The sequence below is a fragment of the Flammeovirgaceae bacterium SG7u.111 genome, assembly GCA_034044135.1.
Lineage (GTDB): Bacteria > Bacteroidota > Bacteroidia > Cytophagales > Flammeovirgaceae.
Genome location: CP139021.1, coordinates 2,862,369 through 2,920,039 on the forward strand (window position 1 = coordinate 2,862,369; position 57,671 = coordinate 2,920,039).

The following is a 57,671-nucleotide window of genomic DNA, read 5'->3' on the forward strand; positions in this document are numbered from 1 at the left end:
AAGAAAGTAAACAAAAAACAACCCCGTGAGGGGTTGCATAAGATGTTCCAAGTAACGGATTGACCTCTACAAGTATCAACCCTCAACAGTCTCCAAAGTATTACCAACACCTACTTCAGTAGCCGGAGCTATTTTGTACATCCCTTCGAAGTTGCGTAGCTATTTATCGAAGATTTTGCGCTTTTTGTTACGCAGGGTGGCATCTTTGGCTTTTTCTTGAAGGGCGAAGCTATAAAGCGATGGCCTCGTTTGGAGCGAGACCATCGATCAGTTGGTTAGCTAATCTTTGCTTTCTCACTCTTCACTTTGCTACTTGCATTAACCGAAACCTGCCCATCAGGCGTCGCCTTATAGATTGCCTTGAAGGCTTTGAGCCAGCTGTGGAACTCGGCTTTTTGGATGTCTCGGTCTGCGGTAGAAGCTTTTGCCAAGTTGGCGGCGTGGAGGGCTTCTATGCGGAGAGTGGCTGCTTCTTCGGCTAGGAGTAGCATTTGTGCCACCAGTTCGGAGCTTACGTTTCGCTTTTTAAAGCGGTCGCTTATCACCTTGTCCTTTTGGGCGAAGCTGTAAAACTTGGTGATGTAGTCCATGATCCCACTGATGTCGTCGGGGCGTTTGCCTTGTAGGTTGAGGCTTTTCCAGATGCTTTTTTCTTCCTCTTCGTCAAAAATGTTACGGGCTTTGGCAATGTGCTGGGTATATACAGTTTCCAAGGTTTTCATCGCCTCGTGATATACATCATATCGCTTGCTTTTTTCGGCTTGCAGCTCGTCCCATCGGTAATTGGTCTCTTTAAATCGGTCGGCCATTGCCAGCCCCTCTTCCAATTCCTTTTTGGTGTAGCCTGCATTGTTTGCCTTGGCAAGCAATACGGGGTTCATCAAGATGGTAGAAAGGAATTCCCTGTTCTCCATCAATTGCTTTTTCCAGCTGTTGCTAGGTTTTTCTTGCTTATAACTTCTTGTGTTTGCATGTGTTAAGTTTAAATTGGATAATTAATTAGTTTGCTTTTTAAAACGGTTAGGCAATTCTTTGTTGCCTCGCAAAAGAGCTAAAATCTTACGATGTAAGCTATCCGTTATTTTTAATGTATAGCATGTCAAATGTAAGGTAATCGTAAAATGGGAAGGCAAATTGGGCAGTCCTTGCGCAAGTTTTGTTATAAAATGTGCAAGAATTTAAGCAATGCTTACATCTTCAAAATTATTGTGTAGGTGATTTTGGGCTTTTTGAAGGAAAGTGTCTTCCAAAAGCCAGTGGAGTAGCTAAAATGTTTAACGTATTGACATAAAAGCTGAGAGGATGTCTATAAAGTTAGCAAGGGGTGCCTCAAAAGTTGGGGGGACGTCGTAAAAGTCGGGGGTATTACATGAAAGCTGGTGGGATGGAGTAAAAGCTCGTGGGGCGAGGTAAATTTTTGGAGGATGTAGGAAAAAGCCCGTGTGGGAAGAAAAAAACTGGTGGTTTGCTTATAAAATGAGCAAAGACCAAAGTCGGAGCTAAAAAGCAAGAAGTAAAAGCCGGTGGGACGCTATAAAAGTTGGTCGTTGCCTTGTTTTAGATGGAAGTTGTTTGGCTTGGACTGGGAGGGGTTTATGTAGGGGGTGGAGGAATTTGATAGAAATTTAGTTGATCATACCGACGTAAGCGTTTCAAAACACCCACGTCGGTGTGGTAACTGTAGAGCAAAGCCCTATAAGGTTTAAAAAACCTTATAGGGCTCGAGGTTGTAATAACTAACCCTCTACCAAATAACAATCCTATCCTTTTCCTCCAAGAACATCTTGTCTTCGGGGCTTACATCAAATGCTTCGTAGAAGGGGGTAGCATTCATTAGCGGGCCATTCACGCGCCACATAGGCGGGGAATGCGAATTGTTGTGCAACCAGAGGTGCAGGAATTCATCTTTCATTTTTACTTTCCATACCCGGGCTACGGAGAGAAAGAAGCGTTGGTCGGGGGTGAAGCCGCCAAGTTTGGTGGTGTCTTGCCCTTGTTCTGTCATTTTGAAGGCGTCGTAAGCAACGGCTACGCCTGCTATATCTGCTGTGTTTTCGCCTACGGTCATGGCGCCGTTCACGTGCAGGCTGTCCAACACCGTAAACGTGCTGTAGAGGTCAATCACCTGCTGGGTCTTCGCTTTGAATTTTTCATAATCGGATTCTGTCCACCAGTTTTTTACATTTCCTTCCTTGTCGTACTGAGCGCCTTGGTCGTCAAAGGTATGAGTGAATTCATGGCCAATTACCAGTCCGATCCCGCCATAGTTGAGCGCATCGTCGGCAGTGTAATCGAAGTAGGGAGGCTGCAAAATACCTGCGGGGAACACAATCTGGTTTGCCGAGGGATTGTTGTAGGCCGTTACCGTAGGTGGTGTGGTGAACCATTCCGACTTATCGACGGGCTTGCCCAGCTTCTCTATTTGTCGGCGATACCTGTCTGCCATAGCAGACATCCTATTCTCAAAGTAGGTATCTTTTCCTATCTCCACACTGCTGTAGTCTTTCCACGTATCTGGATAGCCAATTTTCTTGGTGATGGCAAATAGCTTTTCTTTCGCTTGAATTTTAGTGCTGTCGCTCATCCAGTCGAGCTTGTCTATGCGCTTCGCATAGGCTGTCTGGATATTATTGACCAACACCAGCATGCGTTTCTTCGCCTCTTCGGGGAAGTATTGCTTTACGTACAATTGCGCCAAGGCATCTCCTAGGTTTCGATCCACCGCACTGGTGATTATTTCTCCCCGGTTCTTTTGCACCGACTGGCCGGTAAGGATTTTGGAGTACTCAAATGAAGCATCCACAAAAGGCTTGCTCAAGTTATCGGCATAATTGGCGATGGAGCGAGCTTTCAAGTAGACTTTCCAATCGTCGATTGAAACGCTACTTAGTAGCTCATTGAGTTTGTCGTAATAGGCAGGCTGCCCAACATCTATTGAATCGGTTTGGGCTCCTAGGTTCGCCAATAAAGTTGACCAACCGATGTTAGGGTGGCTTTTGTCAAGGTCTGCTACCGCCATTTTGTTGTAATTCGCCTTCACATCTCGGCGTTCCACCCGTGTTCGGTGCGATTCGGCAATTTGTTGCTCTATACCGTAAACCAACTCGGCATTTGCCGGGGCTTCTTCAGCAGTGCTCCCCGTGAGCTGGAAGAGGGTAGCAAGGTAAGTTTTGTAAGCTTGCTGGATGGTAATGGTAGAGGAGTCAGGTTTGAAATAATAATCCCTGTCGGGCAGTCCAATACCTGTTTGGTAGGCGTGGGCAATATTCATGCTGCTGTTTTTGTCGTCTGGCCCTACTCGAAAAGAAATGATCGAATTGTTATAGACTTTAGCCGCTGCTGCCACATAGGCCATTAGGCTTGGCAGGTCAGAAATTGCCTCTATTTGGGTAAAAATCGGTTGGAGAGGCTCATGTCCACGTTGGTCGATGGCGGTGGTATCCATGCCCGAAGCATAAAAATCGCCTACCTGTTGCTCTATGCTGCCTTTAGGGTGCTCGCCTTGGGAAATACTGTCCAGTATCCCTTGCATACGCATCCGCTGCGGATAGTTCATAAACATGTACGCACCGACACCCGCTTGGTTAGCTGGTATCTGGGCAGAATCGTACCAAATTCCGTTGGCATACCGAAAGAAATTATCCCCGGGGCGCAACGTGGAGTCTATCCCCGTTATTTCGACAATGGGTTTTTCTGGTGGGGGAGTGTTGCATGCATGCAAAGCAAGCAGCGCAACCAAAAGAATCAAAAGATTTTTCATAGTAGCTTTTGTGGTTCAAAATAGGTTGTTGACTGCTTAAAGATAGGGAATTTGGGGTGGGATGGAAGTACTAGAGGGTGTTTTTGTTGGAACGTTTTGATTAACGCCGTTACTCAGAGTAACGGCGTTAATTTGAGTCCAACTTGTCCGAAGACATTACTAATGTCCGATTGGTTTTTCTATTGGAGATCCTTTTTCAGTATTTTGACAACTCTGTTGTTTATAATTTCTGATAAGTTCCAATTATATAGTTTAGAGTCAGTTGTGCTATAGAACGCAATAACAACAGCATCAAGGTCTTTGTGGTATTTGGCAAAACTCTGGTATCCGGGAACCCAACCGCCATGTTCATACTCGTAAATGGAGGAATATATTTCCTGTTCGCCCTGTTCAAATAATGATCCATCGTTCAAGGCTCTTAGGAATGTACCTACGTCTTCTGCCGTAGCCAACATGCCATGCTCGTCTGCTTTTAAATCAAGGGGATGCCCTACATGGTAGCCACTCATTACATCGTCCATGTTTACTTCACTTAGCGAACTGAAGGTATGGTTAAGGTGTAGTGGCATTAGTATTTCTTCCTTAATGAATTGAAAGTTTGGATAACCTAATGTGTTGTCCATTATCTTATTGAGCAGCAGATAGTTTGTATTGCAGTATTCATAGTCTTCATCTGGGGAGAAGTTTGCAGGCTTGTCCAGAATCAATGCAAGGCTTTCCTCGTAAGTCTCGGTTGGCGCTGCCCAAAAGTTGAAAGCATCTGTAAAATTGGGAATACCACTTCTGTGCTGTATCATCAACCTCAAGGTGATTTTCTCAGCATTTTCAATTCTTCCGACAAGCTCTGGTAAATAATCGGCAATAGTTTTGTCCAACGAAAGGTGTCCTTCACTTACCAATTTGGTGACAGCCACGGCATCATACAGCTTGCTGATGCTGGCAATCTTAAATAAGGCTTGAGGTTTGGCAGGGATCTTGGCTTCTCTATCGTGCCATCCGGCGGCAAAATACTGATGCGGTTTACCAGCTTGGTCTATATAGACAATCATTCCGTCAAATCCATGGTCAATGGCTTCCTCTAGCTGTTCTTGAACCGTGTCTGGTAGCGGCAGTATCCATGCCTTTACCAAAAGCCATGGCACAAAGTACAAGGAGGATATGGAACCTGCGATAAGGACTATTTTCAGAATTTGTTTTATTTTTTGCTTGGTCATACTATTTGAGGGAGGAGAATTCAGGACTTGCTCATAATAGTTGCCTATCAGAACAATTCCTGCCACACAGTAACAATTACATAGCGCCAATTCGCCAATTGTGCTTTCTAGTTGCGCTCTCGCAAATTAACCCAAAAATACAACTAGTCCAAGGCTACGGATGATTGAGAGTTTATTGATGAAATAGGAATGTGTTTTGCTAGTTGATCGAATGCTCAGGCTTATTACTTAATTCCAAACGCTATATAAGCCCCAATAACCAAAACTTACAATGAGTAGTAAGTATATCAAATTGTTGGAAATTAATAGGGCTTTTGTCCTACGTTTTGTGTTGGCTGATTTGAATCGCTTGAGGGTAAAAGAGGTGACAGGAGCGATGGTCAGCAGCAGTAAAAATGGTATGTAGGAGGAGGCGCTGATTAAACTTGAGCTGTAGTGCGTATAAGGAGCATCAAAGTAGTAGATGTAGCTATTGGTTGCCAATACAAATAAATAACTTGTCAATAACACATTCATTCCCGATAGTAGTGCTATAGTTTTAAATGAGATTGCTGAGCTTTTGTTTATAAAGAAGAATACACAAAGCAGAAAGGCAGAAAAGGTTAATATACCGCCCAGAACAACCAGTGAAACTCTTAGCTCTGGAGTGTTAAAAGGTGTTTTGTAAGTAGCCAGTCTTTCAAATTCCGAGTTTTTTGGAAATAGGTCTGGTATGTTTATAATGTGGTCTCCTTTTGCCAATTCTTCAGCAAGCCCGAATTGTACGCTGCTATCGTATTGATGGTAAAAATAGAGATTGACCGAGCGGTTTTTTGTATCCCAGATTGATGTTAACAGAGTCCCATCACCGTTTCTGTTTCTGCACACGTGCATGGTGTCAGCCAGTGAGGTACAAAAAGCCAGTGAGGTATCTGCATCGTGAGTTTTCAGGAATTCCTTGCCGTTTTTGTACCGAATTAATTTGTTGGCTTGTTCCTGTTCGGTTATGGAAGGGCAGAAGTTGGATAATACATAATTTGCATCATTACCAACTATCAACTCGTAGGGTTCTACCACAAGGTACTTGCCTGAGCTGTCAATATAAATGAAAACATCGTCGATAAAAATGGAATGGTCGTATTGATTGATAAACTCGGCAACTTCTTCTACTGTGGAACATGTGTGCAGTATCTCGGATAAGTAGGATACTTCATTGGTTATTTTCTTGCCCTGTGGAGCAATGCTTTTTTGAGGGTAGTACGCTACCAATCGAGAAAAAACCAACCCTGCTTCATTCATGCCAGATTGTGGGGCAAACCTGTTTGAAGAGACCTGTCTTGACCCGGTAAAGCCAGCACCATATTCATAGGGATTTTGTGCGTTTTCAAACCAAATTTTTGAAGTAGTCCGCCAAGCATCTTCGTTACAACCAACTACTGTTTTATCACCAACGGTTAGTTTGTACATACTACAAGCTGATAACTCTTTTTGTACTACAGTAACAAGACAGAAAATTAATAAAATAAGCACTTTTAAACTATTCATGGAGTAGGATTTAAGATTGAGGTTTCTAAACCCTATACAACATCTGTGCAAACTTTGTGTAGAGTGTTTTTATGTTTTGGGTTTTGTAGGGGGTAAGTATCTTTCATGTAAAAAAACTACCCCTCCAAAGGGACTATCAGCACCGGGATTTTTGATCTGTTGATGATTTCCGATGAGACACTTCCCACCAATGCTTTGTACAAGAAGCCATGCTCTCTATGTCCTGCCACAATTAGGTCTGCGTGTAGTTTTTGTGCTTCCTCAATCACCATTTTGATGGTCGCTCCTTGCACTAATAAGCTCTCTGCATCAATGCCGTGGTTATTGAGCAGAGCTGCGTATTCTTGCAGTTGCTGATGCTCCTTTTTAAGGTCGGAAGCTCGGGAGTCCCTTACGTGTTGTGGACCTACTCCGTAGCCAACAAAATCAGGGTCAGGTGCAGCTATATGCACTATCCATATTTTTGCATTGAACGCAGCTGCAAATTCATATGCCTTGTCGATGAGTAACTGATCTCCTTTTTCAAAGTCGATGGTGACTAGTATAGTTTTCATATTTTTATGTGTTATGTATGGTTGCTTATATATAAGCATACGGAAATGTGACAGGCTGGGGTGTTGGCATTCAAAAGATATTAGCCTATTTTTAGGGGCTTCAAAATGTATTGAAAACAGTGTGCCTTAGTTTTGGACGAGAATGGAATAGTCCATTATTTTTTACATTTTTATTAATACTATGGCTGGGTGTTCGTTTTGTTAGCATTGGAAAACTTTCTAAAATAGACTTCAATGGATATTTATTTGGATATTCTGGTAATTATAATCTGTATCATTGCTTTGGCAAAAGGATCTACATGGATGGTTGATTCTTCTATTCGGATTGCCAATACGTTTCGAGTTCCCGAGCTTGTTATCGGGCTGACGATTGTGGCATTTGGGACTTCAGCCCCTGAGTTTGGGGTGACTATTCTTGCCGCTATGAGGGGTATGAGTGATATTGCCATTGGAAATGTAGTAGGTTCAAATATTTTTAACCTTGGATTTATTTTGGGTGGTACGGCTCTTTTTGGAGCGCTAAATTCGTCCAAATCTCTTGTTTACCGAGATGGGATGTTCCTATTTTTCGGGTCGGCACTGCTTACAGTGTTTTTGTGGGATTTGTCCATGTCTAAGCTAGAAGGGATTATTTTGTTTGTGTTACTCTTTGTCTATCTAGGGTTCTTGTTTATCAAAAAAGAACCGATGGAGAAAATAGAGTTGAAGGAGAAAGCCCGCAAGCTCGACTATTTGCTGATGCCCCTTGGTTTGGGGTTGATATTGGGAGGATCTCACTTCTTGGTCGATTCGGCGGTGAATGTTGCACGGGCTTTTGGCATGTCGGAATGGGTGATAGGGGCAACTATCGTGGCCTTTGGTACATCGGCACCAGAGTTGGCTACTTCGATTACAGCATCATTCAAAGGACACCATGGCTTATCTATTGGTAACCTTATTGGGAGCGATATTTTCAATATTTTTGGAGTATTGGGTGTAGCCGGCATTCTTCAAAATATGGAGGTTGATCCCGAAGTCACTTCAAACCTTTACCTACTAATGGGCATGATCGTGCTCACCCTCTTCTTCCTACGAACCAATTGGAAGTTGGCCCGCTGGGAAGGTGCAGTGCTATTGCTGATCGGGGCAATCCGTTGGTATTTTAGCTTTACGGCGGGGTAGTGTGAGAGTTTCAGGTTGCGTGTTGTAGGTTTGTATTGAGGCGAAATAGGTGTAAAAGATTTATACAAACCCTCACGGGGTTATTTTTAAGCATGTTTCCTTGTTCTACAATAGTGGAACCCTTACAGGGGCTCTTTCCCCAAAAAAGCCTACAAGAGCCCACTCATTTAAAGCTAGCTATCACCGTTGGTAGGTTTTTCATCTTTCCATCTCGTTTCTCTCCATTCTTTTTGCTCTTCTTTGGAAAGGAACGTCCATGCTATTATTCGGCTGGCTTTGTTGCCTGTGCCCGTGGGGATGGTTCGTACTTCCGTAGTGCCTGTTTGTTCTAGCAATTCGTTTATCCCTTTGAGGTTGGACGATTTGGAAAGCAAGGTAGAGAACCATAAGCAGTTTTTGGAAAACTTTTGGCTTTCCTTCACCATGTTGCTTATGAACTTGTATTCCCCGCCTTCGGTAATAAGCTCGTTACTGATGCCGGCAAAGTTGAGAAGCGGTTCTTTTACCTTTTTTCCAGTAAGATTGCGAACTTTTCTCTGCGTTCCTTTCTGGGCCTCTGCTTTGGATGCATGGTAAGGAGGATTGCAGATCGATAGGTCAATCTTGGCCTGCCTATCGATTATCCCATAAAAAATATCTTTCGGATCTTTTTGCAATCGGCATTCGACCTTACCTTTTAGCTCAGGGTTGTTATCAACTATTTGCCGTGCTGATTCAATAGACTTGGGATCAATGTCTGAACCAATGAAGTTCCACCCGTATTCCACCACGCCTACAATGGGGTAGATGCAGTTTGCGCCTACGCCGACATCTAGGCAAGTGATTTTGTCGCCAGTAGGGATGTTGCCAAAGTTATTGGCTCGCAACACATCTGCCATGTGGTGGAGGTAATCCGCTCTGCCGGGGATAGGAGGGCAGAGATTCTGGTCTGGAAAATCCCAGTACTTTATGCCATAGTAATGGTGGAGCAGCGCCCTGTTCAGGAGCTTTACCGCAGCAGGATTGGAAAAATCTACCGAGTCGTCTCCATATTTATTGGGCTTTACATGCTCGCCCAGCTCAGGTGTGACGGCGATCAATGCGCTAAGATCGTATCGTTCTCGGTTTTTATTGCGGGTGTGTAGCCTGTCTTTTATTTGTTTTTTCTTCTCTGATGGCATGGTTCGCTTGGCTAGGTTGGTTTAAGGGCTGCAAGTTACGGCTTTCAGCTTACAAGTTTTGAGCTTGGCGGGGAAAAGGTGCTTGTGGAGGATGGGTAGAGGTACCAAATCCTGAAAACCTTTGCCGCTTTCTACTAGTTTTGTTTATCTAGCGTATAGTAATGTTATAATTTGGCTTTTTATGAATCTATTTGATGATTCAATTAATGGAAGGGTTTAAGATTGATAGTTAAGAGGTTAGACGAAATAGCACGGCAACTTGGGATCAATTCAAGCGGACGCTTGAAGTTATGTTTTAGGCATGAGCGAGATGCTCGCGCCAGTTTTTCTTCTTTTTTATGAGAAACTATTTTTGATCCTTAGTTACAATGTCAGTTCAGTTAGATGCTAGAAATCAGAGTTTAGAAAAAAATTAAAACTAAAAAAGGTGTTTTACTAACTTCTAGTCTCCAGCCTCTAACTTCTTTTAAGAGCATAAACTATCACCAATAAGCTAGTTTTCCGAGGTATCAAGTAAAATCTAAAGAAGCTATTTTATAGTACATATCATACTGATTATTCAATTATAAACCAATAAAAAGAACAAATGAGTACATCAAATTTAACTGCGTACATCACTGGAGGAAGTAAAGGAATTGGCTATGGCATTGCCGAAGCAATCTTGAAAGAAGGGGAAAAAGTGGCGATCACTTCCCGCACGCAAGCAGGGGCTGACAAAGCAGTGGAAGCGTTGAAAGCCAGCACGGGAAATGACCAAGTGATCGCATTGGAATGCGACGTAAGATCATTGGAAGCACAAGCGGCGGCTATCAAAGAGGTGACTTCCAAGTGGGGGAAGCTGGGTTTGGTAGTGGCGAATGCCGGAGTAGGGAAATTTGCTCCTATAGAAGACCTTACGCCCGAAGATTGGCAACAGACCATTGATATCAATTTGACAGGAGTGTTTAATACTATTAAGGCTTCTGTAGAAGCGTTGAAGGAATCAGAAGGGTATTTTATCACGATTTCAAGCTTGGCGGGAACGAATTTCTTTGCAAACGGATCTGCATATAATGCCAGCAAGTTTGGGCTAACAGGTTTTACCCAAGCGGTGATGCTGGACCTGAGGAAGTACGGCATCAGGGTGAGTACCATCATGCCCGGCTCTGTAGCCACCTATTTCAATGATCATACGCCTAGCCCAGAGGACGACTGGAAAATACAGATTGAAGACATTGGTGAGATGGTAGTAAATCTCGTGAAAACCAACACAAGAACCCTTCCGAGCAAGATAGAAGTAAGACCAACTACGCCACCTTCGGCAAGAAAATAATAGGCAAGCTTTTAGTTACCCCGGGCTACTGCTCGGGGTTTTCTCCCTTTGGTAAAAGCAGGAAGTGCTGGCTCTTTTACCTTGGCTGTAGGTTCAAAAAGAAATTGACGGCCTTGTCTTTTGCTTCTATAACATCTACCAACGTTTGTATAAAAGCATTCACTGCTTTCATGTTGAATATAACCTGGCCTTCAAGAAACGCTACAAGCCTTCTCTTGCTTTTTATTTTATATGTTTTGTGGAAAAGCGTGTAGAATTGTAAGGCATAATTATCCAGATTGTCTTTCTCTACTTTCAATACATTTGTAAGCAGTATTTCAGCCATTTGATTGAGACTGAGTTCATAGTCTTCGCACAAGTATTTATAAAGATTGTTCTTGTTGTTTCCCTTAAACTCTTTAATAATGGTCTGCCGATCAAGCTCTTCCTTGGCAATCGAGGCTTTGAACTTTGAGAAAAACTTGCTGTCTAACTCAGTTAGGATAGGATGTAGGTAGAGGATAATAGCTTTGGCATACAACTCTTGGTTTGCCTCTTTTTCTATAATATGTGCATTAATGAAATCATCTTGTGATGAAGGCTCCAACAAATTCCATAGCTTAGACTTGCTGAAGCTATAATAGGCAATATCATCATTGATTTCTATGTGCCTCATTATAAAATCAACTTTGGACTCCACCAAGCCAAGTGATTCATTTTGCTTTGTCGCAGAGGATAGTAATTTTTCTTGGTTGGCAAGTTGTTGGTCTAGTTTTTTGATCATTTGCAACAGAGCCAAGTTGATTCTGTTCTTTTCCTCCACATAACTCCCCAAGCCTAATATTTCAGAGTTTTTAATCTCAGCTAGGTTTGAAGAAAGTAAAACCAAATTATCGATAAATTCCGTGAGGTTATGCTCGCTGCAAAACTGGTACAATTCATCAATTGCTTTGCTCGTCTGAGCCTGCATTACAAAAAGCCTTATTGTTTCAACGATGTTATATTCTTTCATTCTCTTAGTGTTGGTTGTCCTATGAGTAGCCATTATAAAGATATTAAAATAGCTGGATTACACGAAAAAAGAAAGGGAAAGTTGTGTTCTAGAGGATTTTGTTGATTAGCTAATAACATTATACAAGTAGTATAGGGGTGCTTATCTAGGATTTGTTTTAGTTGTTTTAAAATCGTAATATATTCAAATATACACTATGAAATTTCGCTTGCTATAACTACTTTTCCCGATTATTTTTCAGTCGGGAAAAAGTGCTGTTTATTAATAGCCTTGGAAATAGCTGAAATGTATTTCAATAGCCAATAATTAATACATAAAAAAACAAGCGTTTATGTCGTTTAAATTATCAACCAAGCAAATTGACCAAGTCCTAAAAACTGCGGTAGGGCTTCAGAAACCAAGAAGAAAGGCGCCTCCAAATCCATTTGGAAAGCGCATAGGGCCGATCATAAAATCACCTGAAGGCAAGATCTTTCTAATTCGGTTGATGGATGTGGCCTTTAGGACTAAAAATTACTCAAGGGTATCGTCTTATGTATACCGGCTCTTTAAGAGTACAGATGCACACCAAAAACTATTTAGCACACAAGAAAAGGTGCTTGTAAGGCTGTTTAATATGATAGGGTATAAGTTGCCCTCTGTAAGCGTGCCTTTGATGCTGAAAGAAATTCAAGATGTAACAAGTCCTGTAGTGTATTTTTTGGGCGACAAGAAATATAAAGAGCACTACGGTAAGCGCAAAAAGCAAAAGATTCAGTTAAATATCAACCTCATTGGGGAAGCATTAATTGGTGAAAAAGAAGCGGAAAAAAGGATTGAGCAATACTGCAATTTGTTAGGGCAAAAGGAGGTTGATTATATTTCCATTAAAGCTTCTACTATTTATTCTCAAATTGAGTCCATTGCACATGATCAGGTGGTGGATGTGTTAGTAGAGAAGCTCTCTATCATCTACCGCAAAGTATTGCAAGTAGAAAAGGAAACTGGGGTTCAAAAGTTTGTCAACTTGGATATGGAAGAGTATCGTGACTTATCCATTACACTGGCAACGTTCAAAAAGGCATTGGAGAAGGAAGAATTTAAATCTTTGCGTGCAGGTATTGTTATCCAAGCGTATTTGCCCGATGCTTTTAATGAAGTTTGTAAACTTCAAGAGTGGGCTGTAAAGCGTGTGGAGAGTGGCGGTGCGCCAGTTAAAGTGCGTATTGTGAAAGGTGCTAATATTGAAATGGAATTGACAGAAGCATCAATGAGGGATTGGCCTGTAGCTACGTACGGTACTAAATTAGAAACAGATGCGAACTATAAAAGGGTATTGCTCCAGCTTTTAGATGCGGATAAGGTCAAAAGCATGAATGTTGGTGTGGCGTCCCATAATATTTTTGATTTAGCATTCGCCCTAAAGCTTGTAGAGGACCTAGATATTTCAGATTTTGTTGATTTTGAAATGCTAGAAGGCGTGGCGCAGGGTACTGTTATGGAAATTGTGCACAGAGGGATGAATGTAGTGCTTTATACGCCTATTGTGAAGCCTAGCGATTATAACAATGCAATTGCCTACTTGGTGCGCCGATTGGATGAAGGCACTCAAAAAGGTAACTTCTTGCGCGAAGGGTTCAACCTAGATGTTAATTCAGAAAAATGGGAAGAATTGCAGCAGAACTTCCTTTATTCCTTGGGTAAAATGGATGTGGTGAAAACTACCCCTAACCGTACCCAAGACCGTTCTACACAAGTTGTAGTTCCTCAAACAGAATTTAAAAATGTTCCCGATACGGACTGGGCGCTGGAAGCTAACCGGAAGTGGATAGCAAGTGTAAAGAAACGCTGGGAAAAACCTGTTGAGGTTGTTGGTGACTTAATTCCTGTTGTGATGGATGGGGCTTCAAAGGAAAGGTCCATTGTCAAACAAGAAAACTGGAAAGGTAAATTGCCTTGGCAGTACGAACTGGCAACGGAAGGTGATTATAAAGAATTTATTGCGGCCGATTCGGAATGGTACGGACTTTCTACTGCCCAAAAGGTCAAATTGTTGAGAAATGCGGCTGTTAAAATGGAAGAGCGTCGTGGTGATCTTATAGCAGTAGCCATTGAGGAGTTAGGAAAGACAGCGCCCGAAGTGGATGTAGAAGTCTCTGAAGCGATTGATTTTGCCAACTTTTATGCTCAGGCATTGCTAGATGTAGACGCTGAAGGCGTGAGCTATGAATGTTCCGGAGTAAACTTGGTTTTGTCTCCGTGGAATTTCCCAATTGCTATTCCTATAGGAGGGGTGCTCGCTTCGTTGGCAGCAGGCAAGAAGGTGATCTTGAAACCTTCACAAAATGCAGCGGCTTGTGCGTATCTTATCAGTCAATGTTTGTGGGATGCTGGTATACCTAAAAGCGCTTTTGCCTTTTTGCCAACCGAAGAATCCAACCTCGATGCGTTCTTGTCAGAGGGAAATACCTTCGATGCTGTTATTTTAACAGGAGGTACGGCTACGGCTCAGTTCTTATTGAAGCGCAACCCACATTTGAACCTGTATGCGGAAACTGGTGGTAAAAATGCAACTATTGTTACGGCATTGTCAGACCGCGACCAAGCGATTAAAAACGTGGTGCAATCTGCTTTTGGAAATACAGGGCAAAAATGTTCGGCGACTTCCTTGCTGATTTTGGAGGAAGAAGTGTTTAATGACAAGCATTTCAAAGAATTATTGAAAGATGCTGCGGAAAGTAGGGTTTATGGCGATCCTTGGGATTTCCATACAAGCATAGGCCCATTGGCAGTTCCTATCAACGACCGTATTAAACACGTGATTGAGAATACGGCTGACAAAGATTGGCTTCTTAAGCCAGAGCTAGAAGGGGACTATCTTTTGAAACCGGGCATAAAATGGGGGATTACCACAGCAGATTACGGTTATAAGAATGAGCTTTTTGGCCCTATTCTTTTTGTGATGAAGGCGAATGGGTTGCAAGATGCCATAGATAAAGTGAACGGTGTAGAATACGGTCTCACAAGTGGAATAGAATCCTTGGCACGAGAGGAGGTTCGCTACTGGAAAAACAATGTAATTGCTGGAAACTTGTACGCCAATAGAAGTACAACAGGAGCGATTGTGATGCGTCAGCCATTTGGAGGCATGAAAGCGTCTTGCTATGGTTTTGGGATGAAAGCAGGAGGTGTTAACTATGTGCGCCAGTTCCTGAACCTAAAGCCAGTAGAAATGGTGGATATGAGCCAGATAGAAAACAACTATTTACTCTATTTCTTGTCGCATTTCAATAAGGAAGTGGACTACGCTCATATTCGTGGGCAGCACAACACTTGCCGATACATAAAGCCCAATAAGGTGCTTGTTTTGGTAGGGAAAGACACTACCCAAGACCATTTGGACATGGTGCTTACAGCCTGTGACGTGCTCAAAATAGAGGCTCAGGTATATGCAATTTCAGAGCTAAGTTTAAAAACAGAAGTTCCTCTCTTTCAGGTTGGTTCATGGGATGAATTGGTTCCAGATATCAACTTTGAAACTAGGGTGCGGAGCCTGACCAATGAAATTGACGATGCCTTCAGAGTATCCTTGCATGAAAAGCATATCAATATTTATGATAGAACCCCTGTTCCCAGTGGTAGGTTTGAACTTTTGAATTACCTAAGCGAGCAAAGTATCTCCATCAATTACCACCGTTATGGTAACCAGATGGGAGAAAGGTCTAAGTAAATAGATTAGTTATTCAAAGGGCTTGTTTAGTCTTAAACAAGCTCTTTGTTTTTTATGCTTTTTTAAATCGTTGTTTCTTCGTTATTTAAACAGGCATTTACTTTTTCAATCCCTTTTTGGCTGTCTGAAAGAATTAGTAAAGTATCATTTGCCTCAATTACAGTAGAACCACTTGGGGTCAAATACTTATCATTTCTATTGATCATTGCAATTATAGCTTCTTTAGGAAACCCCAAATCCACAATTTTTTTACCCACTGCACTGCAGTCAGGGGAAACGTCAATTTCCTTCATTGCTGTTTTAGAGATGTTAGAAATAAACCTATCGGTTTCTGAGATTGGTTTGGCTTTTTCAGGCAATGCAACATTAAGCCAATTTGCCAGAACAGACAAAGTAGTTCCTTGGATGAGTATAGAGGTAACAGAAATGAAAAACACGACATTAAAAATCATATCAGCCTTTTCTATTCCTGCTATTAGCGGATAGGTTGCAAAAACAATGGGGACAGCTCCGCGCAAACCGACCCAAGATATATATAAACGCCTTCTCAATTTCATTTTGAAGAAAATCAGACTGAGAAAGACACTTATTGGGCGAGCTACTAAAATCAGGAATGCTGAAATGAGCATGCCAATGCCAAAATAAGGGAAAACTCGCGTTGGGAAAACAAGTAGGCCTAACGTAAGGAATAATACAATTTGCATTAGCCAAGCCAGCCCATCATACATTTTTAGAATTGTCTTCTTATGAATAAGATTTTGGTTGCCCAAATAAACCGCACAGATATAAATAGCTAAAAAACCATTGCCCCCTGCAAAGTCAGTGACCGAAAATGTAACAAACATTAAAGCGATTACCAAAACAGGGTAAAGACCTTCAAAGTCGAGCTTGATTGTATTTATAATGAGCTTGCTAAGCTTGCCCAATGCAAAGCCTGCAACTGCCCCAATAATCATCTGTTGTAAAAACAATGGGATAATGGAAAGAACACTCATATCTTGGTTGATAACCAGAGACAAAAATGCGATAGTTAGCACATACGCCATGGGGTCATTACTGCCGCTTTCCAATTCTAAAGTGGGACGTAGGTTTGATTTTAATGCAAGGCTTTTCGAGCGTAATATTGAAAATACTGCAGCTGCGTCTGTAGATGAGACAATAGAACCCAAAAGCAAACTCTCGTAAATAGTAAAGTCGGTAACTAGCCAGACAAAAGTTCCAAGAGTAAGGGCTGTAAGTAATACGCCTAACGTTGACAATACAAGCCCTTCCTTTAGAATTGGCTTTACCGAAGACCAATTAGTATCAAGCCCACCCGAAAATAGTATGAAGTTAAGAGAGACAATTCCTATAAATTGGGCAATTTGGGAGTTGTCAAAATTAATACCTCCAATTCCATCTGTGCCAGCTAACATTCCTATTCCTAAAAATAGCAGTAGCGTAGGTACGCCAAATTTATAGGAAGTCTTGCCTACTATAATACTTATAAATAGTAGTAAAGAACCAATTAATAGGATGTTTTCAATTGATAAATTCATTGTTGTTTTTTCTTAATTCAGTCTTGCGAAAGTACGATTTTTTAGGAGCAGTTATCTTCGTCAATGTTGTATTATTTTATATCTAAAACAAGTCGTAACAATTTATAGACATATTTTTCCAAACAGTCTTTTATAAGTAAAAGGTTTAAACATTTATTTTACTTGTTGCACAAAGTACATTGTTTTTTTATGAGCATAGTAGTTATATCTAACTAGCAGCACCTACTCTAATTTAAGATTTTTGATGTCTCCATTTGGGGTTATGAGGATATATTTTTTGTCAACTTTCTCTGTTGTTTCTTTTTCCCTATTTATAACCAACTTTATATGATATAAAACTTGAATAACAGGTTCAAGAATAGTTGGGTTGACAATGAAGTCAAACTCTTTGTCAATTATAGGTTGATAATACAATGTAGTAGCCTTCTTTGCTTGGTTAGTGTTAACTGATTTTTTGAAGTCGAGCGAATAGCTGTTACTTGCATTATATGTTTTGTACATTTCAAGAGGATATAAGACCCTATATTCATCTGAAAGGTGTTTTTCAATTGTATCTAATTTTACATTCAAAATAGTTTCATAGTTTTCCAATTTTGTATTTAAAACAGACTTAGCCCTTGCCATAAGTTCTTTTTTAATATGCTCAAGGTTATATGAGAAATAGTCAACCTTAACTAAATCGTAGATTTCTGCATCGGCAAAAACGGAGATTATTTTATTTAAAATATCAGTGTTAGTATATTTTAGGTGTATATTCTTCTTAAGCTCAAAACCAACAGGGACTTCATTGTAAGTGTTTTTACTGAAGATTTTTTTATCTACTTCGTATTCATATATCGGTACAAAGGAAAGCATATCTACATAGCTTTCAACTTCTTCTGCTTTGAAAGGCTCAAGAGCTTTATTTATTCTACTATCAATAAGCCTATTTACCTCTTCAGTGGTCTTGCCTATTTGAGTAACATTAACGATTGCAACATAAGAATCTGCTTTCACATTGGCAAGTCCTTTCACGCTTATAAGGAGGTTGGCATCAGAAGGAGAGCTTACGTTAATGTTGCTGTTAGGAATACGTACCTGGTTTTGATAGTTTATATTCCCAGAGGCTTGTCCAAATAAGGAATGGGTAAAAAAGAAAGAGAGAACAAGAATGAGATTTTGTTTCATGTTCTTTATTATAGGCTCTTTTTTGTGTAAAGGCATGGGCATTTGATATTTGTGTGTGAATGGTGAATATAGTTCATGAAATTGAGTGTTCCAAAGGAAAAGACTTGGCATCTACAGCTCAATGTCGTAGTGGTTCTGCTCTGCAGAACTATATCATAGCATTTTAAAACTCTCCATTACCTTACATGTTCCTAACCGCTTAAAAAGTTGGACTGGTTTAGTAGCCTAAAACCAGAACGATAATGATAGACGATCTACTGAAGAATGCCCGCAGGACAGCAAGTGGCAGAAGGGTCCTAAGCTCGGCACAAAAAGCCACCATTGTTGAGGATTGGGAAGGTTCCGGGCTATCTTGCCCCGAGTACTGCCGCAGGTACGGGTTAATCGCCAGCCAACTTTACAAATGGCGTTCAGACGCAAAATCAGAGGCCGTCATGGGAATCAAAAATGATGGGGAACTACATTCCAAGTCCGAGCTGGAGATGCTCAGAAGACAGAACGAAGAACTCAAGAAAGCTTTGGGAGAGGCTACGCTGGATATCAAGATCCTTAAAAAAAAGTTGGAATGGGACGCACAGAGAAACAAGAAGTCGAATCGCTATCCCAACAGTTCCAAGTAAGCATGAACAGGACTATCAAGGCACTGGGAGTTGCCAAGTCGACAATATATTACAAGCCTAAATCTTGCGTACTCCCCGCAAGAAGCCCACGCCTGAAGCAGGGGAGGCGATATTGGCTATCACTGGCAGGAAATCGACTTATGGGGTGCCCAGGGTGAGGGCTATACTGAAAAGGGACTATGGGATAGAGCTTTCCAGGTATATGGTGCATAAGTTCATGAAACAGGAGAACCTATTGGTGAAAAGGGGACGCAAGCGAGGGGCGGGCCGCCCGCATACAGGCAAGATAGCAGTAGGCCAGCCCAATACCAGATGGGCAAGTGATATTACTTCCATCAAGTGCTGGAATGGGCAGAAAGTACGCTTTGCGTACGTTTTGGACTGCTGCGACAGGTCCATCATTGCATGGACGGCAGGCATCCATATCCAGGCCTGCGACATCGAGCTGATGCTCCAGGAAGCAATATTTAACCGCTTTGGAGAGGCTCTCCCCGAAAAGGGAAAGCTCCAATTCTTGCATGACAACGGGCCTGAGTATATAGAGAATAACCTAAGAAAGCAGATCGCGTTATGGCATATTGCCGATTGCAGCACACCCGTTTACTCTCCGCAGTCAAATGGCATGTGCGAGGCTTTTAATGGCACTTTCAAAAGAGATTACGTATATGAGAGCTGTCTGGACAATCCTGAAATGATATATAGCCAGATACGGGGATGGATAGATGAATACAACCAATATGCGCCACATTCGGCATTGGATATGAAAACACCGAATGAATTTTATAACTTTAAAACCGCTGCATGACCAGTTCAGTTTTTAAGCGGAAAGAGCATACAATGTAAGCTTTAATTCAATTTGGACATACTTCTTGTGTTTTTGTAAGTTACTTATAGCCATAGAATTGCTGTGGTACTGAAGGTATATGCTTATTGAATCCTAATTTGTTAGCAAATAGTACTGGTGATAAGGTATGGTCGCATTGGTGAAACTAAATCTTTGCGATGTTTTAGCCTAGGTACAATTTGGGATATTCTCCCCAAAACATACTTTTAATAGTCCATTTTTATCAAAAACTTGCATGGTGGAAGGCAAAAGCAGGAAAATTGGAGGTGGAATAAGGAGATTATTTGGCAATATATGCTTTTGACTTCTTGAAAACAGATGAAAAATAGATGATTTATGCTATTAAATTGCCGACCATAGCTCTAAAACCAACGCCGTTAGGTCTTTCGGTATTACTTCGAGCTCTTTTTGTGCCGCTTAGAGGTCTTTGAATATTGACCAAAGCTATTAATGTGTGACTTGCTGGTATTTCAGTGAGGTTCGTAGGTTTTATTTGGTAGCTGAGCGGTATTTAGTCTGCAAAAATAGCCTAGAGAAGAAGGTATGTAGATGGATTGTAATAAATAGTCTTTCTAGACATTGGTCAGGTCAGTCACTTTTAAACCGACCTTACTTTTTACCTCAGCTTTTACCTAAAACATCTTTCTCTTGTGCATCTTTATACGTGTTAGTTTATGTTTGCAGCTATACTTACTCTTTGCCAAATGCTATAGGTTTATGAAAAAAATAGTACTCTGCTTAGTATGCTTGATAGTTGGCCTTCCACTTTTTTCCCAAGAGAAAGAACGTCCCAAAATAGGCTTGGTACTAAGTGGCGGTGGTGCGAAAGGGATTGCCCACATAGGGGTGTTGAAAGCCATGGAAGAAGCTGGGCTGTATCCTGATTATATCACGGGCACAAGTATGGGGAGCATTGTTGGCGGCTTGTATTCCATCGGCTATTCGACAGATGAGCTTGAGAGGATAGTGAAGGAGGTGGATTGGTCGATGTTGCTGACCAATAAGACGCCTATGAACAAGGTTACCTTTGAGGAAAAGTTCTATTACGGAAGGTACTTGTTGGATTTTTATGTCGAAAAAAAGAAGATACAGTTTCCTAAAGGAGTGATAGAGGGACAAGCCTTAATGGAATTGTTTTCAACCCTTACAAGGCCCGTCCATACAATTCATGACTTCAATGATTTTCCCATCCCTTTTGCATGTGTGGGAACAAACATCGTAACGGGTGAGCCTGTGGTTTTGAACAAAGGGTCATTGGCTATGTCCATGAGGGCAAGCATGGCGATCCCTTCTATTTTTACTCCTATCAAAATTGACGATCAGCTACTGGTAGATGGGGGCTTGGTGCGGAACATGCCAGTACAAGAGGTATTGGATATGGGAGCAGATATTGTTATTGGGGTGTTTGTAAGTTCAGATTTGAGCCCAGAAAAAGATCTTACATCTCCCTTGGCCATCCTTTCCCAATCGGCGTTTATCACTAGTGCCTTCGACTCTAGGGAACAGCTTAAAAATTGCGATATCTTAATTACTCCAGACCTAGAAGGCTTTTCAACAGGAAGCTTTTCAGATGGTTTAGGTATTTTGGAAAGAGGGAATGAGGCAGGGCAAGAGTACTTAGAGGTATTCAAAAACTTGGCGGACTCCATTGCGCAATTTGGGAAGTTGAATAAAGTGGATAAGCCCGAAATATTTAACGAGTACAATTTCAGTAGGGTAGAGGTGAATGGAAATGAAATCATCCAAGATGAATTCATAATTGGGAAGATGAAAATTGAGCCAGGTTTACCGGTCAATATCAAGCACATAGAAAGTAGGGTGGAGGTGATTTATGGAACGCAATATTTTGAGAAGATCTGGTATGAGATAGATACGAGTGGGGAAGAGCAGGTATTGAAATTATATGTAGTGGAGCGTCCTAAAGCTCAGTTACGCTTTTCTTACCATTACGATTCGGAGAATAAGGGAGGGGTAGTTGGGAATGTTACTATGAGAAATTGGCTGCTGAACCGTAGCCGTTTTATTTTCGAAGCAGACCTTTCTACCAATCCTCGTGTTTGGATAGATTATTTTAAATATTTGGGGAAAGATCAAAACACAGCAATAGGTGCGGCAGGGACTTTTACAAGAAATGAATTGTCTTTGTACGATAGTGTAGGGAATGTAACCTCCGTTTTTTCGTCGGGTTATAGCAGTAGCGGTATTAAACTTCAAAGCACCCGTGTGCAAAGCAGTACATTTGGAGTGGAGGTGTTGTGGTCGAACATGGTATTGAAACCTAAAGTGGCAGATGGGTTGGTAGGCAATTTCTCAAAGCTTCAATACAACAAAACGGCTTTTGAAGTATTTTATAAGTTTGATAATTACAATGACCGGTACTTTCCTACCCGCGGGGTTAAAGCAAACTTTTGGGCTTCTACCACTACCAAGACCAATGGTGAAGTAACTTTAGGAGATTCGCTTTTGCAAGGGCCAGAACTTGGAGACCTCCTCCAAACTTCGGGCATACATTCTGCCAACTTTGCCTTTAGTCCCATTATTCCTTTGCTTAGTAACCTTTCGCTTATTACCAAGCTGAGGTTAAGGCTTTCAAGCATAGGGAATAATACACTCAATTTGGATGAATATGATTTTGTGGGAGGGTTTTCACCTGGCCAGATCAATGCCAACGAGTTTTATGGAGGAGGGTTAAGAGAGTTTGGGCTGGCTAATTATTTTTATGGGAAATTAGGTTTGCAGTATGAAGTGAAAAAAAGTGTGTTTGTACAAGGGGTTTTCAATTATCTCGATACAGAATATCCCGTCACTTGGGTGTACCCCGATGCGGACATAGACAAGGCTGGAGATAGCTACAGGAGGTATGGGTACGGTGGAGTAGTTGGACTTAGGTCTCCTGTTGGTCCTATAGCTTTTGCCTTTGCCAAAGACCATCACAGGAAGGGCTGGAAGACATCGTTGATAGTCGGCTTCCATTTTTAACAGCTAAATAAAACCTAAATGTTATCACCTAAGGCGAAATGGAATCTTTCGCGTATTCTTCCTTTTGGGGTTATCTGGCTGGCTTCAGCCCTTATCTTTCTGGTAGTAGAAAAAGGTGCTGTTGGAATGGTTGGTGCAAACCCTGAATGGCAGATAGAGATGACGCTCAGCGTATTTGTTTTTTCTAGTTTAGCCGCCTTTTCCGTTGGGCTGATCTTCGGATCTATCGAGATTTTTTACCTGAACAGGGTTTTTTCTTCCAAAAGCTTTCTCAAAAAGATCTTGTACAAACTACTGATATATGTAGTGGTGATGTACGTAGTTGTGTTTATTACCTATCCAATTGCAGCAAGCCTCGATTTAGGAACGTCTCTGTTTGACAAACAAGTGCTCGAAAAGTTTTACAGTTACTTGACTAGTATCAACCACCTTAGCACCGATGTCCAGCTGGCGGTTACGCAGGGCTTGTGCCTTTTGTACACGGAAATAAGTGAAAATATAGGGAACAGGGTCTTTTTCAATTTGTTCAGGGGGAAATATCATCAACCAAAGGAAGAAGAGCGGGTTTTTATGTTTTTGGATATGAAATCTTCTACCACTATTGCTGAGCGACTGGGGCACATTACTTATTTCGAATTGCTCAAAACCTATTATGCCGATATTTCTGATGCAGTAATCAATAATGGAGGAGAAGTATATCAATATGTTGGAGATGAGATGGTTGTATCGTGGAGAGTAAAGAGGCAAGTGAACTATAATCACTGTATTAACTGCTTTTTTGCCATGAAAGAAGCGCTGGCAGGGCAGAAGGTGAAGTACGAGGAAAGGTTTGGGGTTCTACCTTCATTCAAAGCAGGATTGCATTTAGGAAAAGTGACCACCGGTGAAATTGGCGTAGTGAAAAGAGAGATTATTTTTACGGGTGATGTATTAAATACTACTGCCCGAATCCAAAGCTTATGCAATGAATTTGAAGTGGACTTACTTGTTTCGGGTGAGCTTGTTAGTCGCTTGGACCTTAAAGACATTAGGGTGAATGAATTGGGAGAAAAAGTACTAAAAGGAAAAAAAGAGCCGGTTGTACTTTATAGTTTAGGGTAAAATAGTCCGCAATTCCCCATAAAAAAATCCTTAATTAGCTTTCAATAGGAAATTGTACTATAATTTAGCCTATGAGCTTTAAGATTTTGTCTATTTATGCCAATTGATAGAAAAATCATAAATTTGGACAATTACCCAGTTTGATTAATAAATAAAATATGGAAATGGCTACTAAAACCCGAAGTAGCGCCCTCTCAAATAAAAAAGGCGCTGTCTTATTATTTTTTTCATTCTTAACGCTAGGCATGCTCCCCTCCGCCTTAGCGCAAACATCAGAAAAACCCAATATCATTTTTATCTTGACCGACGATCAACGCTTCGATGCGCTTGGCTATGCGGGCAATGAGCTTATCCAAACGCCTGAGATGGATAAGTTGGCAAAGGAGGGGACGTACTTCAAAAATGCGATGGTGACCACGCCTATTTGTGCGACCAGTAGGGCGAGTATTTTCAGCGGCTTGCAAGAGCGCACACACAAATACACTTTCCAAACGGGAGGAATCCTCAGCGAGTTTATGGAAACTTCTTACCCCAAAGTGATGCGAGATGCTGGTTATTATACCGGTTTTTATGGCAAATTTGGGGTGAGGTTCACCGGCAAAGACAAACTGTTTGATGTCTACGAAGACTATGACAGAAACTACAGGTTCAAAGATTATAGGGGATACTATTATAAGACACTGGATGGGGATACCATCCACCTGACAAGGTACACCGGTGAGCAAGCATTGGACTTCATTGATGCGGCCCCGTCTGACAAACCTTTTTGCCTATCCCTTAGCTTCAGTGCTCCCCATGCCCACGATGGTGCCGAAAAGCAGTATTTCTGGCAAGAAGAACCCGGCAAGTTGTACCAAGACATGGAAATGCCTGGCCCTAAACTCGCAGATGACAAATACTTTGAGGCATTGCCCCAACCCGTCCGTGACGGCTTTAACCGACTGCGTTGGACTTGGCGCTACGATACGCCCGAAAAATACCAGCACAGCGTAAAGGGCTATTACCGAATGATAAAAGGGGTTGACCTCGAAATTGCCAAAATCAGAAAGAAATTGGCGGAGAAAGGGATGGACGAAAACACGGTCATCATCCTTATGGGTGACAACGGCTACTTCTTGGGCGAACGCCAATTGGCTGGAAAATGGTTGATGTATGACAACTCTATCCGAGTACCGCTTATCGTATTTGACCCTAGGCAAAAAGATCAAAAAGACAGCGACGAAATGGCGCTGAACATCGATGTTCCCGCAACCATCCTCGGCTTTGCAGGGGTAGAGCAGCCTGCTTCTTGGCATGGAAAAAGTCTTGTGCCTATAGCTACTGGCCAAGAAATTTCTTTGGATAGGGACACGGTGCTCATCGAACACCTTTGGGAGTTTGAACACATACCCCCAAGCGAGGGCATCCGTACAAAAAAGTGGAAGTACATGCGCTACGTGAATGATAAATCGTACGAAGAGTTGTACGATTTGGAAAAAGATCCGCAAGAGATAAAGAACCTTGTAGGCAGTAAAAAACATACAAAAGTACTTGCTGCCCTTCAGCGCAAAACGGGTGAAATGGCGAAGGAGTTGGCTGACCCGTATTCGGGTATTCCCGATGGACTAACGGTTGAGCTAATTCGTGATCCAAGTAAAACGACTATTAACGATAGTAAGCCAGAGTTTGGCTGGAAAGTACCGCAAGTTGCCGTAACGCAGCGTGGCTATCAGTTGTTGGTTGCTTCTTCCAAAGAGCTTGCTAGTAAAAACATAGGGGATGTGTGGGACAGTGGAAACACTAGGAGTGGGAAATCTGCCGATATCGAATTGGGCGGAGAGCCTTTGAAACCTTCTACAACCTATTTTTGGAAAGTTCGTGTCTTTGACCAAAACAATAGACTTTCTGAGTATTCAGAAGCGCAAGAGTTTACCACAGGTACATTTGAAGGAAATATTTCTTCCCACAATTACTTTGAGAAGGAATTGATCTCGCCCGTGGCTTTGGAAAAGCGCAGTGATGGCAGCTATTTTGTAGATTTTGGTAAAGATGCCTTTGCCACCATGAAACTGAATTATTCGGCTGCTGAACCTGAAACCCTTATCATAAGGCTAGGAGAAAAGCTAGAAGGAAAGCAAATTGACCGGAAGCCTCCAGGCATGGTGCGTTACCAAGAGCTTAAGCTAGAAGTGAAACCTGGGCAAACCGAATATGAACTGGAGCTTGTGCCCGACGAACGGAATACCAAATCCATCGCCGTTACTATGCCCGATTCTTTCCCCGTCATCATGCCTTTCCGCTATTGCGAAATAGAAGGAGCTAGCAAGTCTATTGCTGAAAAAGACCTCAAGCAAATTGCTTTCTTTGGTTATTTCAATGACAAAGCAAGCAGCTTTGAAAGCTCGGACAAAATCCTCAATCAAGTGTGGGATTTGTGCAAGTATTCCATAAAAGCAACCACTTTTGCTGGCTATTATGTAGATGGCGACCGTGAGCGAATTCCATACGAAGCGGATGCTTATCTCAACCAGTTGAGCCACTATGCGGTGGACAATGAATATGCTATGGCGAGGAATACCATCGAGTATTTTATGGAATACCCTACTTGGCCTACCGAGTGGCAACTGCACGTAGCTCTGCTTTTTTACCAAGACTATATGTACACGGGTAACACCGAGTTGATAGAGGAATATTATGAACCTCTAAAGCATAAAACACTGATTGCCTTAGAAAATGAAGATGGTTTTGTGAGCACGTATTCGCCTAAGCTTAACGGAGAGCTGATGGCAAGCTTAGGCTTTGCCGACACTACTCAACGCCTGAGGGACATTGTAGATTGGCCACCAGCCCAGAAGGACACAGGGTGGAAATTGGCTACTGCCGAAGGAGAGCGCGACGGTTTTGTTTTCGAACCAATCAATACGGTGATCAATAGTTTTTACTACAAAAACATGATGATCATGGCGGAGTTTGCCCAATTGCTTGGCAAGCCCGAAGAAGCCTTGGATTTTGAGCTGAGGGCGACAAAAGTAAAGAAAGCGATCAACGAACAGCTTTTCAACGAAGAAGGTGGGTATTATACTGATGGCACAGAAACCGATCATGGCTCGGTGCATGCCAACATGATGCCGTTGGCTTTTGGCATTGTACCCGCATCGAGAAAAGAAAGTGTGGCTGCATACATCAAAACTAGGGGGATGGCTTGTAGTGTGTATGGCGCTCAGTTCCTGATGGAAGCCCTTTACGAGGCTGGCGAAGCTGACTACGCCCTAGAGTTGATGACGGCTACACATGACCGCAGCTGGTACAACATGATTAAAATTGGTTCGACCATCACGTTGGAGGCTTGGGATATGAAATACAAACCAAATGCAGACTGGAACCACGCTTGGGGGGCTGCACCTGCCAACATAGTTCCAAGAGGTTTGTGGGGGATAAACCCTGAAAAGGCGGGTTTTGAGGTGGTTTCTATCAAACCTCAGTTAGCAAAGTTGAAGCACAGCAGTATCACTTTCCCAACCCAGCGTGGGGAGATAAAAGCTAGTTACAAAAAAGTGAGCAATAGGCTCATGCAATACACCATTGAAATCCCGGCAAATATGATTGGCGAATTCAAACCTGAAATCTCTACCAATGCGATGGTAACGCTCAACGGTAAATCGGTGAACACTGCCTTTGGAAGTATCCGCCTCGAACCGGGAGTGAACAATATAGAATTGAAAATCAGTAGTTTTTAAGCGCTGTTTTAGGGCTTTCCCCCTGCCGATAAGGAAAAGGATTGGGTGGTGTTGGTGAAAAAGAAATAATATGATGAGTTGTGTCGTGGTCGTTTGTTTACGCCCACGGCGTTTTGAGGTAAGATGAGGTAACTGGTAGGTAGGGGACAAAGCGACGGGGGCTTGGGAAAAGACCCCGTCGGCGACCTTATCGGTCACGTTTTTGGCGAAATCCCTGTCGTGGTCGTTCGTTTACGTCCACGACGCTCTTTTTTTAATAAAAAACCTTATTCCCTTTGACATACAGGGCGAAGGGTTTTTACTTAACACGGTATTTTAGGCAACTTCAAATACATCAAATAAATATACCCAGTTAAAACGTATCAGCTTTATGAAAACATTAGCATTTAAAATGAAGCTCCACGAGGGCAAAAAAGAAGAATACACCAAGCGGCACAACGAGATTTGGCCTGAGCTGGTCAAGCTCCTCAAAGATGCTGGGGTGGAAGAATACCATATCTTTTTGGACGAGGAAACTCATACTCTTTTTGCCTTCCAAAAAAACTCAGGCGACAGCGGTTCGCAAGACTTGGGCAACACCGAAATAGTGCAGAAATGGTGGGCATATATGCAAGATATTATGGAAACCCATCCCGATAACTCGCCTGTTTCAGTTGAGCTAGAAAAGGTATTTACGCTGTAATCCGACTAATGAACTAAGCTATTTTGGATGAATACGGATTGGAAATCTTGCGATAGTTCAGGGTTTCAAACCCCGAAGAGCGGCGAGCTGGTTTTTAAACGTTTTACAAATTCATAATCTCTATACTATTATTTTGCGAAAGCCCATCTTTCTCCTCTATATTTAGGGATAAGCAGCCGTTATAGAGCAGTTGCTATTGGGTTTTTAGATGTTGAAAAAGATTGGAGTTAAAAGGACTTATTATAGAATCAGCAAAAGAGTACATCAAACTATGTGATAAGCTGATGGGATATGAAAAGATGGGCTATGAGGAAAAAGCAAATTGGGTTAGTAGTACTCATGGATTTCATGTGCGATATGAAAATAGGTACAGTCAGCAGGTTGTTGAAGCACCATATGAAAGAATTAAAACAAAGGATAATGTAGATGCTTATTTTTGGCGATTATTTATTAACACTACACCAAAGTATCATTTGATTAAAAAACTTTTGGATCAAAATGAAATCACAGAACGTGAACTACTGAATAGAGAACTAGATGATAATATTTTTCAAGGTAGGAATTATCAATTTCCAGAATTAAAAGTAGGCGATTTTATACAATTACGGAAATCTACTTTTCAGGATAAATTTGAATCAGATAAGTATTGGCATTTAAAATATTATTATGAGGACAGATTTGCTCATATATATTGGCCACTTGAAAATAACTTTAATAATCGTGGAGAGAATATTCCTACTATTTTCGGAGGGATAAAAACCCAAATTAAAGAGGTGTGTAATAAAGAATTTGGTATCTCAACTATTTATACTGATCTATTTATAATTGATATGCCTTTTGCATATGAAAAGAACCAATTCAAATTGATAGATTATATCCCTGATTATAAGATAAATAAAGAGGTTAATGCTCTAATAGAGGACTTGTCATTTTACGAAAAAAGCTGTAACGCATGCATATTTACACCAGCAGAAAGGGAGAATAACAAGATTAAAAGTACTCAACAATGCTTTGAGTTGATGATGAGGAATAAGTTTTATCTGTAACATAATATATCTGCTGTTCGACTTTTGTAAAGTCGAACCTACTTATCAAAGGATTTGTAATCCGACTAATGGACTAAGCCATTTTGGATGAATACGGATTGGAAATCTTGCGAGAGCAGGAATTACTCAATAGGAGGTGGATTAAATGTAAGTAAATCGCGAGAGTGGGATATAAAGCAAGCACAAGCACAAATAAAATGGGGTATGCTTGGTTTAGAGGGTAGTTGATATTTGCAGGTTATAGATTAGCCTTGCCTAGAACTTTCTAAAACTCTCACACTTAACATTAGTTACATTATGAAAACCATTTTCTTGTTGCTTATCACTTGTTTGTTACTAGGGGCTTGTGCTGAGAAAAGTTCTACATCGGAAGATACAGCATTGGATGCGTTGGTCACAGATGTAGTAGAAACAGCTCCTGTTGTTGCTTCAGCCGATATGGTAAAACCCCAACCCCAACCCGAAGAGACAAACGATTACCTGACGGTAGAGGCTCAATTTATGTACTTTAGCTTAGGCGATGCCTCTCACTATGTTTTTGAGGATGCTACAGGTAAAGGATGGAGCTTTGGGGGATGCAATGCTGGAGTTAGCTTTGAGGAGGGATTAAGCGAAGCAGAAGCCAATATGGATAACCAAGGTTGGGGGTCTAACAAAGAACTTCAAGGCAAGTGGTTCAAGCTTAGCTATACGGAAGAGGAGCGACAGCTTTATATAGATGGACCTATGGGGGTGGTTGAAATAATCCAAAAGGCAGAACCCATTGAGAAGCCTAGTAAGGTATATAAAAGCAAAACCGGATTTCCTTTGGAGGCAATAACCATGGAGGCGCCAGTAGAAGGGTTTGTTCATATGGGTAACAAAAACCCAGAAGGAACAGTAGAGCTTGAGTCCGAAGAAATGGAGCCTAGCAGCTATCGGGTTACTGTAAAATCTACTGGTGTTGATCGTACTATTTTTGGAACTGTTTTGTCCCCAGTTGGCATGTACTGGCCAGAATATAGTGAGTATGTTGTGCTTGATAATGCCGATACTTATGCTGGGAGTGGGACATATAGCATTGTAGTGCTAAATACGGAGTCGGGAGCCTATACCGTCATAGATAAAGAGCAATTGCTAGAAGGAGTTGATGTTGGGGATAGGGAAATGTTGAATATTAAAAACATTGTTTGGGTAAATAATTATTCATTCTCCATTGATGCCAATGTGAGTTACCTAGGGTATTCTGGCCATCCAGGGATTGATCAAAATAGAAAAACAAAACTGGGCGAAAAGTTTGCCGACACAGTTGATGTAGTTACTCTTCCTATAAAGAAGTATAGGATTGTCGGAGATTTGAATACGTTACAAAACAAAAGTGCAAAGACTTTAAATAAGGAAGTAGACCATTATATCTGCTACAACAGCGAAGGAGCTTCCCCTTTGACTTTATGGATAAGCTTTAATCAGAAAAATGAAGCAATAGAAGTGAAATATAAAGGGCAAAAAGAGGGTATGGAGTTAGTTTTTGCGAGAGAAGAGATTGTGGAAGGGCAAGCGACCATCGTTAAGTATTACCATGAAATGTACCGGGGCAATGTGAATGGGACCTACAAGCTTACCCACTCGGGGATCTGGGATTATGCCGAATACACAAGTGGGAAAAACAGGAAAGTAACCAAATTCACCATAGACCATGATGCCAACCCTTATGGGAAAGAACCTTGTTTCTGATGTGTAAGGTAGTTGAGTGAAGCAGGTGAAGGTGAGATAAACAACCATTAGTTCTTGTAGTTGACCACAGCAATTTTCTTCCTATCATTGCACGGTGAATTTTTGCTCAAAAAGATGAAGAACTATGCTTTCCAGCTTAAAGAAAATAGAATCAAATAGATTTGCCCCACTTGCTATTTCACTTGTGTCAGGGCTATTGCTAGGCATTTTGCAGCAGACGCCCTTTGTGTTTGTAGGGCTAATAGGGTTTCTTTGGCTGGAAGAGCTATTAGATGCAAAATTGGGTAAAAATGCTTCTTTTTGGCTGTGGGGCTATACTGCCTTGGGTTTTGCCTGCTGGAATGCCTTCACTACTTTCTGGATGCTTTCAGAGGTTGGCGGGCTTGCTCCCGTTTTTTGGTTGGGAAATGCTTTGCTCATGGCTATTCCCCTCGTTTTATTCCAAGTAACTAAGAAGGAAGTGGCCAAGCTAGGCTATTTTACTCTGCTTTGCTATTGGCTTACATTCGAATACCTCCACTCTCAGTGGGCTATTGCTTGGCCTTGGCTCAACCTTAGCAACTCCTTGGCAAGTTCTCCACTGTTTTCAGATTGGTTTTCTATCACAGGAGCTCTGGGGGGCTCGGCCTGGTTGCTCTTGCTTGCCGTAGCCTTTTATCGAATTTTATTCAAGAAGAAACCCGTTTTTGGCTTGCTGGTTTTAGAGATATTTCCCTTTGCTATAGGTCTCTTTGTCACAAGCCCAAGTTCTCCCCAAGAAATGGAGGGTCAACTAATGAAGGGAGGGGAAGTATTGATGATCAATTCTAACCGTGTTCCTTTGCGCTTCCCAGGAGTGAGGGAGGTTTCTTATCCCTTTCTCTACTTAAAAAACACCCCTGAGTCTTTGGCTGAAGGGCGAACTGCAGAGGTAGATAGCTTACAGGTGGTTTTGCTTTCTGGCTATGAACCGCTTTTTACCGAAACAGCTGCAAGCCATCTTTCGGGGCAACAAGGTTTTTTTGTGGTAAAGAATAGCCCAAACACACTTTCTCAGTCCTTAGGGTATCTTAAATTACTTAGTCTCATGACCCAACGGCCGCTGATTTCATTTACCCCCCAACAAACCTTTTTGGTGAATACTGATGGCTCAGTGGACAAATTCTACGAGGGGGAAAGCTTCTTGTTCGATACCAATTCTTCAACTACTTTTTTTACCAAAAATGGAGAATATTTGGGTAGGGTAGCTGTCTTTTTTGCACTCTTGATTTTTCTGTCCTCTTGGGTGAAAGATAAAATAAAGAAACGGTAAGTGAAGGCAAGTCTTCTTGTAACACCTTGGATTATAGTAAAAAGAAGTGGTAATGTTTAGAGCGCGATGAAGCTTAAGAAGCTATAAACATTTTATAGGTATGTTTCCAAACAGCTTCTAAGGAAAACTGCGCTTTTTCAAGTAAATTACAATTACCCAGAGCTGTATATATCGGCTTGTGTAAATCAAAGAGATGGCCTTCATATGAAAAAGAAAAAAAATATCATGGCGAGATTCATCAACAAACGGAAAGAGGATATAGGCTTGTCACCAGATGCCTTGCTTTTTAGAGGAGAGCAAAAAGTTATGGATATTAGGCTGAGGCTAATCGATTTTGACCCGAATGGTTTTGAGGAGGCTGAGCTGAAAGCTATCAGTTCTGTGGCTGAGTTTCAAAAAAAGGATACGGTCACCTGGCTAAATATTGATGGCTTGCACGATGTAGAGCTCATGAAAGAGGTAGCGGAGATGTTCGAGCTAGATCATCTTATACTGTCCGATGTAATGAATACTGGAGCAAGGCCAGCTGTGTCCGAATATCCAAATTGTATTTATGTGTCCATTAAAATGATTCAGGAAGCTCAGGAGGGGCAGGGGGCTAAGCGGATTTCAGTAGAGAACCTAAGCTTGATATTAACTGAGTCTGTGCTGATCTCATTTCAAGAGAGAAAGGGGGATGTTTTTGAACCAGTTCGAGAGCGCATTAGGGCCCAGAAAAAGCGTATTAGAAATAGTGGAACAGATTATCTGATGTTTGCATTGCTCGATATTGTGGTAGATAATTATCTCTATATCTTGAGTGAACTGGGAGAAAAAATAGAGACACTGGAAGATAACCTGCTTTTAGAGCCAAATCAGGAAATGATTGATCAGCTCAACAGCTACAAAAGGGAGCTGAATTTCTTGAGAAGAAATATCAAGCCTGCTCGCGAGATGATTTTTTCCCTAACCAAAATAGAATCTGATCTCATTAATGAGTCTATTGAGGTGCATCTGAAAGAGCTGCGCGATAATATCATACAGGCCAGCGATGTTTCGGATAGTTATAGGGAAATGTTGACTGACCTTTTGAATATTTACCACACTACGGTCAGTACCAAGTTGAATGACATAATGAAGTTTCTTACGGTATTTTCTGCCATTTTTATCCCACTTACATTTATAGCAGGTATTTACGGTACTAATTTCGAATACCTACCTGAATTGCATTTCAAGTACAGCTATTTTGTTATGCTAGGGATCATGTTTGCCGTAGCCGCTGGTATGGTGTTTTATTTTAAGAAACAAAAATGGCTATAGTGAACTTAGGTCTCAAGAGATTGTATACTTTCTTAAAGTAATGTATTTTTATATGTTTAGGTAGACTAGATAAAGCTTGAATATATTGGGATTGTCTGATTTTTACAATACAATGATTTTCGAATATAGTAAGTTTCTACTTGATTAATTTAACTAGCTTTACTTGCTCTGTTATCACTAAAATTAGATTGTGATGGAATCTAACTACTCAACTAACGTTCGTAAGATGAACACGATCTGGAAAACCTTCCGAACGAGTTTTGGAGAAACCAGTAAACCGCTAGATATGCCCCAGCTCGAAAAATACATTGGGGATCTGTTTAGTGTTGGAGATTTTTACTACTATGTCATTGACTTTTCCCAAATCCCACATCCTCACATTTCTTTTGTAGATCCCAATGCATTGGAATTTCATGGTTTAACACGGGAGGAATTTTCCTTGAACCATGTGCTGGCTGCTGTACATGAGGAAGATGTTCCTTTTTGTACAGCATGTGAAAAGATGATCTTGGAGATTTTTACGGGCCTTGAAAGGAATGAAATGCTTTATTATAAGTCTAGTTATACGCTCAGGATACGGGATGCGAGCGGGAAATATAAGTTTATCCAGCATCAGGCCGTGCCTATTTCCCTTGATACAAATGGAGGTATTTCCTATGCTCTTAATGTTCATACGGATGTTGGCCACATCACACAGCAGTCAGGGGGCATCATGTCCCTTATAGGGCTGGAGGGGCGTAAGTCCTACATTGGTATTGACCCATTCAACCCTCAATTAGTTACCAAAAACCCTCTTTCCATACGAGAGCGAGAAGTGCTTGAATATTTGTCTAGAGGACATACATCTAAGGAAATTTCTGAAATGCTTCATATCTCTAAGCATACGGTTGACAGCCACCGAAGGAAAATGCTTGAGAAACTAGAAGTAGTGAATACTGTAGAATTGATCCAAAAGGCTAAAACTTTGTTGCTTTTTTGATGAAGTAAAGGTTATTATTTATTTTGATCTAAGTATAACATAACTCTACCAATGAAAAAAGTGCTGCTTATTGTATTGGTATTCCTTTCGGCAGAAGGGTCTGCTCAGGATGAAGTGAAGGGGTATTTATCGCTTGGGGTCAAAAAAGCGGAGCAACTCACTTCCTTGTACATACAGCCCCTGAGCGAAGGGCTTATGTATGGCCTAACAGGTGGCTGGTACAATTCTGCTGAGGTCAATAAGAAATGGGAACTAGATTTCTCCATTATAGCTAATGGTTCTTTTGTCCCCAAAGATAAACTATCTACGGAAATAGATATCTCTAGGTTTGAAAACTTGGAAGTGAAAGGAGGTGGAAATAAAGTGACCATTCCAACTATTTTTGGAAGCACAGATGCTACGGTAACTTTCATTGCCACGGTAGATGACGATAAATATGAATTCGATGCGCCAACCGGTATTGGGCTTCTTTCAGCGAACTTATTGCCCAATGCTTTTTTGCAGGCTAGCCTTGGTTTGCCGGCAAATACAGAACTTAGTTTCAGGGTTTTCCCAAAACAAAATCTAGATGATGCTTCTGTGGGAGAGTTTGGGTTTGGTTTGAAACATGAGCTTTCAAAATCGATTAAGAGCTTGAATGAATTACCAATTAGCATTTCGGCATTTGCAGCTTATACCCGCCTAGATGCTGATTATACTTTTCAAGTAAATGGGCTGATAACAGGCGAGTCGCAGTTTGTAGATGTCAACATCAAAACATTCCAACTAGAGCTTTTGGTCTCGACTAAAAACCCTACTTGGAATTTGTATGGAGGGGTAGGGTACGTTACAGGAGGTGCCAATTATTCCCTAAAAGGAACATATGTGATTGAGACCCAAAATGAAACACTCACTTTTGTAGACCCTTTTAATGTCCATTCCGACATTTCTGGAATGCGTGCTTGTTTTGGTGGAAAGGTAAGCTTAGGACGTTTTGGTATTAACGTGGACTATACTTTTCAAGGGTATAATAATGCCGCACTGGGTCTGAATTATACATTACTTAAAGGAAAGGCAGAAGTCGAGTAAAGTCGCGATAGCTTATCTATTTTAGTTTACCTCCACCGCTTTAGGCGCATCGGTATAAAGGATGTATTTTTTCTTTACAGAATAACCTGCTTTTTGGAGTACTGCTGCATATTGGTTGATTTGCTTTGAGTGCTTTTGTATGTCTTCCATACCTGTTTTATAATCGATCAGTACGGCTTCTTTTCCCTTGATCATGAGCCTATCGGGGCGGAGTGTGCTCAAGCTCTTCCCATCAAAGTTCAAAAGCAAGTCTTGCTCATTGAGTACCTCATATCCGCTGCCTTTTTGGAAGTAAGGGTTTATTTCGGGTACGGCTATCGCACGTTCCATCTGCTCTTTTATCTCTCCAACTTCCTCTTGGCTGATGAGCCCTTCGTTCACCAAGGCTTGGATAGACCTGTCTAAATCTTCCGCATATTTCACCCACTCAAACGCTCGGTGCATCAAGATACCTGTTTTCTTTTTGGAGATGAAAAAGGCTGCTATGCCCAGTTCTTCGTCAGAGTTTTGGAGGGAAATTCGGCGCATTCGTATTTTGTCCCTCGCTTCTGTATGGATGGTTTTGCCCAGCTCAAAGAAGGCTTGCTCTTTTTTCGCTTTTTGTTTTTCCCTAGTTGCCTTATCTTCAAACACCTTCCACCTGCTACAAACAAGCTGGGTGGCTTCCCCTCCTTCAGGGCTTACTTCAAGTTCTAGGGGAACTAGTTGGTCATCTAGAGGGCGTTCCAGTGCTCGGTACATGTAAATCAATTCTGAAGCCGAGATTGGGATGTCAATGCCATCCTTTTTCTTCTTGGCAGATAAGTCCTTGGTAAAAATGAACAATTTTTCCACCGCTCGGGTAGTAGCTACATACAGCATATTAAAGGCATCTATAAAAGAAGCAGAAGTTTCGGAGTTATAGTCTTCCGCTAGGCTAGTATGTTGCAGATCTTCGTTGATGCTGAGGAAATAGGATGAAAGCTCTTTCATGAATTCGCTTCCTTCGTTGTTTTTCCAAATATTTCCTTTTGCCTTGGCACTCCAATCGGCAAAGGGCATGATGACCACGGGGAACTGTAGCCCTTTGGATTTGTGGATGGTCATGATGCGAACAGCGTTGCCCGTTTGGGGAGGGGCGATGGATAGTGCATGGTTTTTCCGCTCCCAGTGTTCTAAGAAATCCGCTGCATTCCCGTTTCTTTTTTGCGTATAACCAAGAGTAAAGTCCAAGAACTTCTGGAGGTAAACTTGCTCTTCGTCAAAGAGTTGGAGGTGGAATACTCGCACCAATTCTTCGCAAATTTCATACACGTTGAGGTATTGGAGAGATTTGCCTTTTACCTCAAACCCAAAGTGTTTGTTGATGAGTTCGAGGAATTTTATAATATCGTTCAGCACAAGAGTAGGGGATATTTCTTCCAGTACTTCTCCACTGAGGATAGTTTTTGGATTTTCGCTCTTAAGCTTTTGGTACCAGTCCAAAAAGAGAAAGGCGTCCATCTTGGCCAGTGGGTTTTCGGGCAAGCGGAGCACATCTAACATACTCACCAAAAACTTCACCGACTCGGCATTTTTCACCAATAGCGATTCCTTGGAAACTACGGGAATACCTTGTTCTATTAACTTTTCTGCCAAAAACACTCCGTCACCGTTGTTTCGGGTTAGGATCGTGATATCTGCAAGCTCGTAGCTTTCCTTTTGTAGTTGTTCTATTGCCTGCAAAGTCAGCTGAAAGTTGGCTTCGTTCAATACTTCCTTTTTTCTTCGATCTTCAATGAACGTAATCTGTACTTCTCCGCCAGTTTTCCCTACGGTATTTTGCTCTACTTCTTGGTAATAGGCAGCAACGCCGGCTATTTTGCTACTCAGGTAATTGCGAAGTTTCGAATAAAAAGAATTGTTGAAGTTGATGACATTGTCCTTGCTTCGGTAGTTCGTATTGAGCGAAAGGATGTTTTGCTGCTCTTTGAATATCTGTGCTTCAAGCCTGAGGGCTGAATCTTCGCCAATGGTCGGGACTTCGGGCAGGTTCACCAACATATCCGCTTTCCCCCCACGCCAGCGGTAGATTGCCTGCTTGGCATCGCCCACCACTAGGGTTTCCATATCGTTGCCAAGGGAGTTGGCAAGCAGCGGGATCAGGTTGTGCCATTGCATTTGGGACGTATCTTGGAACTCATCTATGAGGATGTGCCGAAAGCGCTCGCCTATCCGCTCGTAGATGTAGGGTACCGGCTCTTCTTCCACTATGGTATTTATCCGGTTGTTGAAGTCCGAAATATGGACGATATTTTTCTCGATCTTAAGTTTTTCCAAGAGCTTGCCCAGCTCGTTTGCCGTACCCAGTAAGTAGATGTTTTTCCGAAGCTTTTGTGCAATGAGATAATTGCCCCATTCTTTCACCCGCAGCATTTCCAGCCCTTCGTAATAGCTCATTAGCTCTCCCGAAATTGAGTCGATAATATCCTCGGTAGCAGGCGTGATTTTACTGCCATACCATTTGTCCTCGTCAATGGTTTTTTGGACATACGAATTTGGTGCAAGGTTGGTCTTGGCAAGTGAGCCTTTGAGTTTGCTGAAGTGCCCAACTATTCCTTTGCTTGTATAGTAAAAGTCCTTGGCTGTTAGGTTTTTATCTTGTATAAGTTGAAGTGCTTTTTCGGCTATGTCGTTGACCTTTTTTTCAAAGCTACTTATCGCCTCGTTTATATTTTTCCTCAGTTTCAGAAAGTCTTCCGACTGTAAGTTCCCAAGTTTTTCTAGCAATAGTTTTTGCTCTTCTTTAAAAGTTTCCTGCCCAAAGTCTTTGAGTTCTTTGTCAATAAACCAGCTGCTTTCGTCATCAGCTTTTTGGAGGGAAAATCCTACCAGCAGTTCGCCCAAGCCCTTGTCTTCCTCATCTTTTCCTATCTTGTCGTGTAGCAAGTCAATTGCCTCGTCAAGCAAATCGCTGGTATCCAGTTCAATCTCAAAATTGAACGGCAATTGTAAATCCTTTTTAAAAGACTGCACCACCCGGTTGTTAAAGGCATCTATGGTGCTTACCGCAAAGTCCGAATAGTTATGGATCAGGTTTTCGTAAGCAGCTTTAGCCCTTCCTACTAGCACGGCTTTGGTTAGCCCCAGCTCTGGTTTTTCGGTTTGGAACTCGCCCAAAATCATGTTGAGCATGTCGTCTTCTGCTTCGGGCGGGAGTTTTGCAAAGTCTTCCAATTTGCTCAAAATTCGCTCTTTCATCTCATTGGCGGCATCGTTGGTGAAGGTCACTGCCAATATGTTGCGGTAGTAAAACGGGCTAAAGCCCCCTTGCAAAAAAGGAGGTGCCAGCACCAATTTGAGGTATTCTTTGGTGAGGGTAAAGGTCTTGCCAGACCCAGCCGAAGAGCGATAAACTTTGAATTTCATGCAGATGCTTTGGTTTGACTACAAGTATAGGAAATTTTTTTCGTGTTGCGGACGGTTCGCCGCTGCGGTTGCGGGGTTCGTGTTTCAGATGGTCAGCCGCTGCTATTCTATAGTGGCTGTGGAGCAGGAATTGTCCTGTTATATGGATGTTGGATGCCATAGCAAAAAAACATGGAGAGGGCATAAGCCCCTGTCGGTATTGCGGGAGCGGCTCCAAATGGGTAGCTGCAAGTCGCTAGAGCGAGCCGTGGGAGGTCCAAGATGACACTTGACGAGAAGGCTACACCACAACTCCCTTTGTTACCATATGCCATTTTCCCATTGCTAATAATGCTTAAAAAATGGCTCATATTCCATTTATAGCCGTATTTCTTCTTTCTTCCAACCTTTTATTTGTAACTTTATGACGCTAAAAAGTTAACGTTGGGAACATTTCCAGTGCTTTTGGCTACAAATACTTATGAAAGTGATGAAAGACTACATACTTTTTATCGATACTGAAACTTCTGGTGCTCCTCGCAAAATAGGAACTCCTACTAGCCAAACGGAAAAGTGGCCTTACATACTCCAAGTGGCGTGGGCGATCTATACGAAGCAAGGTAATCATGTAGCCACTCAAAACTTTTATATCAAGCATGAACATGAAATCCCTATCGATAAGGAATCTTTCAAGTTGCATGGCATTACCCACCAAATGCTGGAAGAAAAAGGAGTGGCTAGGAAATACGCTTTTCAGAAGTTGTCTAGTGATTTGGAGAAATACAGGCCGCTATTGGTCGGGCATTATCTGCTATTCGATGAAAAGATGTTAGAGGTTGGGTTCAACCGTGCGGGCTTATCCAAAAACTTCCTGGGATTGCCTAAGTTCTGCACCATGCGAAGCACTCGCTTCGAAGATAAGTTTCGGGCTAATTCTACTTTTCTGAGACTCAACGAGCTCTATTATTCCCTATTCAGGAAAGACTTCGACGGGCAGCACGATGCCCTTTCGGATGCCCTAGCCACTAAAGAATGCTTTTTTGAACTGATCAGAAAAGGGAAGGTGACAGATGTGTGCATTGAAGATCAGCAAGAATATTTTGAGCCCGTAGAACCACGTCCTTTCTCACGAGCGCTCATCCTCTCGTTCAGTATTTTTGCGCTGTTTATATTTGCCTTCTGGGCATGTAAATAATTTTCATATACGGTTCGGCTTGTAATCCTATTTGCTAAATGGGTTGTTTTGCTTAAAGGCTAAATTATTTGCTATACATAGTATCTCTATCCGACACATAAGATAGATTCGCATGTGCAAACTATCTCCATTTAATTCATTATTGGGGATAAACTTCACAATAAGCTTCTTAAATTGTGAGCGTAAAGCTTGATACTTATGGAAAACTGGATATCCTTTCTTCAAACATTAAGTCCTTTCAATTTACTGCCTGTTTCCGTATTGGAAGATGTGGCTAATATCATGACTGTCCATCATTATGTGGATGAATCGACTGTTTACGAGCAAGATAAAAGCGAGGTACAGAGCGTGGATATTATAGTTGAAGGGCAGTACGATGCCTATTTTTACGATTCGGAGGGGCAGGTATGCTTGGTGGAGCATTATAATGCAGGTTCGGTGTACGGTGCAAGTTCTGTTCTGCTCAACAAGAAGAAGTCGATTAGGCAGGTTATAGCACAGAAGGAGACCACAGCCATTAGTCTAGACAAGGAGGAGTTCAAGTCTATTTGTAGAAGTTATGATGATTTTTTCCATCACTTTACCATCCAGTTTGGGCAAAAAATGCTCAACGATGAGTATGCGCATTTTGTGAAGCGGGATGCAACCCGTGAAGAGAACTTCATGGATGCTGATAATATTTTTACCCGAAGGATCAGTACCATTGACCCAAGGCGTCTTATCACCCTGAGCGCTGAAGAAACTGTGCAAGAAGCGGCAGACCTGATGTACAAAAAGACTGTGAACTGTATGTACATTGAGCAAGATGGTAAATTGATTGGCTCGATAACAAAAGACATCTTGCTGAAGCAGATCTTGGCAGCGGGAAGGCCAATGGACACCCCCGTAATAGATGTTGCCAATTGTTCTATCATCTCCATCCATAGGGATGCTTTGCTATTTGAAGCGTTGTTGATCATGTTCCAGTCAAAGGAAGAGTTTATTTTGGTGGTGGATGGAGAAGAAAATTTGGGTTACCTGAGCAGGTATAGGCTCTTGACCGAGCATGCCCAATCTCCGCTGGTGTTCATCCAGTCAGTAAAGCTTTCCAGGTCGGTGAATGAGCTGAAAAACAAGTGGGACAGAGTGCCAGAGCTTATTGCCAAGCTGATAGGGCGAGGGGTGAACTCGGAGATAGTGAACCGAATAGTGACGACCATTTCCGATGAGATATTGCTAAAGGTGATAGAGATAGTGGAAAATGAAATGCCTCCTGCGCCTGCTAAGTATGCCTTTATGGTGATGGGAAGCGAGGGAAGGCAAGAACAAACGCTAGTGACTGACCAAGACAATGCGATCATTTACGAAGACAAGGCGAACGAGCAGCGGGAGCTGGTACGGGAATATTTTCTGGAATTTGCCAACAAGGTCTCTACTCAGCTCAATGATATCGGCTTTAAGTTTTGTGATGGTGGCTATATGGCCATGAACCCTAAGTGGACGCATTCTTTGTCCCACTGGAAAGGCGAATACGATGAATGGATAAAACGGGCGGACCCTGAGTTGGTCATTCAGTTTTCCACTTTTTTCGACTGCCGGTTTATCTATGGGGAAGAGCAGTTATTTGATGGCCTAAAAGAATATATGGTCCAATCGCTGGACAATGCTTCTTCGAAGTTTTACTATAGCCTTACGGTAAATGCGTTGCAATACGACCCGCCTCTTACCTCTTTTTTCAAGGAGATAAAAACCTTTTCGCATGAGGAAAAAAAGGTGTTCAATATAAAGAAAGCCATGGTGCCTATAGTAGACCTAATGCGGATGTGGGCGTTGAAACATAGGATTATTGAGACCAATACGGGAAAGCGTATGCAAAAGCTTTTGGAAGGAGGTTACATCGACGAGAAAAAATACAAGGAGCTTATCCAAGCATATTACTACCTTATGGGCGTCCGCCTAAAGCACCAAGCTTGGGAGATATTGGACAACTTTTCCCCGCCTACCAACTTGGTTGAGCCTAAGCACCTCACCCAAGTGGAGCGGGCTACCTTAAAGGAGATTTTCAAGTTTATAAAAGACCTCCAATCGGGTGTGAAGATGGAGTTTCAGTATTAGGAAGAGTGCTTAGGTTTCGGTAATTCAGCAGAGCTTGTTTCTCTTTTCATACCGAGATAGGCAATTATGCCTATTAAGTACATTGTAAACTAAGTTTTCGTGTTTTTTTATAAAGCCTATTGTTGACTTGCTACCGAAATTGATTGTTGCTGATGGTCCACCGCTGCGATTGCTAGTTTTTTCTTAAAAAAATCTTTCACTTTTTAAGAAAAAGACAGTTAATCAACTCATTACTTAGTTGAAACTAGTAACCCGTAACTAGCATCTAGTAACCGTCAGCAGGGTCTAAAAATCAAAATAATAAGCATCATTAAAACACTCGCTTATTTAGTTTGCAGTGTACTTAAGTTTCCAAAACTTTTGAAGGATAGTTTAGTTCTACGAGGACTAATGGTATTTATTAGTCAAGCTTCTAATCATAACTATGTACAGAAAACTACAACTTCATCTGACATTGATTGCAACCCTGCTACTCGCAGGAATTACTACCCTAAAAGCCCAAGGAAAAAGTATGGGCAACACAAAAGAAAACACGATGGAAATAGCATTTATTCTATTCAATGATTATGAAACCCTAGATGTGTTCGGTCCGGCAGAAATTTTTGGAAGGCTGGTCAACAAGTATACCTTAACATTTTATTCTCTTGAAGGGGGAGTCGTTTCAAACCGCCACAGAGTACCTATTATGACCCAGAAGCTAGAAGACATGGATAAGAAGCCCGACATGATTCTCGTGCCCGGCGGGTTAGGAACTAGAAAGGGAGTGGAAAATAAGGAGTTGATCAGTCAAATAAAAGAGCTGTCACTTTCCAGCAAGTATGTGCTTACAGTGTGTACCGGTAGTGCCCTACTGGCAAAAACTGGGCTTTTAGATAACAAAAAGGCAACTTCAAATAAAAGAGCCTTTTCTTGGGTAGCCTCTCAAGGGTTGGAGGTTGATTGGGACAAAAAAGCAAGGTGGGTAATTGATGGTAAATATTACACCTCATCGGGTGTGAGTGCTGGAATGGACATGGCATTGGGCTTTTTGGCGGATAGGCATGGGATTGATTTTGCTAGGAAAACAGCAAAGGAAATTGAATACAATTGGGCGGAAGACAAAAACAATGATACCTTTCAAGCTGTTGAGTAACATGTTCGAATGCAAAGTGTCAGGTACATTGAAATAGCAGGTGGTATAGTGAAGTTTTCTAAAGTAAATAACCGTGTTATAGGTTCACCCGTAGAAGTGTTTAACTCTTTCCTCTAACCTAAACGCTCTGTCTATGGTAGCATTGAAAAAGCTATTTGATACCAACCCACAGTTACCTGTAAAGGGAGAATTGACATGGGAAACTTCCCTATGGAGAAGAAAAACTCAAATTTTGTATGAAGGTGAATTTTGTGGGTATCTAAGGGTAAAGGGCGTATTCAAGCCTAGGGCTGTTGGTGAGTTTTTAGGTCGTACTATCTCTATCCATCCTATCAATTTTTGGTCTACAAGTTATGTAGTGAGAGATGAGACAGGAGAGGAAGACATAGCCTTGCTAAACACAATGAGGTGGAGCGATAGGGCTAAGTTAACATTCAACAATGGGGAAGCCTTTGTGTGGAAGCAAGATGTGTGGGGAAGGGGCTCGTGGTGGTGGCAGAAAACCAATGAAAAAGGGAAGCCAGAAAGAGATTCTGTAAAAGCCAAAGTATCTGAATACATTGTGGCCAAAAGAGGTTCGTTGCAATTGAGCAATACCGAAGACGAAAACCTCAATGCGATGATCATGGGCGGGTTATTTGCCCGCATCTTAAAAGATCAGGGGCAATTTTAGGGGTAGAAAACCATTCATTTTGCCCCGTTAGGGATTTCACAAGTGAAGAACCCATACCATACCAGAGAACAACGCTGTATAGCCTGTCCCAGATTTTGGTTTCCCTTTTCCCTAGCAAGTATGGCTCTTTTGCTTAGAATCAAGTGCAATAATCATTAGGGTCAGCGTGGTTATGTCAACTACTAATGATAATGATTAAATTGCGTGTTTTTGGAACAATCTACCTGTAGTAAGAACTAATATTACGCACATCTGACTCTTGCCCACAGGTTATTTGGCACATTGAACTAGGTAAAACGATTCATAACAACAACTATCTTTCTTTTATGCTCATTAGCATCATCAATTTAGCCCTTAGCCCATTTTGCTTCCTATTATACTTGATCTTATTCATGAGTAAAGGGAAAAAGTATTTTACGCCAAGTGGAGGGAATACGCACAAACTCAATCTTATTCCTTATCTGATTTTCACCGGCTTGTATGTTGGTGTTGTTCTGGGGCTTACCTATTTGTGGTGTACTATTTTTAGTATCGAAGTTTATGTTTGGCAGGTATTCAAACCCAAATACTTTTTGGTGTCATTAGGCGTGTGGATAGCGGTAGGCTTCAGCATATCTACACATCTCAAAGGGATGGAGGGCAATATACTGGGGTTTATCTTTTTCCCGATATTGCTACTGTGCGCGATTGTGTTGGTTGGCGTGAATGTGATGGATGTGGTGCCCCATTTTTTAAGCATTGAGAGCCCAAAGCTGCCCCTCAATTTATGGTTGCGGGTATTGTTGCATGTATTTTTGCCCATATACATGGTGACGATTATTAATAGCGATGCACAGAAGAAGGAGGATGACGGTTTGGGATGGCTCAGCACCACGCTAACGAGTCTCATCATGCAGCTGATGCTATTTGGCGTTCATTGGCTGGTTATTTATGCATTCGGTACATCGATTAGTTTTTCACAGTTCTTTGGTGAAGGGCAGACGGTACTTTACTATTCTCCTATGCTAGGGGGATTCCTATTTTATATCACGTATCTTTTCTCCCAAGTCGAAGCGTTGGAAAAGGTCTCCAGACGAATCCAACCTATGTTGATTTTTGTTGGGGTGATTTCGGTCATCTTACAAATCATCAACTATTTCACTTTTATTAAGGACTTTTTTTAAGCCGATGGCTTACAATCGGGCGTACGGTTGACGCAAATCGATAGTCTTCCACAAAGTAGGAGTTGATCGCTCATTATAGGGTCGCCAAGACGAGGTCTTTCTCAAAGCCCCTGTCGCTTTGAAGCTTACTCCCCAATACTTTTTCGTTTTACCTTCAAACGTCGTGGGCGTAAAAAAAACGACCACGACGGGGATAATTCTCCATATGCTAAGGCACAGTTTTGCGACACATTTATTGGAAAGAGGGACGGACTTGAGGTATGTTCAGGTACTTTTACCACAAGGTGATTAAGAATATTGTTACCCTTTGGATTTGTAAGTTAACTTGAGGTATATGTATAAAGGAAATAAGAGGAATTGTCCTTTTATTCAAATGTTATACACCATGAAAAAAGAAAAAATGAAGAGTCAATGCCTATAATAAAATTAGAAACAGAAATTGATGCTCCTAAAAAAATTGTTTTTGATTTATCAAGAAGTATAGACCTTCATAAAATCTCAACAAAGCAAACAAATGAGGAAGCAATAGCAGGAGTAACTTCAGGATTAATAAGTGCAAATCAATCAGTAACTTGGAGAGCAAAACACTTTGGAGTTTATCAAACTTTGACTTCAAAAATAACTGAATTCAAAATGCCAGATTACTTTGTCGATGAAATGGAAAAAGGAATTTTTAAAAGATTCAAACATGAGCACATTTTCAAAGAATCCGAAGGTAAAACTTTAATGATAGATATTTTTGACTATGAATCACCATTGGGAATATTGGGCAAAATTGCAGACAAATTATTCCTCAAAAAGTATATGGAATCACTTTTAGAAATAAGAAATGAAACCATTAAAGAATTTGCAGAGTCTGATAAATGGAAAAAGGTTTTAAATTAGAAAAAGAAAAATATTACATCGAAGGAAGTTTCGATAACTTTAAATAACTCATCTTTCATCGAATAAAAACACTTAGTTTGGTGAAAGAAAAAACACGGTATATAACAGTGTATATATGCGGCGTTGGCAATAAGCTAAACTGAAAACCTATTTTGAGAATCTTTCAACCACAGAGTCGCCCCAATCTGCAATAGATTGAACTAACGGAATTAACGTTTTACCAAAGTCAGTTAAGGAATACTCAACTTTTAAAGGTGGTTTTGAAGTGTAAACCTTTCTTTTGATCAAGCCATCTTCTTCTAATGCTTTTAACTGTAAACTTAATGTTCTTTCAGTTACAGTAGGCATAGATTTTCTCAATTCATTGTACCTCAATTTTTCATTCATAAGATGAAAAAGAATAACTGTTTTCCATTTTCCACCAATTATTCCCATTGTTAGGCTTGCACAGCAAGGATATTCATTATCCCTGAATTTGAGCATTTTTGGTTTTGCTTTTTCCATAAAATGTATACTATCATTTTTGACCGTTATTGCAAAGGTATAACACTATATTTAAGTTTGCAACTATAAATTTTATAGTAATTAAAATCCAATACGATATGAATGCAATGGTTATTAATGAATATGGAGAAAATGCAAAGTTTGAATCCATAGAAGTAGAAAAACCCATAGTAAAAAGTGGGCAGGTTTTAGTGAAAATTTCCGCGTCAAGTATTAATACAGTTGATACTATGATTCGTAATATGGGAAAGGACTTGCCTTTTTCGCCTGAAAACCCAGCTATTTTAGGGATGGACCTTGCCGGTACAATTGAGAAAGTAGGAGAAGATGTTGCTGAATTTTCTGTAGGAGATGAAGTTTTCGGTTGTGTAGGTGGTTTAGCCGATTTACAGGGAACTCTTACTGAATATGTCGCTGCTGATAGCAGGCTAATTGCACTCAAACCTAACAATCTGACAATGAAAGAAGCTGCTGCTCTTCCTTTGGTAGGGATAACAGCTTATGAAGGCCTAAAACGTGCAAATATTAAAAGTGGACAGAAAGTTTTGGTACATGGTGGAACTGGCGGAGTAGGACATGTTGCATTACAACTGGCCAAACATTTTGGGACAGATGTTTATTCAACTGGTGATGGAGAAAAGCAAATGGGAATTATTGAAAGTTTGGGTGCGAAATCCATAGATTTTAAACTTGAAGAAGTTAAAGATTATGTAAATAAATACACTAATGGTGTTGGGTTCGATATCATATATGATACTGTAGGAGGAGAAAACTTGCTGAGGTCTTTTGATGCAGCGGCACTTAATGCTCAAATTGCAACCACAGTTTCACTATGCGAAATTGATTTATCTACAATGCACTTTAAAGGGCTGTCTCTACACGTTGTGTTTATGCTTATACCAATGTTACATAATTTCCATAGAGAACAACACGGAGAGATTTTACGCAATATTGCTAAAATTGTTGAGGCAGGAGGTTTGAAACCTTTATTAGATGAAACACAGTTTTCATTAGAAAATGTAGGAGAGGCTTACGCAAGACTTGAAAGTAAAAATGCAATTGGAAAAGTAGTTGTTGAAAATTAGAAAAATATCATTATGAATTTAAGATTAACGCAATTATCACTCGGAATAATATTCTTGTTTTTAGTCTCATGTAATGATAATAAGAGAATAAAGAGTGAGTCCGAAATCAATAGTTTAGAACAGATTGAAAATCCAACTAACAAAGTTGTGTTAAGCTCGGAGATTAAATGGGAAAAATTAAATCCTGCAAGAGGGGATCAAAGCCCACAAGCTGGAACAATTTGGGGTGATAGAAAAGGTGATGTTGCGACTGGATTTCTTGCAAAATTTGTTGATGGGTTTTCTTCACCACCTCATATCCATAATATTACTTACAGAGCTGTTGTAATTAAGGGAAGTATACACAATGATGATCCAAAAGCAGAAAAAATGTGGATGAAACCAGGTAGTTTCTGGACACAACCACAAGGAGAATCACATATTACTGCTGCTAAAGGTGAAGAAAATATTGCGTTAGTAGAGATAGACAATGGTCCTTATTTGGTTAAGCCAATTGAGGAATCATTTGACAATGGCGAACGGCCTACAAACATAGATGCTTCCAATGTAGTATGGTTAAACAGTGAAAAGACAAACTGGGTTGATTCTAAAAGTAAAGCAGAAATAAGCTTTCTTTGGGATCATAATGGTTCGAAAGGACTTTTTGTAAAACTTCCAAAAACATTTATTGGTACAATACAAACAGATGGGACGGTTTTACATTCGGTTGTGATACAAGGAGTATTGAATTATACGCTACCTCAAAATCAAGAAACAAAAGTATTAGATCCAGGAAGTTCATTTAGCTCAAATGGCAAAGCTATTCATACAATTTCTAATAATTCAGAAAATGATATTATAGTATATGTGAGAACCAATGGGAATGTTAAAGTTGAATAAAGCCAGTCGCCAATAACGTATATCTAAAAAAGCAGTTAAGAGCTAAACTTGTAGATTGGTTCTTAACTGCTACTTTTGATATACAAGATCGTTACAAGCCATCCATCACACTATTCAAACCATTATCCAATCATTTTAAACCCCGTCGCTCTGCACTTATTCCCCAATAATTGCCCCGTTTTATCTTCACACGTCGTGGGCGGGAAAAGCCCTGTGGCAGATAGAGGCATTTACTTCAAGCTAATACTCGACGGGGACCGCCCTTGTCAGCCTTGGAAGCCGAATTCCACGATTGGTTCAAACGCTTCAAAGGAATCTTACAAGCTTACCCCCGAGCCTAGCTAGCACACAAGCGAAAGCCGTAAAGGCAAAGGCTTAATTAATGTTTATGACTGATGTAATCCCGACATTGCTGCTAGCGATGTCGGGGTTTTTAGTAACTACTCTGCCACTCGTTCCCATCAAATTGGAGGGAGATTTCTGCTTTCGCAGGAATGACACGGGTCACGGGTTAGGGAGGGGTTTGTGATGAGAAAGAAAAGAGTCATGCACGTAGCTGCGAAATCTCCACCTACACTTTCTGCGTAACTTTGTCTTCCTTGCAGCATTCTCTGGAAAACGATAGAGTCATCTAGTCAATTGAAAGTTTGTAAAACTCTAAAATGGTTTAAGTAAACAGGTTGTTGAAAACATTGTTATTATTTTGGGAATAGTGGGAGTTATCGGTTATATTTCGGTATTAGTTTGAATGGGATTTATGTTTGGGGCTATCAGATGATACATTCGTATATCCAATTTATGCATCTGGCTTAAAAAGTTGATATACAAAGATATAACACTTTTCTTTTAAAAAAAACAGTTTGGATATACGAACATTGGACAAAGGGCAGATATGCGACATTCGTATATCCAGACGTTGTGCGTCATTTGCGCAGTGCACTAAAAGATAGATAGAGCAATTTATGAAGAGTCAATTTTATTATTGGGAAAAGGATTTAAGAAAACTAATAAATAGTTGGGATTTGATACCTGGTGCACCATCTAATGAGTTTGACGCTTTGAATCATAAAATTCTAAGTCATTTGACAAAGGGGTCGGATAAAGAAAAGTTATTTAGGAATTTAAAAAGTGAATTGATAACTTATTACGGTTTAGACCCAATTGACAATGATGTTCATCAGTTTACAGAGGAAATTTTAAATTGGTGGAATAATCAATAAAGAGACATATTAAGCTTAAAGAAAATGGAGGATAAAAAGATAGAACTTGCAAAATATCATGATTTAGTTATTGCGACACTTGATTACTATCTTGATACTCCAGAATTAAATTTCCAACATAACGGATTTGACAGCAAGTCGCATTTTGAGAAGTTAAAGGAAACTGCAAATGACGATTTTAGGAAAAGTAGATTGACCAAAATGAAAAAATGGTTTCGTGACTTGACAGAAATGCAGGTAGAGACCAAAGACTTTAAATTCAATGAATACTTAAAAAGAAAAACTGGTCATGATATAAATATTTTCCAAGATTTTCTAAAACGGATTGATAAAATAGTAGAAAAGGGAAAAATTACAACTGACAATCAATTCCGAGAAATTAATTCATATGTTGACTCTCTTTGTCAGTTAGAACTAGTAGATAAAGAAAAGATTGATTCTTTGAATAAACTTCTACTTGATTATGAGAAGAAAGCAAAGAAATAAATTTATGGATTGACAATAAAAATAAACGAACGCACAACAATGTATAAAAATAATAGCCGAGGCAGTAGCAAATTTAAGGGTTGTAGCCCGCTTCAACTTTCTTGTAACTTGACAAGAAAGTGCCACGCAGTCGGCTACTATTCTTATACTAACCGTTGTGGGTAATTAATTATGACACCATGAAGCAATTAATATTTGTTCTTATTTTGATAACTTTCTATTCTTGTGCAAATGGAGATTATAAAATAACTCTTTCAAATAGATTACAAGAAATTAAAGCATTTTCCGAATATGATAATACTCCTGTAGTCTATCCTGACAGTTTTCGAATAAAAATTTACTCATACAATAACAAAGATTTTAACCCTTACCATCCATATCAGTTTTTAAGGGATAGTGCAAAAATAGATGACTTAGTAAATTTAGTCCAAGATGAAAATCCTTTTGTTAGAACATATGCTTTTGGGGCACTTCAGCAGCGAGGGTATGTCGACCTATTTTCTATTCTAATTGATAAGTTGTCCGATACCACAAAGATTTCAACTTTTACAGATGATTATGGCTATGCATCGACACCGCCAGATATGATGCTAACATACATAGCCCAAGACCTAAACTCAATTCAAAAAGATAGTGTGTCTGACCTAATTATTCGCAAGTATAAACACTTAAAGACTCTGGATGATATACTTCTATTCCATAAACCAAAACCGGAACATTATAGTTTTATTAGAGAGATTGCTCAAGATGGACTAAAAGGAAAGTTCGCATTAGTTGCACTTGCAAGGTATCAGCGATTAGAGGATATACCCATAATAGATGCTGGATGGAATTACACTGATTATTTTAGTGGTTACAAAGTTTTTTTTATGGCTATTGAAGAGTTTAATCATCCAGAGTTTATTCATGGGCTATTAAAATATAAGGCTTCAATTAATAAAGGGTGGGATAATCAAGGGCATGACTACTATTTCAACGCATTGGCTAAATACAAAGATGAAGAATGTACAAAGGTTATCCAGGAGTTCATTGATGTTAAAGAATACAAAAGTGAAGCATATAAGTTAAATAATCTCAGAATGATACGAAGAGCTTTAAAAAAATACTACTCAGAAGAATACGATAAGATGCTAAAAGACATTGAAACAAAATTTACAATTCAGGAAGAGCTCGATTACGATGATAATCACTTATACCTTAATCCATGGAACTACTAAAACTACCCACAACAATGCATTATAGGTAATGCGGGCGAGTGAGTGTTTTCAGGCGTTCCGAGCACTTTTTGAGCCCCGCCAAATCTACGATTTGACGAGATATTTGTATTTTTGACATTTAGGTGTAAAATCGTACATTTGGCTACTTAGCATATTGAAAGTTTTGTGGGGTTAATCCCGCACTACCCATATGCGGGTCGTTAGCCACAATTAGGCAGGACAGCTATGATAATCAATAAGCTATGATAAAAATCAATAAAATAACACTAATTGGATTAATGGGACTATTATCAATTATATTCGGATGTAAAACTGTATCAAATGATAAAAAGAAAAGTGATACTGTTGTCGAAGATTTTAAGAAATACAGAGACAAGGAGAAAGAGGATGGATTTTTTATAGATTTTAATGAAAGTAAGTTTTGGGAGATTATTGATTATTCAAAACAAAAATTCCCAGATAATAAGGATTTACAGGTTGACCTCTTGATTGATATAATTGCTGATAGAGAGGATGAAGAAATATTTCGATTTAATTTATACAAAGATTGGGTTTATTATCAAGCTTATACTTCTGATTTGTGGGCTATTGCATACACAGCGACTTGTGGTTGTAGCGATGACAGTTTTAGCGACTATCGTTCTTGGTTGATTACTGAAGGAAAGGACAAATATTATAAAATACTTAAAGCAAGTCCAGATGACCTAGTAGATTCATTTGAGACAACAAAGGATATAAATGGAAGGTGTGAAAAGTTCCATTCTTTTAGCTACTATGTTTATGAGAAGAAATATCCTGAGAGTATTGACCCAGGCTGGGATTTTGATGATAAATATTCAAAGTTTGATAAATCAGAGTTAAATTTTGACTTTCCAAAATTAGAGTTTAATTGGGAAGGGATTGAGGACATAAAAAAACTATTCCCTAGATTCTACAAGAAATATAATAACATTTGCTAATCGAGTAGGCGGTCGTGAGCCATAAGCCCACGGTGCACCTCTCACACCACCGTACGTACGGTTCTCGTATACGGCGGTTCACTAAATCAGACCTTCACTTTTTGGTAGTAGTCAGTCATACTCATGTACCCTCTCTTCTTTAGGCGGACCTCGGTGATGGTCGTACGTAAAATAGGGCTTTGGGCAACTGCCCAGCCTCCCATCCGTGTTCGACTCCAAGCATAGGCCATACCTTGTTCCACTCCTAAACGAATGAGGTTTTTACGTTTACGCTCAAGCTTTTTCCAGTCGTGCCATATGCAATACCGAAGTCGGTTCCGCAGCCACTCGTCTAGCTTTTTGAGTTTGGTGTAAATGCTTCCGAGCCGGAAGTTGTTAATCCATCCTCTTGAAACTTCGTTGAGTCTACGGTTTCGTTCTTCAAGGCTGTAGGGCAATGTCTTCTTGGTGATAAACTTGAGTTTTCGTTTTAAGGATTTCCAACTCCCTTCCTTTACTACGAGTTGGTACTTGCCTTTTTCCCCCTTCTTATAGGTCGGTGTAAAACCATGGCCTAGCACTTCAAAACCTACTGGCCTGCGGATTCCGCTCTTTTCAAGATTGACCGGTAAGTCTAGCTTGTCTTTTAAGTAAAGAAAAACCTTGTTCCCAGTCTTCTTGGCTGCTGCTTTCGACTTAGTATAAATACTAAAGTCGTCGGCATAGCGTACGAATCTACAACCTTCATTTTTGAGGTATTTATCCAGTTGGTCGAGCATTATGTTCGACAGCAACGGACTCAAAGGTGAGTCTTGTGGCACTCCTTTGCGACGTTTGTGCAACTTTCCGTTGATCTGGATTGGGGCACGTAGCCATTTTCGGATGAGCCACAAGGTTGTGGGGCACTTTACCTTTTCGTAGATCAGTTGCAGGAGTTTGTAGTGTTGCACTTCATCGAAGAACCCTTTCAAGTCGATATCTACAATATCTTGATAGCCATCGTTGATGTGTCTCAAGCTTTGTCGTACAGCCTTTTGGGTGTTCTTCTGCGGCCTGAAACCATAGCTTTCGCCTTCAAACTCTAGTTCGAATTTGGCTGCTAATTGTTGGCTTACCGCTTGTTGAAGCCATCTATCCACCACAGTTGGAACTCCTAGCAATCTTGTTTTCCCGTTTGATTTAGGGATCTCTACTCCTTTGATAGCAGTCGGTACATACTTACGGTTGAGAATATCAAGTGCGATTACAGAGCGGTTTCCATCAACGAATGACTTTAGTCCGTCTGTATCCATAAAATCAATTCCTGCCGAACCTTTGTTGCTTATCACTTTGCGACAAGCTTTGGCCAGGTTTCTCGCTTGTAGTACTTTTTCTATCATCCTTGTTCTGTCTTGTTGTCTTAAGTGGGGCTATCATCTTGCGAAGATTCCTTCACGAATTTCAACGTGATTTAATGTTCAGCCCTTCCCTCTCCTGTGAGGCCTCTGCTTTTCTCTAGCAGCTCGTTTCCCGGTCGGTACTATGGCCTCTGCTGACTTCTCAACTCCGTTTCCGATGTCGAGACCTCCCTCGGTAAGATGAATATCCTTGTATCTATCCCTGCTGAATCTACTATTTCGGCACTGTCCCCAATCGAAAACAAGGGCTTTGGACTTCGGCAGCATGTGGTACCTCATCCGACCTAATAGCCTCTGTATCCAGTTCCTGTTCGTCAGTACAGATACCGCAGTCTGGCTTACTTCAGTCCTTGGGTCGCCCCAAGCAACCTTGCCACTTGCTTTGCTTCGGGTAACGACTCCCGCGCATACGGGTCGGGGACGCCCAGTCTTTCACCCTTTGGAACACTCAAGTTCATGAGCTATATTCACCATTCAAGGCGCACACACGGTATATAAAATCATAGCACCCTTCGGGATGCTACGCTTCATATACTAACCGTTAGCAAATATTAGAAAAAAACTGTAACACAAAAGAAATCAATTAGTCTAAATAATAAACATCAATCGAATAAATCAAAATGACTAAAATTATGACCAAAATCTTTCTGCTAAGCCTAATTATTTCTCTTTTTAGTTGCAAGAATAATGAGAATATCGATACTTATTTAAACGACCTTCATGAAAAAGGACAACTTAACGGAAATGTATTGGTAACGAAAGACGGAAAAACTCTCTACGAAAAGTCATTTGGTTATACAGATGGCTCAAAAAACACAAAATTGACTATGGAATATCGATTTAATATTGGTTCAATATACAAGGAATTTCCAGCAGTTTCAATAATGCAACTACAAGAGAAAAATCTAATAAATTTAGACGACAAAATTTCCAAATATATTCTTGAATTACCAAATTGGTCTGAAGAGATATCTGTTCAAAATTTATTACAATATTCAAGTGGATTGCCAACAATTGGTTGGGACGTTTATTTTAGCAAAGGAATTAATGTAAATGATAATGATATACTAGAAGAGCTGAAATCTATTAAAAACCTTGAATTTGAGCCAGGTTCAGATTATTTATATTCAAATAGTAATCCCATTTTGTTGATTAAAATAGTGGAGAACATAACCAAAACCACGTTTAATAGATATTTGCAAGAAAATATATTCAATGTTTATGGGATGGAAAATACAATCATCAAAGAACAATATCCATATAAGGATAGAACATTAATGGCAATTCCTTTCAATGCAGATTTTAAAGAAGATGATTACAAACTATCAACAAAAAGTCTTTTATTCAGTTCGACCGCCAGAAATATGACAAATTGGTTTGAAGGATTGGGAGATTTTAAGGTTATCAATAAAAAATCTGTAAAAAAACTATCCGAACAAGCTAAAAAAGGTGATAATATTCAATCGCCTCTTGGATATACCGTATGGGAAAATGATAAGATTATCGAGCATTCTCATCACGGTTCAACTGCGAGTTACGAATGTGTTGCACGAAGATTTAAACAAGACAGAATTACCATTGTGGTCTTAACAAACCAAAAGCACCAAAATGTTTTTGAAATATCAGATAAGATTTATGAAATTATAAAAAAAGATAAATAACATTTGCTATAAGTAATTGCTTGTTCTCGTCTACTTCTGAAAATCCTCGCAGATTTTCAGTTTGGTGTGTACTTGCAAAGTTAATCGCTAAACCATGCAACTACTCATAGCCGATACCGTAAGCTAAAAAAAAATGAAGACGAATTAAATGAATTTATGAATAACAAAAAATATATAACAAAAGGCGAAGGACTTCCTAACTGGTCGAATCCTATTAGTCACGCAGTCGTTGTGAACAATATGTGTTTTGTGAGTGGTCAATTATCTGTAAATATTAAAGGTGAATATATTTCTGGAACAATACTAGAAGAAGGAAATTTAGCATTCTCTAATTTTTTTTCCGCTATAAAAAATGCTGAATTTGAGAAAGAAGATATTGTATTTATTGACATTGCTTTTGATAATCTAAAAGACTTACCTGAAATCAATAAATTGTATATGGAATTATTTCCTGAAAATAACCGACCTGCAAGAACAATATATCAAGCAGAAGCTTTGCCTTTTGGTGGTAAAATCAAGATAACTGGAACTGCTGTAAAAGAATTAGTCTGATGGACAACAAAAGGAATTTAAAAGCTTACTTAAAACAATTTGTACAATTAATACGGATTTTGGTGCTCAATTCAAAGTTTAGGCCTTTTAACCAAGTCTGCCAAATCTTTTGATTTGGCTTTACAATAAAAAAGACAAAACAAAATAAAAAGTTTTGGCTAAGTTCTTAATCGGAAGTTAATCGCTTATTAATTCCCATACTAACCATAGCCGAACCATTGTGGTGCATTCAAGAAAACAGAAAATTAAAAGAGAATTTGGAATATGAAGATAATGTGTTTAAATGGATGGGGAGGAAAACTTTATGACAAATTACTTCCATATTTAACAAAAGAAAATCCAGACATTCTTTGCTTGCAAGAAGTTGTACATACACCTGAATCTGAAAAAGACTGGCTTATATACAAAGATGGAAATCACATTCTTTCGCAAAGAGCAAACTTTTTTCGAGATGTCCAAACGGCATTACCTGAACACATTGGATCTTTTTGTCCAGCTTCTCAAGGAGTACTTTGGGATGAAGACACTAAAATTCCATCACAATGGGGATTAGCAACATTTGTGAGGAATTCCTATCCAATAATCGGACAGTTACAAGGTTTTGTGCATAAATCTTATTCGCCTTATGATTATGGAGAACATCCTCGTTCTCGAAGTGCACACGCTGTTAAAGTATTTGATTATAAAACAAATAGACCAATTGTTGTTGCTCATATGCACGGATTAAGAGATTTGAACGGAAAAATGGACACACCTGAAAGAGCAATTCAAGCACAAAAATTGTTATCTCTTGCAAATGGATTGATTGAAAACAATGAAAATCTTATAGTCTGCGGAGATTTTAATGTAGAACCAAATAGTGAGACACTGAAAATTTTGTCAGAATCTGGACTTACTGAGTTAGTTACCACACGAACAACAAAAGGAACTCGAAATTCCCATTATAAAAAGGAAAGTAAATTCGCGGATTATATGTTAGTAAACGACCAAATCGACGTTTTGAATTTTAAGGTTGTTTTTGAACCAGAGGTTTCTGACCATTGCCCTTTAATTCTGACAATCTAAATGATTGGAAATGATAAAAACGCACCACAATAATGTGTATAAGTAATAGCGGTTTAAGTGATAAAACGAAAGTATAGACATAAAACAAAGATCAGTTCTAAACCGATAGGTTTGTGAGTAGAAATCCGCTACTACTCATATACGATACCGTTACCCAACCACCCATCACACTATACAAACCTTTATCCAATCATTTTCAACCAATTCTTCAAAAATTGAGGTAGCCTAAAAATATTTTACTAGCTTTAGGGCATCAAAAGATAAAAGAGATACCTATGTATACGAATGTCATTTCAATGTATTGGAAGCAATCAACCTCTCTAAGGGAAAGAGGTCGGGCTTGTTATATATTGTGGTGATATCATTTATAAGATATTACAATATGTAAAAGTCCGGCTCTAGAGTCGGACTTTTTTGTTTTTAGTCGACCGAAAAACAGTAGTTAAACCCAATTTAAAAAGAAGCATGATTAAAAAATGTACTAATGAAAACGCTATTCAAAAATTACATAAACACGTTTAAGGGGCTTTCTACGGAAGTATGGTGGTTAGCATTGATTACGCTTATCAATAGAGCAGGCACCATGGTGATTCCCTTTCTTTCCTTGTACCTCAAAGAGGGATTGGGTTTTACCATGAACGATGTGGGCTGGGTGATGAGTGCCTTTGGCTTGGGCTCTGTTGCAGGTTCTTGGCTTGGTGGAAAACTCACAGATAAAGTGGGGTACTACA

At 40.4% G+C, this 57,671-nt stretch carries 45 protein-coding genes (1 of these 45 only partly in view); 32 read left to right on the forward strand and 13 right to left on the reverse strand.

Going from position 1 to position 57,671, the window contains the following annotated elements:
* Positions 1-275 precede the first annotated feature (275 nt).
* The 5 genes from R9C00_11040 to R9C00_11060 form a co-directional block, all read right to left on the reverse strand.
* The gene (locus R9C00_11040; protein WPO37986.1) at positions 276-914 is read right to left on the reverse strand and encodes a hypothetical protein; all 639 of its coding nucleotides are present in this window, start codon (positions 912-914) and stop codon (positions 276-278) included.
* Positions 915-1,744: 830 nt separating this feature from the next.
* Entirely contained in the window at positions 1,745-3,760 is a 2,016-nt protein-coding gene (locus R9C00_11045) for a M13 family metallopeptidase (GenBank protein ID WPO37987.1), read from the reverse strand.
* 179 nt (positions 3,761-3,939) lie between these two features.
* Entirely contained in the window at positions 3,940-4,974 is a 1,035-nt protein-coding gene (locus R9C00_11050; GenBank protein ID WPO37988.1) for a serine hydrolase domain-containing protein, read from the reverse strand.
* A 228-nt stretch (positions 4,975-5,202) separates the two neighbouring features.
* The gene (locus R9C00_11055; protein WPO37989.1) at positions 5,203-6,420 is read right to left on the reverse strand and encodes a hypothetical protein; all 1,218 of its coding nucleotides are present in this window, start codon (positions 6,418-6,420) and stop codon (positions 5,203-5,205) included.
* A gap of 194 nt (positions 6,421-6,614) precedes the next feature.
* Positions 6,615-7,052, reverse strand: a complete 438-nt coding sequence (locus tag R9C00_11060) for a universal stress protein (GenBank protein WPO37990.1) — start codon at positions 7,050-7,052, stop codon at positions 6,615-6,617.
* Positions 7,053-7,286: 234 nt separating this feature from the next.
* On the opposite strand from R9C00_11060, the gene R9C00_11065 reads away from it, so the two are divergent.
* Positions 7,287-8,213, forward strand: a complete 927-nt coding sequence (locus R9C00_11065; GenBank protein ID WPO37991.1) for a calcium/sodium antiporter — start codon at positions 7,287-7,289, stop codon at positions 8,211-8,213.
* A gap of 173 nt (positions 8,214-8,386) precedes the next feature.
* Here the strand turns inward: R9C00_11065 and rlmF are convergent, their stop codons facing one another.
* Positions 8,387-9,373, reverse strand: coding sequence for a 23S rRNA (adenine(1618)-N(6))-methyltransferase RlmF (gene rlmF, locus R9C00_11070; protein WPO37992.1), 987 nt, complete (start codon positions 9,371-9,373; stop codon positions 8,387-8,389).
* Positions 9,374-9,959: 586 nt separating this feature from the next.
* On the opposite strand from rlmF, the gene R9C00_11075 reads away from it, so the two are divergent.
* Positions 9,960-10,685 carry an SDR family oxidoreductase gene (locus R9C00_11075; protein WPO37993.1) on the forward strand — a complete coding sequence of 242 codons (726 nt, stop codon included), beginning with the start codon at positions 9,960-9,962 and terminating at the stop codon, positions 10,683-10,685.
* Between the two features lie 76 nt (positions 10,686-10,761).
* Here R9C00_11075 and R9C00_11080 read toward each other — a convergent pair whose 3' ends face one another.
* Positions 10,762-11,676, reverse strand: a complete 915-nt coding sequence (locus tag R9C00_11080; GenBank protein WPO37994.1) for a hypothetical protein — start codon at positions 11,674-11,676, stop codon at positions 10,762-10,764.
* 331 nt (positions 11,677-12,007) lie between these two features.
* On the opposite strand from R9C00_11080, the gene R9C00_11085 reads away from it, so the two are divergent.
* Positions 12,008-15,385: a bifunctional proline dehydrogenase/L-glutamate gamma-semialdehyde dehydrogenase gene (locus tag R9C00_11085; protein ID WPO37995.1), complete on the forward strand. Its 3,378-nt coding sequence runs from the start codon at positions 12,008-12,010 to the stop codon at positions 15,383-15,385.
* A gap of 62 nt (positions 15,386-15,447) precedes the next feature.
* On the opposite strand, the gene R9C00_11090 is transcribed toward R9C00_11085, so the two are convergent.
* Positions 15,448-16,923, reverse strand: coding sequence for a potassium/proton antiporter (locus tag R9C00_11090; protein WPO37996.1), 1,476 nt, complete (start codon positions 16,921-16,923; stop codon positions 15,448-15,450).
* Positions 16,924-17,145: 222 nt separating this feature from the next.
* Positions 17,146-18,126, reverse strand: coding sequence for an SIMPL domain-containing protein (locus tag R9C00_11095; GenBank protein WPO37997.1), 981 nt, complete (start codon positions 18,124-18,126; stop codon positions 17,146-17,148).
* Between the two features lie 206 nt (positions 18,127-18,332).
* Between R9C00_11095 and R9C00_11100 the strand changes: the two genes are divergently transcribed.
* From R9C00_11100 to R9C00_11155, 12 genes are all read left to right on the forward strand, one after another.
* Complete coding sequence (locus R9C00_11100) at positions 18,333-18,710, forward strand: transposase (GenBank protein ID WPO37998.1); 378 nt, start codon at positions 18,333-18,335, stop codon at positions 18,708-18,710.
* Between the two features lie 64 nt (positions 18,711-18,774).
* Complete coding sequence (locus R9C00_11105; protein ID WPO37999.1) at positions 18,775-19,515, forward strand: IS3 family transposase; 741 nt, start codon at positions 18,775-18,777, stop codon at positions 19,513-19,515.
* Between the two features lie 756 nt (positions 19,516-20,271).
* Positions 20,272-22,533 carry a patatin-like phospholipase family protein gene (locus R9C00_11110; GenBank protein ID WPO38000.1) on the forward strand — a complete coding sequence of 754 codons (2,262 nt, stop codon included), beginning with the start codon at positions 20,272-20,274 and terminating at the stop codon, positions 22,531-22,533.
* Positions 22,534-22,551: 18 nt separating this feature from the next.
* Complete coding sequence (locus R9C00_11115) at positions 22,552-23,634, forward strand: adenylate/guanylate cyclase domain-containing protein (protein WPO38001.1); 1,083 nt, start codon at positions 22,552-22,554, stop codon at positions 23,632-23,634.
* A gap of 158 nt (positions 23,635-23,792) precedes the next feature.
* Positions 23,793-27,350, forward strand: a complete 3,558-nt coding sequence (locus R9C00_11120) for a family 78 glycoside hydrolase catalytic domain (GenBank protein ID WPO38002.1) — start codon at positions 23,793-23,795, stop codon at positions 27,348-27,350.
* A gap of 370 nt (positions 27,351-27,720) precedes the next feature.
* Positions 27,721-28,032 carry an L-rhamnose mutarotase gene (gene rhaM, locus R9C00_11125; GenBank protein ID WPO38003.1) on the forward strand — a complete coding sequence of 104 codons (312 nt, stop codon included), beginning with the start codon at positions 27,721-27,723 and terminating at the stop codon, positions 28,030-28,032.
* A 221-nt stretch (positions 28,033-28,253) separates the two neighbouring features.
* Complete coding sequence (locus R9C00_11130) at positions 28,254-29,078, forward strand: hypothetical protein (GenBank protein WPO38004.1); 825 nt, start codon at positions 28,254-28,256, stop codon at positions 29,076-29,078.
* Between the two features lie 297 nt (positions 29,079-29,375).
* Positions 29,376-30,791 (forward strand): hypothetical protein, encoded by a 1,416-nt coding sequence (locus R9C00_11135; protein WPO38005.1) that lies wholly within the window; start codon positions 29,376-29,378, stop codon positions 30,789-30,791.
* A 124-nt stretch (positions 30,792-30,915) separates the two neighbouring features.
* Positions 30,916-32,082, forward strand: a complete 1,167-nt coding sequence (locus tag R9C00_11140) for a hypothetical protein (GenBank protein WPO38006.1) — start codon at positions 30,916-30,918, stop codon at positions 32,080-32,082.
* Between the two features lie 204 nt (positions 32,083-32,286).
* On the forward strand, positions 32,287-33,381 hold the full coding sequence (gene corA / locus R9C00_11145; protein ID WPO38007.1) for a magnesium/cobalt transporter CorA: 1,095 nt from the start codon (positions 32,287-32,289) through the stop codon (positions 33,379-33,381).
* Positions 33,382-33,574: 193 nt separating this feature from the next.
* A complete protein-coding gene (locus R9C00_11150) occupies positions 33,575-34,360 on the forward strand; it encodes a LuxR C-terminal-related transcriptional regulator (protein ID WPO38008.1) in 786 nt (261 codons plus the stop codon).
* Positions 34,361-34,411: 51 nt separating this feature from the next.
* Entirely contained in the window at positions 34,412-35,428 is a 1,017-nt protein-coding gene (locus R9C00_11155) for a DUF6588 family protein (GenBank protein WPO38009.1), read from the forward strand.
* Positions 35,429-35,449: 21 nt separating this feature from the next.
* Here R9C00_11155 and R9C00_11160 read toward each other — a convergent pair whose 3' ends face one another.
* Positions 35,450-38,815, reverse strand: a complete 3,366-nt coding sequence (locus R9C00_11160) for a UvrD-helicase domain-containing protein (GenBank protein ID WPO38010.1) — start codon at positions 38,813-38,815, stop codon at positions 35,450-35,452.
* Between the two features lie 107 nt (positions 38,816-38,922).
* Positions 38,923-39,165: a hypothetical protein gene (locus R9C00_11165; GenBank protein ID WPO38011.1), complete on the reverse strand. Its 243-nt coding sequence runs from the start codon at positions 39,163-39,165 to the stop codon at positions 38,923-38,925.
* A 119-nt stretch (positions 39,166-39,284) separates the two neighbouring features.
* Between R9C00_11165 and R9C00_11170 the strand changes: the two genes are divergently transcribed.
* The 7 genes from R9C00_11170 (at position 39,285) to R9C00_11200 (ending at position 45,936) form a co-directional block, all read left to right on the forward strand.
* Entirely contained in the window at positions 39,285-39,989 is a 705-nt protein-coding gene (locus R9C00_11170) for a 3'-5' exonuclease (protein ID WPO38012.1), read from the forward strand.
* Positions 39,990-40,187: 198 nt separating this feature from the next.
* Positions 40,188-42,083: a DUF294 nucleotidyltransferase-like domain-containing protein gene (locus R9C00_11175; protein WPO38013.1), complete on the forward strand. Its 1,896-nt coding sequence runs from the start codon at positions 40,188-40,190 to the stop codon at positions 42,081-42,083.
* Positions 42,084-42,507: 424 nt separating this feature from the next.
* Complete coding sequence (locus tag R9C00_11180) at positions 42,508-43,215, forward strand: DJ-1/PfpI family protein (protein ID WPO38014.1); 708 nt, start codon at positions 42,508-42,510, stop codon at positions 43,213-43,215.
* Between the two features lie 133 nt (positions 43,216-43,348).
* Positions 43,349-43,888 (forward strand): hypothetical protein, encoded by a 540-nt coding sequence (locus R9C00_11185; protein ID WPO38015.1) that lies wholly within the window; start codon positions 43,349-43,351, stop codon positions 43,886-43,888.
* Between the two features lie 392 nt (positions 43,889-44,280).
* A complete protein-coding gene (locus tag R9C00_11190) occupies positions 44,281-45,051 on the forward strand; it encodes a hypothetical protein (protein WPO38016.1) in 771 nt (256 codons plus the stop codon).
* Between the two features lie 163 nt (positions 45,052-45,214).
* Positions 45,215-45,343: a tyrosine-type recombinase/integrase gene (locus R9C00_11195; GenBank protein ID WPO38017.1), complete on the forward strand. Its 129-nt coding sequence runs from the start codon at positions 45,215-45,217 to the stop codon at positions 45,341-45,343.
* A gap of 119 nt (positions 45,344-45,462) precedes the next feature.
* Positions 45,463-45,936 carry an SRPBCC family protein gene (locus tag R9C00_11200; GenBank protein ID WPO38018.1) on the forward strand — a complete coding sequence of 158 codons (474 nt, stop codon included), beginning with the start codon at positions 45,463-45,465 and terminating at the stop codon, positions 45,934-45,936.
* A 147-nt stretch (positions 45,937-46,083) separates the two neighbouring features.
* Here the strand turns inward: R9C00_11200 and R9C00_11205 are convergent, their stop codons facing one another.
* Positions 46,084-46,440, reverse strand: coding sequence for a helix-turn-helix domain-containing protein (locus tag R9C00_11205; GenBank protein ID WPO38019.1), 357 nt, complete (start codon positions 46,438-46,440; stop codon positions 46,084-46,086).
* A gap of 98 nt (positions 46,441-46,538) precedes the next feature.
* On the opposite strand from R9C00_11205, the gene R9C00_11210 reads away from it, so the two are divergent.
* From R9C00_11210 to R9C00_11235, 6 genes are all read left to right on the forward strand, one after another.
* The gene (locus tag R9C00_11210; protein WPO38020.1) at positions 46,539-47,525 is read left to right on the forward strand and encodes a zinc-dependent alcohol dehydrogenase family protein; all 987 of its coding nucleotides are present in this window, start codon (positions 46,539-46,541) and stop codon (positions 47,523-47,525) included.
* Positions 47,526-47,537: 12 nt separating this feature from the next.
* A complete protein-coding gene (locus R9C00_11215; protein ID WPO38021.1) occupies positions 47,538-48,404 on the forward strand; it encodes a DUF4437 domain-containing protein in 867 nt (288 codons plus the stop codon).
* Between the two features lie 962 nt (positions 48,405-49,366).
* The gene (locus tag R9C00_11220) at positions 49,367-49,624 is read left to right on the forward strand and encodes a hypothetical protein (GenBank protein WPO38022.1); all 258 of its coding nucleotides are present in this window, start codon (positions 49,367-49,369) and stop codon (positions 49,622-49,624) included.
* 24 nt (positions 49,625-49,648) lie between these two features.
* Positions 49,649-50,110 carry a hypothetical protein gene (locus tag R9C00_11225; GenBank protein WPO38023.1) on the forward strand — a complete coding sequence of 154 codons (462 nt, stop codon included), beginning with the start codon at positions 49,649-49,651 and terminating at the stop codon, positions 50,108-50,110.
* Between the two features lie 179 nt (positions 50,111-50,289).
* Complete coding sequence (locus R9C00_11230; GenBank protein ID WPO38024.1) at positions 50,290-51,327, forward strand: hypothetical protein; 1,038 nt, start codon at positions 50,290-50,292, stop codon at positions 51,325-51,327.
* 242 nt (positions 51,328-51,569) lie between these two features.
* Positions 51,570-52,286 carry a DUF4240 domain-containing protein gene (locus tag R9C00_11235; protein WPO38025.1) on the forward strand — a complete coding sequence of 239 codons (717 nt, stop codon included), beginning with the start codon at positions 51,570-51,572 and terminating at the stop codon, positions 52,284-52,286.
* Positions 52,287-52,372: 86 nt separating this feature from the next.
* Here the strand turns inward: R9C00_11235 and ltrA are convergent, their stop codons facing one another.
* Complete coding sequence (gene ltrA / locus R9C00_11240) at positions 52,373-53,644, reverse strand: group II intron reverse transcriptase/maturase (protein WPO38026.1); 1,272 nt, start codon at positions 53,642-53,644, stop codon at positions 52,373-52,375.
* Between the two features lie 650 nt (positions 53,645-54,294).
* Between ltrA and R9C00_11245 the strand changes: the two genes are divergently transcribed.
* The 4 genes from R9C00_11245 to R9C00_11260 form a co-directional block, all read left to right on the forward strand.
* Positions 54,295-55,323, forward strand: a complete 1,029-nt coding sequence (locus R9C00_11245) for a serine hydrolase domain-containing protein (GenBank protein ID WPO38027.1) — start codon at positions 54,295-54,297, stop codon at positions 55,321-55,323.
* 156 nt (positions 55,324-55,479) lie between these two features.
* Positions 55,480-55,875 (forward strand): RidA family protein, encoded by a 396-nt coding sequence (locus tag R9C00_11250; GenBank protein ID WPO38028.1) that lies wholly within the window; start codon positions 55,480-55,482, stop codon positions 55,873-55,875.
* 264 nt (positions 55,876-56,139) lie between these two features.
* Positions 56,140-56,940, forward strand: coding sequence for an endonuclease/exonuclease/phosphatase family protein (locus R9C00_11255; protein ID WPO38029.1), 801 nt, complete (start codon positions 56,140-56,142; stop codon positions 56,938-56,940).
* A 484-nt stretch (positions 56,941-57,424) separates the two neighbouring features.
* Positions 57,425-57,671, forward strand: the beginning of a protein-coding gene (locus R9C00_11260) for an MFS transporter (protein ID WPO38030.1). Its footprint extends 962 nt past the window's final position; only the first 247 of its 1,209 coding nucleotides appear in the window; the start codon lies at positions 57,425-57,427; the stop codon falls past the right edge of the window.

Excerpts from the sequence above, each read along its gene's own strand:
- R9C00_11065 (WPO37991.1), top strand. The coding sequence starts at position 7,287 with ATGGATATTTATTTGGATATTCTGGTAATTATAATCTGTATCATTGCT.
- R9C00_11180 (WPO38014.1), top strand. The coding sequence starts at position 42,508 with ATGTACAGAAAACTACAACTTCATCTGACATTGATTGCAACCCTGCTA.
- R9C00_11075 (WPO37993.1), top strand. The coding sequence starts at position 9,960 with ATGAGTACATCAAATTTAACTGCGTACATCACTGGAGGAAGTAAAGGA.
- R9C00_11210 (WPO38020.1), top strand. The coding sequence starts at position 46,539 with ATGAATGCAATGGTTATTAATGAATATGGAGAAAATGCAAAGTTTGAA.
- R9C00_11250 (WPO38028.1), top strand. The coding sequence starts at position 55,480 with ATGAATAACAAAAAATATATAACAAAAGGCGAAGGACTTCCTAACTGG.
- R9C00_11085 (WPO37995.1), top strand. The coding sequence starts at position 12,008 with ATGTCGTTTAAATTATCAACCAAGCAAATTGACCAAGTCCTAAAAACT.
- R9C00_11215 (WPO38021.1), top strand. The coding sequence starts at position 47,538 with ATGAATTTAAGATTAACGCAATTATCACTCGGAATAATATTCTTGTTT.
- ltrA (WPO38026.1), bottom strand. The coding sequence starts at position 53,644 with ATGATAGAAAAAGTACTACAAGCGAGAAACCTGGCCAAAGCTTGTCGC.
- R9C00_11110 (WPO38000.1), top strand. The coding sequence starts at position 20,272 with ATGAAAAAAATAGTACTCTGCTTAGTATGCTTGATAGTTGGCCTTCCA.
- R9C00_11235 (WPO38025.1), top strand. The coding sequence starts at position 51,570 with ATGATAAAAATCAATAAAATAACACTAATTGGATTAATGGGACTATTA.
- R9C00_11120 (WPO38002.1), top strand. The coding sequence starts at position 23,793 with ATGGAAATGGCTACTAAAACCCGAAGTAGCGCCCTCTCAAATAAAAAA.
- R9C00_11100 (WPO37998.1), top strand. The coding sequence starts at position 18,333 with ATGATAGACGATCTACTGAAGAATGCCCGCAGGACAGCAAGTGGCAGA.
- R9C00_11050 (WPO37988.1), bottom strand. The coding sequence starts at position 4,974 with ATGACCAAGCAAAAAATAAAACAAATTCTGAAAATAGTCCTTATCGCA.
- R9C00_11040 (WPO37986.1), bottom strand. The coding sequence starts at position 914 with ATGGAGAACAGGGAATTCCTTTCTACCATCTTGATGAACCCCGTATTG.
- R9C00_11115 (WPO38001.1), top strand. The coding sequence starts at position 22,552 with ATGTTATCACCTAAGGCGAAATGGAATCTTTCGCGTATTCTTCCTTTT.
- R9C00_11170 (WPO38012.1), top strand. The coding sequence starts at position 39,285 with ATGAAAGACTACATACTTTTTATCGATACTGAAACTTCTGGTGCTCCT.
- rhaM (WPO38003.1), top strand. The coding sequence starts at position 27,721 with ATGAAAACATTAGCATTTAAAATGAAGCTCCACGAGGGCAAAAAAGAA.
- R9C00_11080 (WPO37994.1), bottom strand. The coding sequence starts at position 11,676 with ATGAAAGAATATAACATCGTTGAAACAATAAGGCTTTTTGTAATGCAG.
- R9C00_11175 (WPO38013.1), top strand. The coding sequence starts at position 40,188 with ATGGAAAACTGGATATCCTTTCTTCAAACATTAAGTCCTTTCAATTTA.
- R9C00_11255 (WPO38029.1), top strand. The coding sequence starts at position 56,140 with ATGAAGATAATGTGTTTAAATGGATGGGGAGGAAAACTTTATGACAAA.
- R9C00_11055 (WPO37989.1), bottom strand. The coding sequence starts at position 6,420 with ATGTACAAACTAACCGTTGGTGATAAAACAGTAGTTGGTTGTAACGAA.
- R9C00_11045 (WPO37987.1), bottom strand. The coding sequence starts at position 3,760 with ATGAAAAATCTTTTGATTCTTTTGGTTGCGCTGCTTGCTTTGCATGCA.
- R9C00_11165 (WPO38011.1), bottom strand. The coding sequence starts at position 39,165 with ATGAGCCATTTTTTAAGCATTATTAGCAATGGGAAAATGGCATATGGT.
- R9C00_11225 (WPO38023.1), top strand. The coding sequence starts at position 49,649 with ATGGAGGATAAAAAGATAGAACTTGCAAAATATCATGATTTAGTTATT.
- R9C00_11155 (WPO38009.1), top strand. The coding sequence starts at position 34,412 with ATGAAAAAAGTGCTGCTTATTGTATTGGTATTCCTTTCGGCAGAAGGG.
- R9C00_11150 (WPO38008.1), top strand. The coding sequence starts at position 33,575 with ATGGAATCTAACTACTCAACTAACGTTCGTAAGATGAACACGATCTGG.
- R9C00_11135 (WPO38005.1), top strand. The coding sequence starts at position 29,376 with ATGAAAACCATTTTCTTGTTGCTTATCACTTGTTTGTTACTAGGGGCT.
- corA (WPO38007.1), top strand. The coding sequence starts at position 32,287 with ATGAAAAAGAAAAAAAATATCATGGCGAGATTCATCAACAAACGGAAA.
- rlmF (WPO37992.1), bottom strand. The coding sequence starts at position 9,373 with ATGCCATCAGAGAAGAAAAAACAAATAAAAGACAGGCTACACACCCGC.
- R9C00_11090 (WPO37996.1), bottom strand. The coding sequence starts at position 16,923 with ATGAATTTATCAATTGAAAACATCCTATTAATTGGTTCTTTACTACTA.
- R9C00_11230 (WPO38024.1), top strand. The coding sequence starts at position 50,290 with ATGAAGCAATTAATATTTGTTCTTATTTTGATAACTTTCTATTCTTGT.
- R9C00_11205 (WPO38019.1), bottom strand. The coding sequence starts at position 46,440 with ATGGAAAAAGCAAAACCAAAAATGCTCAAATTCAGGGATAATGAATAT.
- R9C00_11245 (WPO38027.1), top strand. The coding sequence starts at position 54,295 with ATGACCAAAATCTTTCTGCTAAGCCTAATTATTTCTCTTTTTAGTTGC.
- R9C00_11140 (WPO38006.1), top strand. The coding sequence starts at position 30,916 with ATGCTTTCCAGCTTAAAGAAAATAGAATCAAATAGATTTGCCCCACTT.
- R9C00_11220 (WPO38022.1), top strand. The coding sequence starts at position 49,367 with ATGAAGAGTCAATTTTATTATTGGGAAAAGGATTTAAGAAAACTAATA.
- R9C00_11160 (WPO38010.1), bottom strand. The coding sequence starts at position 38,815 with ATGAAATTCAAAGTTTATCGCTCTTCGGCTGGGTCTGGCAAGACCTTT.
- R9C00_11095 (WPO37997.1), bottom strand. The coding sequence starts at position 18,126 with ATGCCTTTACACAAAAAAGAGCCTATAATAAAGAACATGAAACAAAAT.
- R9C00_11060 (WPO37990.1), bottom strand. The coding sequence starts at position 7,052 with ATGAAAACTATACTAGTCACCATCGACTTTGAAAAAGGAGATCAGTTA.
- R9C00_11200 (WPO38018.1), top strand. The coding sequence starts at position 45,463 with ATGCCTATAATAAAATTAGAAACAGAAATTGATGCTCCTAAAAAAATT.
- R9C00_11185 (WPO38015.1), top strand. The coding sequence starts at position 43,349 with ATGGTAGCATTGAAAAAGCTATTTGATACCAACCCACAGTTACCTGTA.
- R9C00_11190 (WPO38016.1), top strand. The coding sequence starts at position 44,281 with ATGAGTAAAGGGAAAAAGTATTTTACGCCAAGTGGAGGGAATACGCAC.